We start from the raw sequence: 57,671 nt of genomic DNA, 5'->3' as shown, positions 1-57,671 counted from the left end.
GAGATGAATCACAGTCCGCGCTTCTGGCAGACCGTGGAATCGATTTTTCCGGAATTCCGCGAAGCGCGGCAGACGTTGAAGTCGCATCCGCCGGAATTGCTTCCGACGCTTTAAAGCGCTCAGGCCTTCTTCGGCCGTTCAAGACCTCGGCCTTCGGTCTTCGGCCTCTGGTCATGAAGCCTGGAAACCGGCGCCTCAACTCGAAGCGCCGGCCTTCTGAAACCCGCTACTCAATCCGTGCAGAAGGTTTCCTGCAGGTGACGCCACGTCACCTTGCCGTGCGCGTCCAGATCCATCACCGCTGTCGAACGCCTTACGTTCGCATTGCCCGCGCTATCGCGCTGATACTCACGATATTTCACCACCGCGCCCGACGGATACTCGGACACGATCTCCATATCGCGGATTTTGATCTGCGAGCCAGGACGCGCGCCGTTCAGCTTCGCGAAAATCTCGCGCAGACCGGCATGATCGAGTGCGAGACCGGACGGCATGACCAGCGTGAACTGCGGAGCGAAACGCGCCATGATGCGGTCCAGCGCGCCGTGATCCGCGGAGCCGTCGAACAACGCCTGGATTTCGACGTGGATATCGTCAAGTTCTTTGAAGTAGGGATTGCCGTTATTCATTGCGTGTCCTCGCCCCGCCGCTTACGTCACTTTTTCTTCTGAATAAACTCGATCTTGTAGCCGTCCGGATCCTCGACGAAGGCGATCACGGTGGTGCCGTGTTTCATCGGGCCGGCTTCGCGCACGACCTTGCCACCTTGTGCCTTGATCTTGTCGCACGCGGCATAGGCATCTTCAACTTCGACGGCGAGGTGCCCGAAGCCGTTGCCGAGGTCATACGACGGCGTGTCCCAGTTATGCGTGAGTTCGAGAACGGTGCCGTCACGTTCGTCTTCATAGCCGACGAAAGCGAGCGTGAACTTGCCGTCCGGATAGTCGTCGCGGCGCAGCAATTTCATACCGAGCAGCTCGGTGTAGAACGCGATCGAACGGTCCAGGTCGCCGACCCGGAGCATGGTGTGAAGCAGGCGCATCGTGTACTCCCTAGTGCGTGATGTCGAGAATGACAATGTACCCGGAATCACGCCGCGCTGCAGCGCGCCACACACGGCGACACGCGCGGCACGCCCGTTTTCAACTCGCGCTCTTCACCTCGTCGCGCAATGCGCGCCGCAAAATCTTGCCGACGTTGGTCTTCGGCAGTTCGCTGCGAAACTCGATGATCTTGGGCCGCTTGTAACCCGTCAGTTGCTCCTTGCAGAACGCAAGAATGTCCACATCGGTGAGCGCCGGGTCTTTCTTCACCACGTAAAGCTTCACCACCTCGCCCGACTCCCCGTCCGGCACGCCGACCGCCACCACTTCGAACACGCCCGGGTGCTTCGCCACGACGTCCTCGATTTCGTTCGGATAGACGTTGAAGCCCGACACCAGAATCATGTCTTTCTTGCGATCGACGATCTTCACGAAGCCCTCTTCCGTCATCACGCCGATGTCGCCGGATTTGAAGAAGCCGTCCGGCGTCATCACCTTCGCGGTTTCATCGGGACGGTTCCAGTAGCCGGCCATCACCTGCGGTCCGCGAATGCAGATTTCACCGCGCTCGCCGAGCGGCACTTCGTGGCCGGCGTCGTCGCGAATCGAGATATCCGTGGACGGCAACGGCAAGCCGACCGTCCCGGTGAACGCGGTGGACGTCGGCAGATTGGTGGTGGCGCACGGCGAGGTTTCCGAAAGCCCATAACCTTCGACGATCGGTACGCCGGTCAGCGCTTGCCAGCGTTGCGCGACGGCTTGCTGCACCGCCATGCCGCCGCCGTTCGATTGCACCAGCTTCGAGAAGTCCAAGGTTTCGAAGTCGGGTTCGTTCAGCAGCGCGTTGTACATCGTGTTCACGCCGGGGAACGAGTTGATCGCGTAGCCTTGCAAGGTTTTGATCAGCCCCGGCAGATCACGTGGATTCGGAATCAGGATGCCCAAGCCACCGCAACGCATCGTCAGCAAGCCGCAGACCGTCAGTCCAAAGATGTGATACAGCGGCAGCGCGACAACCGTGATGTACTGCTTGATGTCGGTGCGCCCTCGATAAACCGGTTCGCGCCACAATTCCGATTGCAGGATGTTGGCAATCAGATTGCCATGCAGCAAGGTAGCGCCCTTTGAGACGCCGGTGGTGCCACCCGTGTATTGCAGCACCGCGACATCGCTTTGCGTAAGCGTGACGGGCGTGAAGCCCGCGTCCGCGCCGCGCCTGATCGCGTCGTCAAGTGCAATGCATGACACCGAGTCGATCGCAACCTCAGGACTACCCGCGCCGAGCATCTCGCCGATCGAAGTCAGCACGACATGTTTAATCGCCGTATGCGCTTGCACAGCCTCGAGCGTCTTCGCGAACGTGTCGAGCAGCACGATCGCTTCCGCGCCGCTGTCGTTCAACTGATGCTCCAGTTCACGCGGCGTGTACAGCGGATTGACGTTCACCACCACGTAACCGGCGCGCAGGATGGCCGCCATGACCACCGGATACTGCAACACATTCGGCAGCATCACAGCGATGCGCGCGCCGCGCGCAAGACCTAGCCATTGAAACCACGCCGCAAGATGGCGCGACTTCACATCGAGTTCGCCGTAAGTCAACTCGCGGCCCATGCAGACGAATGCGCGCTCTGCCGCGTGCGTCTGAAAACTCTGCTCCAGCAAGTCGCCAACGGAGCTGAAGTGCGTAGTGTCGATCTCCGCCGGTACGCCCGGCGGATAGGACTTCAACCAGATTTTTTCCATGTCTCCTCCTTGGGTTTCGCATCGCGATGCGCCAATGCACGATGTGCCGCTGCCTCGAGGCGCCGATGCGAGCCGTGTTGCTTCTATCGCGTAGTCAGCGCGGGCATACGCCGCGCGGGCTGGTCGAAGCAATCGAAGAATCTGCGCAACTGCTCGGCCGTGCCGCGCTCCAGGATTACTGTGCCGCTCTCGAGGCCCTTCGGCAACTGCGTCGCCATGTCGCGCAGCATGCCGTATAAGGTGCTGGTTTCCAACGCGAGCTGAACGTCGATCGCCGAAGCTGTGCGCTCGTGAATCTGCAACACGCCACGCCGTAGTTCGAGCGCATACGTTTCATTGCGATCCATCACGCGGAATGCGAGCGTCATCTGCACGTCGGCGCAACGTTCCGGATCGACGTTCACGCTGAAGCGCTGGAACACATTGCGCAACGGCTGCGCGCGCAGCACGTCTGTCGAGGCGAGACTCGAACTGCCCGCAAACGGCAGTTCGTCGTAGGCATGTTCGAGTTCGCGCGCAGCGCTCAGATACCAATTGCGCCAGTTGGTGTTCACCGTGCGGTAGCCCAACTCGCGCAACGCGCTTGCCTTGATGCTGCGGGCGTCGGCGTCGGTTGTATCGAGGCGCACCAGCAGTGTGGCCAGTTCCACGGCCCAGCGCCAGTCGCCGTCACCCAAGGCGATACGCGCAGCGGCGCGCACGGGCTCGACGCCGCCCATCATCTTCACCATGCGCTGCGAACGTTCAGCGCGCGGCAGCGGATCGAGCGACGCCGGATCGCCGTCGAACCATCCCAGCTGGCCGCTATACACCTGCCGTACCGAATGCTTGACCGTGCCGTAGTACTCGCCGAGCCATGCGTGCTCCGCGAGATGCGGCGGCAGCGCGGGAATCGCTTCAGCGAGTTCGTCCGGGCTCAGGCCGAAGTTCATGTGGCGGATGGTCTGATCGTGGATGAACTGGATGGCGTCGCGATACACGCACAGCACCTCGGCGACATACTGCGCGCCCGATACCGGACGGCCATGCGCCGGCACCATATGCGCCGCGTTGAAGCCGCGCATCATGTCAATCGTCTGATACCAGCGCACCGGATCGCGGTAACGCGTGCCGCGCAACGTATGCACGTTCGCGAGACACTCGCCCTGGATCACTTCCGCCGACAGCAGCACGCCGAGCTCAGGCAGCCACATGACGATTTCGTCGTCGGCCTCCGAGGGCGCGTAGCGGAACTCGAAGCGCACGCCCGCCAGCACGATGTCGAGCTTGTCGTCGAACACGCGGGTCGGCGCGAAGAAGCTCGCCGGCTCGGCGATCAACACCGGTCCGATGCCCGCGTTGACCTTGCCGGTCGCGCCGGCCGGCAGCAGCGTGCCGAAGCTGTAGGCCGAACGCGTGGCGAGAATCGGCGCCACGAGGTTCGCGTTATTGATCACGGTGTCCATCAACGAGCGGTGCGCGATGATCTCGACGCTGCCCGCCTCGAGCGCGGCTTCGTTGACGAATGCGCGCACGCCGCCAGTGTGGTCCGTGTGGTTGTGCGTGTAGACCACGGCCTTGACCGGCAGCTCTACGTGCCGCGGATCGATCGCGCAGAAGTCCTCATAGATACGTTTCGCAGCGGACACCGCCTCAGTCGCGTCGATTACCACGATGCCGTCGTCGCCCACCACGAAGATGATGTTCGCGATCGCATAGCCGACCGCGCAATACACGCGTTCGGCGACGCGATAGATACGCTGCGCCATGCGCCGCGAGTGTTCGGTGAGGCGCGGCGGCACGGTCGGCGCGGCAATGGCGAAGGCGAGATTCACGCCGGCGTCGAACGCGACATCGAGCGGTTCGCCGATATGCGGCGCGTCGAAGGCAGGATTGCGGACCCGTTCGGGGCAACATGAGCTCATGCGGTGTCTCCTTGAACATTTGGATGCGCGTAACGGAATTCGCGCGGCATCTGGACGGGTTTTCTATTAACGGAACCGGAATTCTTATTCCGATTTTTAGGCAAAAAAAATCAGCTGTCCGCTAATCCGAGACAGCGCCGCAGCCGGATTTGCAGCCACGACCGCAGTTGCCGGCTGGAGAGCGACAAAGGGCCGGGGTCGTTCAGCACGCTATTGACCAGCATGCCGAGAATCATTTGCAAGCTGGCGCGTACTTCGAATTCGAGCGACTGGGTAGCGCTGGCATCGGCCTTAATGCCGCGCGACTGTGCCAACGCGCTGACGAGACGCGGGACGATCATGGCCAGAACCTCGTGATTGGTCGACTTCACGGCGTCCCAGCTGGCTTTGCGCTGCGAGGCCCGCAGCAACGACGCGTGGTACAGCCCGCGATTGCGCCGGAACGTCATGACGTAAAACGAAATGACCGCATCGGCAAGCATGCCCGCATCGTTCGAACGCCAGGCCGGGTCACGCTCGACGGTCCGGCGCACATGCTCGAGTCCCTCTTCCATCGCCGCGTCCTGGACGACCTCGAAGAAGCGGTCCTTGTTGTCGAAGCGCCGATAGAACGCGCCGATCGACGTACCCGCACGCTCGACGATGTCGTTGATCGACAGATCGTCGAGATTGCCGCTCGCTTCGATCAGCTCGCGCCCGGCTTGCAGCATGCGAACGAGCCCCTGCTGACTGCGCGTCTGACGCGGCGCCGCGATGGCGCTGGGCTGCGTTTCGCGGCCGCGTGGTGAAGTCGTCGTCATGCGCTGTTCTACCTCGGTTCGCCGCTTTGAAAAAAGAAGACTCACGGCAAACCGGAATCTGGATTCCGGATAGTCCGTGATCGGGATTGCCTTGTCAACCGCACTCAGGGTAATCACGGAGGCCGGTTGTGCGATCACCTGGTTGCCGTTCAGCGGCGCATTCATGTCGCGAGAGAGTCGGGGTGCAGCATGCCCTGCGCGGCTCGGTTGGCGTCCTCCATCACCTGTTCGGCGAGTCCCAACGCGGAATACGCAGCGGGCGACGGCGTGCGCTCGGCCAGATACACCAGCGCGAATTCCAGCGCGAGACGCGGCGGATTGACGAGCGGAATGCGCGCCAGCCGCCGCATCTCCAGATCGCGCCGCACTGCGGACGCCGTGGCAAATAGCACGGCATCGGTCTGCGCAACAACGTCCTTCAGTACTGCCACGTCGTTGCATTCGATCTGCAACGGTATCTGCTCGTGGGCACGGTACTTGAGCAGGCGATGCAGGGCGTCCTTCATGAACGCGGGCAAGGTCACCGAGACCAGCGGAAACTCGCGCAACGCCGCGAGCGGCACCGTGTCGCGCGCAAACAGGGGGTGGTCCGGCCGCGCGAACCAGCCGCCCTCGTGGCGCGGCAGGCGCTGCAAGGTGACATCGGGCGTCACGGGCGGCACACGGCGGTCGGTGACGAGAAAGTCGATCTGCTCGGCACGCAGTTTGGCGAGCAGCGCATCGCCTTCGCCGAGTTCGATCGACACCTTGATCTTCGGAAAGCGCCGCGCGAACTCCACCAGCAGGTCCGGCAACAGCACGACGGCCGCATAGGGCCCGAGGCCGATGCGTACCTCGCCGAGCTCGTGCGCCTTCAGCAGTTCGACGTCGCGGAACAGGCAGCGTGTTTCGAACAGCACGCGCCGGGCGCGCTCGACCAGCAGCCGCCCAGCCGCTGTCATCGCGACGCCGCGTGCGGCGCGGTCGAACAGCTTCATGCCGACTTCCTCTTCGAGCGCCTGAATGCTGCGGCTCAACGCCGGCTGGCTCAAATGAACCCGCTCCGCCGCGCGCGCAAAACTGCCTTCCTCGGCGAGCGCGATCAGATGGGTAAGGCGGCGGGAATTGACCTCATGCATAGTTTGCAAGCTCCCGATAACGAGAATGCACTTGAACAATTCAGTTATACCACCTCAAATGGGCGAAAACCCAGCGCCCCGCGCGAGAAATGGAGACATGCTTTGCCCACTTTCCTCAGCAGCACGAAGCGCTGCACGGCGCTTGCCGACATGGCGCCGGCTCATCCCACCCACGCACGCGAGACCGCGCAAGGCCGCCGTTGGGTGATCGTCGCCTCGCTATTCCTGTTCATGCTGATCAACTTCGCCGACAAGGCCGTGCTCGGTCTGGTCGCGATCCCGCTAATGCATGACATGCAGTTGACGCACGGTCAGTTCGGCCTCGTCGGCAGCGCGTTTTTTGTGTTGTTCTCGCTTTCGGGCATTGCCGTCGGACTGATCGCCGACCGCATCAATATGAAATGGCTGCTCGCCGCGCTCGCGCTGGTCTGGGCGGTAGCGCAGTTGCCGCTCGCATGGCCGACCAGCTTTGCCGTGTTGCTGCTGTGCCGTGTTCTGCTGGGGGCGGGGGAAGGGCCGGCCTCGCCGCTCGCGCTGCATGTGGTCTACACCTGGTTCGACGACCACGAGCGCAATCTCCCCACGGCCATCGTGCAACAAGGAGCGACTGCCGGCGTCATCATCGCCGGACCATTGCTCACCTATATCTCGCAGCGGTGGCACTGGCATGCGACGTTTCTCATGCTCGGCGCCGTCGGCATCGGCTGGACTGTCTTGTGGCTGTGCCTGGGCAAGACGGGCAATCGTCAGCACAACCCTTCACCCACGTTTGCCGTCGAGGCGGCAGGTCCTCGTGCGGTGTCGTTGCGCTTTCGGCGCATGTTGAGCGACCGCACCGTCATTGGAGTGATGCTGCAATGCTTTGTCGGCTATGCGGTGATCGCGATCGGCTTCACGTGGGTGCCCGCGTATTTCCGGCTCGGCCTCGGCTTTGCTGCGACCCAGGCCGGTTGGTTGTTCGCGCTGCAAGTCGCGGCGCAGATCCCGCTCGGCATCGCGCTCGCGATGACATCGCATCGAATGCTCAAGCGCGGCGTGCCGTCGAAGGTGGCGCGCGGCAAACTGATCAGCGCCGCATGCGTGGTGAGTGGTTTTGCGTACTGCTCACTATTGTTCGGCGCGCCGCCGTTCGTCAAGGTCGCCTTGATGGGGCTCGCCAGCGCGTTGGCGATCCAGACTTTCACCTTCGGTCCGATGCTGGTCGCCGAAGTCGCGCCAGCGGCGCGGCGCGGGGCCCTGCTCGCGATCACCAACTCGATCGTCACCACCGCCGGACTCATCGGACCCGTCGCGATGGGCAAGTTGCTCGGAGCGGCAGGCGACGCGCGCGGCTATGAGATCGGTTTCGCGGTAACCGGCACGTTGCTGCTGATCGTCGGCGCGGCGGGTTTCGCGTTGATCGATCCGCAACAGTCGAAGCGGCGCATGGAAGGCGCGGCTGGGTGAGATGCGAGGCCGCGCTTACGCATCGCTTATGCGCGCTGTATGTTTGGGTTTTTTGCGCGGCCGTTTGCGCGGCCTTTCGCATCGTTTTTGCATTGTCTCTCGCGTGGGCTTTCGCATCGTTTTTTCGAGGCGTCTCTGTGGCGTTGACTTGGCCTTTACGCCCCTCTAGAGCAGTTCCTTCATGGACGGTCATATCGCTTGCCGCTCCTGCCCCGTGTCATTCGAGCCGTTGACTAATTTCATCCGACGATACATTCTCTTGCACACCGTCCAGCAGCGGCATACAAAGAGGCGGCGCAGCGCACATAGCAAACCCAGCAGGAACTGACCAGACCTGTTCTACTAAAGGACCACCGTATGCGTCGTGCATGCTCGCGGCATGTGCCTGTTCGTTTGCGTCTGCTTGAAGCCCTTTTGTCCGCACTCGGAATAGCGGTTCTTCTGCCGTGCGAGCCTGCGTTCGCCGCCTGTGACAACACCGCGCCGGTCAGCGGTCAAACCGTCACCTGCAGCAGCAGTGCCCCCAATCCGTCCATCACGCCTGTGGCCGCAATTGCCGGCAGCACCAACGTCACGGTGAACGTGCAAGCGGGCGCCGAACTCGACGTCACCGGCAACAACGTCATCCTTGTGCGCGACGGCAGCACCGTCACCAACCTCGGCACCTTGCACGGCGCCGGCGACACCTTCGACGCCATCTCGGCACAGGGCACGAGCGGCGGTACGGGCCAGGATGTGTTGATCAACCGCGGCACGATCGTCACGAGCGGTGTCGAATCGGAAGGGATGTTCAACAGCGCCGCCGCAGTGACGATGCTCAACGACACCGCCGGCGTGATCCGCACCACGGGCAACGACTCAGTTGCGATGCACGACTTTGCGAGCCCCGGTGGCGGCACGCTGACCAACAACGGCACGCTCTCGACGAGCGGCGACGGTTCGCATGGCATGGCCGCGTTGACGAATAACGACACGCTCGTCAACAACGGCTCGATCACGACGACGGGCGCCGGTTCGTATGGGATGCTGGCCAACGGCAACGCCGTCGGCGGGACCGGCAATAACGTGCTGACGAATCACGGCACGATCGACGTCTCGGGTGCGAGTTCACACGGTCTTGTTTCACAGGACACAGCGCCTGGCGTCGTGACGAATACCGGCTCGGTGAACGCGCGTGGAGCCGGCGGCCTCGGCGCCATCTTTTCCGGCAACGTCACCCTGAACAATGCGGCGGGCGCGAGTATCGTCAGTCAACAGGCCAATGCCGTTGTCGCTAACGCCGGCGGCACGTTCAACAACGCCGGCACGATTGCAGGCGCAATCAACTCGATCGCTCTAACCGGCGGCGCCTCGACCATCACCAACAGCGGTTCGATCACCGCAGCCGGCAGCCAGGCGATCAGTGTGATCGGCACGTTCGATACCGTCATCAACAACACCGGCACCATCGCGGGCGGCAACGGCCGCGCGATCTGGACCGATAGCGGCAACGACACCTTCAACTGGAGCGGTGGCACCGTCACCGGCTTCGTGCGTCTCGATGCAGGCAACGACACCGCCAACCTCACCGGCCTCACCGATGCCAATCTCGCCGGCGTGCCGAGCTTCGACGGCGGCACCGGCAACGACGTGCTCAATTTCAACCGCACATCGGCGAGTGGTCTGGGCCGCTTCGTCAACTGGGAGACCGTTAACGTCACCAACGGCAGCCAGTTGACGCTCGACGCCAACGGCCTCGTGCTCGGCGACAGCGGCACGCTGACGGGCGCGCTGAACGTCGATTCGACCAGCACGGTATTTGCGGGCGGCTTCGGCGGCACGGCGACGATCGCGCCGGCGGTCGCGGGTCAGCTCGTGAACGTCAGCAATGCCGGCACAATCGATCTGACCAACGGCGCGACGGCTACGCGCAATATGCTGGTGATCAACGGCAACTACGCCGGGCTCAACGGTCGCCTGCTGCTACAAACGGTGCTGGGCGCGGACGGCTCGCCGAGCGACAAGCTGGTGATCGCGCAGGGTGTTGGCTCGGGCAATACTTCGCTCGGCGTCGCCAACGTCGGCGGCTCGGGCGGTGCCACGCTGACGGACGGCATTCTCGTGGTGCAGGCGACTAACGGCGCGACGACGACGGCGACCGCGTTCACGCTGCCGAAACCGCTGTCCGTGGGTGCCTACACGTACTACCTGTTCAAGGGTGGAGTGAGTGCAGGGACGGCAGACAACTGGTATTTGCGCTCGAGTGTGGCTGCGGCGCCAGCTCCGACGCCGACTCCAACTCCGACTCCGACTTCAACTCCGACGCCCACCCCGACGCCAAGCGCCGCAGCCGCACCGATCGCGGCGCCCGGCACGCCGCCGCTGCCGGCGCCGCCGCCCACCGGCACCGCCTCGACGCCGCTCTACCGGATGGAGGTGCCCGTCTATGCCGAAGTCCCAGTTCTCACACGCGAACTCGGTATCGCGCAGATCGGCACCTTTCATGACCGCCAGGGCGAGCAGGCGCTGCTGAACGAAAGCGGCCCGCTTGCCGCCGCATGGGCGCGTGTCTGGGGCGAGCACAGCTCGCAAAGCAACGGTGGCGCAGCCAACCCCGAATTCAGCGGCACGATGGCCGGCGTGCAAGTGGGTCACGATATCTATGCGGATCGCAGCGCAAGCGGCGATCGCAATCACTACGGCTTCTTCATCGGCTTTGCCCGCGCCCAAGGCGACGTGAACGGATTCGCGCTCGGCTTCCCCGATCTGTCGGCGGGGCAGCTGTCGATCAATGCATACAGCGCAGGCCTTTATTGGACGCACATCGGTCCGGGTGGCTGGTACACCGATGCGGTCGCGATGGGCAGCTCGCTCACGCTCGATCCATCGTCGAATCAGGGCATCGGCGCCAGCACGCATGGACATGCCGTGACGACCTCGCTGGAAGCCGGCCTGCCTATTCCACTACGCGCCAATCTCAGTCTTGAACCGCAAGCACAACTGATCTGGCAGCACGCATCGATCAACGATCTCAACGACGGCATTTCGAACGTATCGTTTCACGCGGCGAACGGCCTGGTGGGCCGGCTCGGCCTACGCCTGCAAGGCAGCTTCGAAGGCGCGGGCACGCAGTGGCAACCGTATCTGCGCGCGAATCTGTGGCGCTATTTCAATGGCACCGATAGCGCGACCTTCGCCGGCACGACCGTGATTCCCACCGATGTCGCCGCCACGGCCGCCCAGTTCGGCATCGGCATGGTTGCGCATTTGAGTGCTCGCGGCAGCGTGTTCGCCACCGCGAGTTACACCATGAACGTGAACGGCGAGCACCGCAGCACGGTGGAAGGCAATCTGGGCGCGCGCTGGAGTTGGTAAGGGCTCAGAACTGATGCCGTATACCGGCCATCAGGCCGATCTGACTACCCTTCTGCGCAAGCCCGACACCGTTGACACCTTGCAACTGTGCGCCGATCAGGTCGCCCCGGTATAGCGAGTAATCGCCTTCCAGATAGACATCGGTACGCAGGGACAGGTTGTAGTCGGCGACCAGTTGGTACTGCCATGCCGAACCGTCCTGCGCGGCGGTTTTGCCGTCCTGCAGCGTGCGCCAGACGTTCGCGGCGAAGTGCCACGCCCTGCCGACCTGCTGCGTGATGCCGCCCATGATCATGCGACGCCGCGAAAAGTCCGTGTACTTGAGCGCAGCCAACGCAGGCGCGGTGAACGGCCCGTTGGCGAAATTCGAAAAGCCGGCGTCATTCTGATCGACGATATAGCCGACGGAGAACCGGGTCATGTTCCACGTGTAGGACCCGCCGAAGGTCCACGCTTTCGCGGCTGCACCGTTGACCGAATCTTTCGACTCCTGATACGCGCCGCCAAAGGTGAACGGGCCACCCGGTGCATAAGCGGCCGCCACGCCAACCTGGCTGCCGTACGAATTGCCCGCGTTGCCGCCGAATGCGTAGCCGGCGGCAAGATGGAAACCGGCATATTTCGCCTGGTACTGCACCTGATTGCTGGTCCAGATACCGCCGGTCATCGTCACTTCCGGCTGAAAGCTGAAGTCGTACGGAATCCAGAGATTGCTGCCGTAGCCGCCGATGGTAATGCCCTCGATCATCACGTTGTACTGACGGCCAAAGATCACCTGACCATAGGAATCCGAGCGCACGCCCACTTGCGCTTCATTGAAGAACGGCAAGGTGGGATCGCTTTGGCCACCATTCATGTAGAAGCGGTTTTCGAGTTTGAAGAATGTAGACCAGCCCCCGCCGAGATCCTCGACGCCCCTTATGCCCCAGCGGCTCTCCGTCATGCCACCGTTGCCGAGCCCGACCGACGAATCGCCAGCGCTGTTTGCGTGAGTCAGATACCGCACACTTTCGTCGATGACGCCGTAGAGCGTCACGCTCGATTGAGCATGTGCCATTTGGCACGCCAACGCTGCGGGCACAACTGCCATCGCCCACCTGCTTACGCTCTTCATTTAGTCTCCTCGCCCAGATTCCCGCTTTTCACGGATATTTCGACACCGCCACGCCTGATGCAAAGTACCGGCACGCTTGTTCATTTGAGGCCGCGCAAATCGACAGGTGCGGTGCAGAGTCAGCATCGGAGCCTTGCACGACGGCCAATCCACGCTGTTTGAATAAGCTGACGAAATGCGCGTGGGTGAACCTTAGCGCGAAACAGGGGCTGTAAGAAAATAGACTGACGTAAGTGTTGTTATGTCATCGAAGTGCTTGCAGCTCGTAACAAGCACGCGTAGGCGGTCGGGTCATCGCATCGCGGGCCGGATGGTTTTGATATCGTATGACCTATAACCGCAGCGCTGGCGCTGACCGGCATTGCGCTGGTCAATGCGCCGGTGAAACGGGTTGCTGCTTAAGGAGTGGGGAGTTTCACGCGCGCTGCAGGACGCAGCGCGCTTCCTTCAAGACGCTGCAACGAACTCAGGCGTCGCCGGTCTCGGCGGCCGCGGCGCCGCGCGACGGCGAAGCCGCCACGATCTGCGCCACACGCACATATTCGGCCACCGGCACGTCTTCGGCGCGGCGTTGCAGATTGAAGCCCAAGGCCTCGAAATCCACCGAGTCACGAAACGCGGCCAACGTGTTGCGCAGCATCTTGCGCCGCTGCGAGAAGGCCGCCGTCACCACTTCGCCGAGCACGCGCTCGTCCACCGCTGGCAATTCATGCAGTTCGTAAGGAATCATCCGCACGATTGCCGAATCGACTTTCGGCGGCGGGTTGAATGCTTCGGGCGGCACATCGAGTTGCTTGTCGATCACGTAGCGGTATTGCAGCATGACCGACAGGCGGCTGAACGCCTTGGTGCCCGGTTCCGCCACCATGCGCTCGACGACTTCGTTCTGCAGCATGAAATGCTGATCGATCACGCGATGCGCGAACGCGGTCAGATGAAACAGCAACGGGCTCGAAATGTTGTACGGCAGATTGCCGACAATGCGCAGCGACGCCTTCTCACCCGGCGCCGCCAGCGAGCCGAAGTCGAACGCGAGCGCATCACCCGCATGCAGTTCGAGCAGGTCGCCAAATTTTGTCTTAAGACGGCCGATCAGATCGCGATCCAGTTCGACGGCATGCAACGGCGCTTCGGGCGTCGCCAGGCGCTCGATCAGCGGCTCGGTGAGCGCGCCGAGCCCCGGCCCGATCTCGACCATGCGCTCGCCGCGCTGCGGCCGGATCACGTCGACGATCGAATCGATCACGCCCATATCGACCAGAAAATTCTGGCCGAAACGCTTGCGCGCGATATGGCCTTGGTGCCGGCCCTGCTGCTGTCTGCTGGTGGACATCGAAGAAACGCTAAGAAAGAGAACTGCTTAAGAAATAGGAACAACCCGGGACAAACCAGGAACACGCGCAACGACCGCGAAAACGGCAAGCAGCGAAAAGCGCGTACGAAACCGCGCCGCGACTGATGGATCAGCCCGCGCGGCGGTGCTGCGCCATCGAAACCGCCGTATCGATCGCGGCGATCAGACTGCCCGCGTCGGCACGGCCGGTACCGGCCAGATCGAGCGCGGTGCCGTGATCAACCGAGGTGCGGATGATCGGCAAGCCGAGCGTGATATTGATGCCTTCGCCGAAGGTTGCGTACTTCAACACCGGCAGACCCTGGTCGTGGAACATCGCCAGCACGCAATCGGCCTGTTCCAGATACCGCGGCTGGAACAGTGTGTCCGCCGGATAGGGGCCGGGCGCGTCGATGCCTTGCTCGTTCGCGAGCTTCAGTGCCGGAGAAATTACCTCGATTTCCTCGCGGCCCAGATAGCCGTTTTCGCCCGCATGCGGGTTCAAACCCGTCACGAGGATGCGCGGCGCGGGCAAACCAAAGTGGTGGCGCAGATCGTGATCGATGATCCGCAACGTCTCGACGATCCCTTCGATCGTCAGCGCGGCGGAGACGTCTTTGAGCGGCAGATGCGTGGTAGCGAGCGCCACGCGCAACGGGCGCTTGCCGGTGCCAGCCAGCATCATCACTACACGCGGCGTGTGCGTGCGCTCGGCCAGATATTCCGTATGGCCGGTGAACGGCACACCGGCGTCGTTGATGGTGCTTTTTTGCAGCGGCGCGGTAACGATCGCGTCGAACGTGCCGGCCACGGCGCCATCGATCGCGCTGTCGAGCAGATCGAGCACGTAGCGGCCGTTGGCGGCGTTCAGCTTGCCTGCCAGCGAGGGTGCGCCGAGCGGCCGGTGCTGCACCCGCACGCGCTTGCCGTCAGCCACCAGCGCGACCCAGTCGACGCCTACCGCGCGCGCGCGGTCAGCCAGCAAATCCGCATCGCCCAGCACGGTGAACTGTGCGCCGGGCCAATGCGCCGCCGCGCCCGCCAGCGCCTGCGCGGTCAGCTCGGGGCCGACGCCGGCAGGCTCGCCGGTCGTGATCGCGATCTGCAACGGCAGGCTGGTGGACTGCGCGGCGGTTGTCATGATGTTTATTGCGCGCTCGCAATCGTGGGCTTCACTTCCACGTAGGCGGTGTCGCGCAATTCGCGCAGCCAGTCTGCGTAGGCCTGTTCCGCCTTGCGCTGACCGATCGCCTGACGCGCCAGATCCATCTGCTGCGAAACCGAGCCTTCCGATTCTCGGCGGCCCAGCACCTGAATCAGGTGATAGCCGTATTCGCTGCGCACCGGGTCGCTGATCTGACCGTCCTGCAGGCTGTTCATGGCGCGCTCGAATTCCGGCACCGTCTCGCCCGGGCTGATCCAGCCGAGGTCACCGCCTTGCGACGACGAACCGTCTTGCGAGTAGGTGTGAGCAAACTTCGCGAAGTCGCCGCCTGCTGCGATCTGATTCTTGATTTCGAGCAACTTCTGACGTGCTTGCGGCTCGGACATGCCGTCGCCGACGCGCAGCAGAATGTGGCGAACGTGTGTCTGCACGAGCTTCGGTGCATCGGAGCTGGTGCCCTGGCCGGCGCGACGATCGACGAGGCGCACGATTTCGAAGCCGTCGTTGGTGCGGATCAGATCCGGATTGACCTCGCCCGGGCGCAGCGCCGAGGCGGCCTTGACGAACTCAGGCGGCAGCTTGGACGGCGGCAGGAAACCCGTATCGCCGCCTTTCGACGCATCCGGTGCTTGCGAATTCGACTTCGCCAGCTTTTCGAAGTTGGCGCCGCCCTTAGCTTCAGTTAGCAGGGCCTGAGCCTTTTGCTGCGCGGCTTCGATGTCGGTTTCCGAGGCGTTCATCGGTGCCTTCACGAAGATGTGCTGAAGCTGCAGATCGCTCGTCAAGCCGGAATTCGGGCCGCGCTGGCTGGCGATGTAGTTCGCGACCTCGGCGTCCGACACCGTGACCTTGCTGTCCACTTCCTTCTCACGCAGACGCGAGAGCGTGAGCTCCGTGCGCGCGTCACTCGTGAAGGTGGTCCAGGGCACGCCTTGCGCCTCGATACGCGAGCGATACACGTCGAGCGTCATGTTGTTCGCCTGCGCGAGCCGCTCGAGCGTTTTCTGCACGGTGGCGTCGTCGATATTGATGCCGTCTTCTTTCGCCTTCTGCAACTGGATGCGTTCCAGCACCATCTGGTTGAGCACCTGCTGGCGCAACTGATCCATCGGCGGGACCGGCGCGTTCTGCTGGTTCAGCCGGCGGGTGATCAGGCCGATACGCTCGTCGAGCTCGCGCCGCGTGATGACACCGTTGTTGACCACTGCGGCGATGGTGTCGACCGTCTGGCCGCCATTGCCGGACGACAGCGCCTGCGCCTGTACCGGCGCGACCGACAGGAAAGACGCTGCGGCGGCAAGACCGGCCGCAAGCGTTGCCAAGCGAAGCTTTTTCATGATTGCCACAGATACTCCAATGATGTCGGGCGCGCCTGGCCCGTCTTTTCGCATTCTATAAATGATCGGGCGAGCGTCATTCGTAATTGGTGAAACGCGCTTCCGGCGGCGGCGGCGGCGGCAACGGCGTATAGCCCGCCACGCTGGCGCGGAACGCGGAAATCAGCCCGTTGTCAACGCTCGACAAGCCCTTGAACGTCAACTGAGCAAGAAACCGCGTGCCCGTCTGCTGCTGGGACGAAGTGTTCACCCCGTTCGCATAGCGCTGAATCCCGGCGCCGAGCGTCCAGCAGTCGGCGTCGTATTGCAGACCGACCAGACCGTCGACGATCCGATGGCCGCCCAGGTCGTAATTGAAACGGCCGACCCCGTACACACGGTGCGTCAACGGCCACTGCCCCGAAATCAGCACCTGGTTGATCGGCTGGTTGTCCAGCGTGGTGTTCGCGCGCGTGTAGCGATATGCGACGTTGATCACCTTGCCGCTGGCCGGACTGAACCCGAAGCCGACGCTCGTCTTGGTCAACTGGTCGTTGTCGGCATTATATTGGAACGCCGTTTCCGAAGCGAAACCGGCGCCGAGCTTGAGGGATGCACCCAGAATCAGGTCCGAATGCGTTGCCTGCGTGCTGGTCTCGCCCGGCTGCAGCGTGACGCGCTGATCCTGGAAGTAGTACTGCTGCGCAATCACGAAACGCGCGCGTTCGTCGCCCGTGGCCGGGTTGATGAAGCGCGTGGTGATAGCCGCGGTCAGACGGTTCGCGTCGGCGATCCGGTCGTTGCCGACGAAGGTGTTCGGCGTAAAGATTTCCGCCAGCCCGAAGTCGGAGTCGGCCGTATCGAACAGCGGCGCCTGCGATTGATTGCGGTACGGCGTGTAGACGTAGTAAAGCCGCGGCTCCAGCGTCTGGATGTAATCCTGACCGAAAAGCCGCACCGACCGATCGAACACCAGGCCGGTATCGAAGCTCAGCGTCGGGATCGATTCAGTGAAATTCTTCGGCGAGCCGGCCGGCAGGTCGCTGCCGATATTGCTCAGGTTGTACGACGCAAAGTGCCACTGCACCTTCGGCGTCACGAAGTAACCGGGCCCGACCACCGAATACGACAGGTACGGGTTGAACATCACCCGCTGACCCTGCGTGGTGTCTGCGGTAGTGATGCGGAAATTCGAGTAGTCGGCTTCCGCGCCGTAATCGAAGCCGCCGACGTTGTACTTCGCGTACTTCACGTTCAACTGCGGCTCGCGGCCGTACGGCGCCACTGACGGTGTCAGCGTCTGCCAGTGCTGTTCGCGGGCGAGCACCGACCACGGGCCGTTGTTATAGGTCAACCCGGCTTCCTGTTGATACAGGAGCTGGGTGCCGTTCATGAACTGACTGACCGACGACGACAGGTCTTCCGGATACGTGTTGTCCGAGACCTTGTTGTAGTAGATGTAACCGCCGAACCCGTCGCCGAAATTCTGGTTGTGCTGGATGTACAGCGCGTAGCGATTCGTATGGGTCAGGTGGTCATCCGGCAGGAATTCACCGGTGATCGAGCCCGAATACGTGGGCGACAGATAATGGAAGGTCGACTGCAACTGCACACCGCGCTTCGAGATCAGACGCGGTGTGACCGTCAGATCTCGATTCGGCGCGATGTTGAAGTAATACGGTACCGACAGTTCGAAGCCGTTCGACGAACTCAGCGAGAACGTGGGCGGCAGGACGCCGCTGCGCCGGTCGCCCGACAGCGGGAACGACAGCCACGGCGAAGCGAATACCGGCACACCCTGGAAGAACAGCACGCTGTTGTAGGCGACGCCTTCGTCCGCACCGGTATCGAAATCGAACTCACTGCCCTTGATGTACCAGGCCGGATTGTCCGTGCACGAGCAAGCCGTGTACGTGCCCTTCGTGAACACCGAGCGCTCGTTGTCGAGCAGGTCGACGCGCTCCGCGCTGCCCGAGCCACCCGTCACGTTGAAGTGGTACTTCGGCGCGGACATGAAGCCTTCGCTCGAGTCCACCCGCATATGCGCTTCCGGGCCGGCGAACGTGGCGCCGTTGTTGTTCAGGTGAACCTGGCCATATGCGTCGGCCATGTCCGTGTCCTGATCGTAGTGCAGCGCGTCGGCCTTGATCACGAAGGTGTTACGCCGCACCTCGGCCGAGCCTTTCGCGGCCATGTCCTGGTCGGTGGTGCCGCTGGTCGTATCGCCAAGTACGAAGGTGGCCGGCTTCTGGCCTGCCTGCAACGGATGTTCTTCGAGCTGCGGGGCGAGCTGCATGCCCCAGGGCGCGTCGATAGGCTGCGGCTGCGCGGCTTCCCCCACCAGCTGGGCGTGCGCAAGCGCGGGCATCAGGCCCGGAACGGCGATCAACGCCGCTACGAGCCGCCTTTTGCGCGGCACTGCGGCACAAGAGGGAGTCGTTTGGGAAAGCTGTCTAGGCGGCATGTATCGTTTGGCGAATCGGCCCGTCCGTCAGCTTTTGCAGTCACGATCCACCGCCTGCACACCCCGACCGTGACAGTCGGCTGCACATCAATATTTACAATCTGTCGAACGATGAGGCGGGCGGTAAAGCGGAACACGCGAAAGCTGGCGTGAGTCGCGTCAAAAAAGTCGTGGGGTATTATATGGCAAGACGTTGCCCCTCTGAATTTGCCGCCGGTTTTCATGACGCTGCCCCTTTCCAAAGACTCCACAGATACCCGCCTCGAATTACTCAAGGCCTGGCTGAACGCCCACGCAGCGCGCTATGCGCTCGAGCTCGACACGCTTGCCCCGGCTTCGTCCGACGCCAGTTTTCGTCGCTATTTCCGGCTCGCCGGTAAGGCGGCGGAAGGCGAAAGCGCCGGCACCCTGATCGCCGTCGATGCCCCGCCGCCCGAAAAGTGCCGCGAATTTGTGCAAATCGCGCAATTGCTCGAGGCCGCCAACGTGCATGTGCCACGCGTGCTGGAGGTCGATTTCGACGCCGGGTTCATGCTCGTCACCGATTTAGGCACCGATTCGTACCTCGGCGCGCTGACTGAGGCGCAAAGCGGCGACGACCCGCGCCGCGCCCGCTCGTTGATGCGCGACGCGCTCGATGCGCTGATCCGTTGGCAGCTCACGTCCCGCGAAGGGGTGCTGCCGCCGTTCGACGAAGCCTTCCTGCGCCGCGAGATGGAGTTGATGCCGGAGTGGTTCATCGGCCGCCATCTGGGCCGCGAGGTCGACGAAAAGACCCGCGGACTGCTCGATCGCACCTTCGCGCTGCTGATCGCGAGCGCCCGGGCGCAACCGCAGGTGTTCATGCTGCGCGATTTCATGCCACGCAATCTGATGATCGCGGCCGCCCCCCCCGTGAATCCCGGCGTGCTGGACTTCCAGGACGCGGTGTATGGCCCGATCACGTACGACGTCGCCTCGTTGCTGCGCGACGCCTTCCTCGGCTGGGACGAAGAGTTCGAGCTGGATTGCTTCGTGTACTACTGGGAGCGCGCGAAAAAAGCGGGCCTGCCGGTCGATCCGGACTTCGGCGAGTTCTACCGCCAGCTGGAATGGATGGGGCTGCAACGACACATTAAAGTGCTGGGGCTGTTCTGCCGGATCAACTACCGCGACAGCAAACCGCACTACATGAAGGATCTGCCGCGTTTCATCGGTTATGCCCGCAAGGTCGCTGAACGCTATGCGCCGCTGCGTCCGTTCGCGAAGCTGCTCGACGAGCTCGAAGGCCGCGCGAATGAAGTCGGCTACACGTTCTGACCGATGACGATGTCTCTGAAGAAAGCGATGATTTTCGCCGCCGGGCGCGGCGAGCGCATGCGTCCGTTGACCGACACGTGCCCGAAGCCTTTGCTGCCGGTTGGCGGTAAACCGTTGATCGTGTGGCAGATCGAACGCCTTGCGCACGCCGGCTTTCAAACCATTGTGATCAACCATGCGTGGCTCGGCGAGCGGATCGAAGCCGCGCTCGGCGACGGTTCGCACTGGGGCGTGCAACTGCGCTACTCGGCCGAGCATGAAGCGCTGGAGACGGCGGGCGGAATCGTGCAGGCGCTGCCGTTGCTCGAAGACGAGGGCAAGAGTGAAGTATTCGTCGCAGTCAGTGGCGACGTCTACGCGGATTTCGATTACGCGACGCTGAATACGCGCACCGAAGCGCTGAAGGCGCTAACCGGGCCGGGCATGCATCTGGTGATGGTGCCGAACCCGGCGTTTCATCCGAACGGCGACTTCGGGTTGGTCGACGGAACACTCTCGCTCGATGCGCGACCGCGCTTTACGTTCGGCAACATCGGTCTCTACGACACGCGCATGTTTCGCGATCTGCCGCGCGGCACGCGGCGCGCGCTCACGCCTTACTATCGCGAGACGATTGCAGGCGGTCTCGCGACCGGTGAGTTGTATGAGGGTTTGTGGGAGAACGTCGGTACGCCGGCGCAACTGCAGGTTTTGGATCAGCGCTTGAGTGCACGCTGAGTACAGCAAGGCTTGTTGAGCGGCACGTTGCGATAACGCGCCGCTCAACGTGCAACGAGCAAGGCGACGGCCAGGGCCAGGTTACTGAGCCGCCGCCGCTTGCTTAACGCCCGCCATCCCCCGCCCCTACCGTTTCCGCCGACTCCGACGCCTCTGCGGCACGTTGCTGCTGCAACGCCCACATCTGTGCGAACAACCCGTTCGCACGCAACAATTCGGCATGCGTCCCGCGCTCGACGATGCGCCCCTTGTCCATCACGATGATCTGCTGTGCGTGCACCACCGTCGAGAGCCGGTGCGCGATGATCAGCGTCGTACGCTCGCGGGCGATCTGATCGAGCTCATGCTGGATCGCGCGCTCCGAGCGCGAATCAAGTGCCGAAGTCGCTTCATCGAACAGCAGGATCGGCGGGTTTTTGAGGATGGTTCGCGCAATCGCGACGCGCTGCTTTTCACCGCCGGACAACTTCAGGCCACGCTCGCCGACCGGTGTCTCATACCCCTTCGGCAGCCCTTCGATGAACTCGTGAATATGCGCCGCACGCGCCGCCGCGATCACTTCCTCGCGCGCGGCCGACGGACGTCCATAAGCAATGTTGTAGTAGATCGAATCGTTGAACAGCACCGTATCCTGCGGCACGATACCAATCGAAGCACGCAACGAATCCTGGGTGACGTCGCGAATATCCTGACCGTCGATGGTGATCGCACCGCCCGTTGCCCGATCCAGATCATAGAAGCGGAACATCAGCCGCGCGAGCGTCGATTTGCCCGAGCCACTATGGCCGACCACCGCCGTGGTGCTGCCCGCCGGAATCGTGAAGCTCACGTCGTGCAGAATCTGCCGCGCCGGCTCATACGAGAAGTTCACATGCTCGAAGCGCACCTGTGCACCGCTCACCCGCAACTCGGGCGCGTCCGGCACATCGGGCACTTCCTGAGCCGCGCCAAGCAGCGTGAACATGCGGTCCATATCGGTGAGGCTTTGCTTCAGTTCCCGGTACACGACGCCGAGAAAATTCAGCGGAATATAGAGCTGCAACATGAAGGTGTTGATCAGCACCAGATCGCCGAGCGTGAGGCGCCCGGCCATCACGCCTTCGGTCGCGCGCCACAGAATGAATACGAGCCCCGTGCCGATGATCGCCTGCTGCCCGAAGTTCAGCGCCGACAGCGAACGCTGCGATTTGATCGCGGCCGTGCGATAGCGCTTGAGATTTTCGTCGTAACGGTGCGCTTCCCACTCTTCATTGCCGAAGTACTTCACTGTCTCGTAGTTGAGCAGCGAATCGATCGCGCGCGAATTCGCCTTCGAATCGAGATCGTTCATCGTGCGGCGAAAATGCGTGCGCCACTCGGTGACTTTCACGGTGAACGTGATGTACGCGGCGAGCGCAATGAACGTGACGATTGCGTAATACGCCTCGTATTTGACGACAAAAAAGCCGAGCACGAGACCGACTTCCACGAGTGTCGGCAGGATGCTGTACAGCGAATACGAAATCAGTTGCGTGATGCCGCGTGTGCCGCGCTCGATATCGCGCGACATGCCGCCCGTCTGCCGATCGAGATGAAACCGCAACGACAGCGCATGCAAATGGCGGAACACTTTCAGCGCGAGCTGCCGCACCGCGCTTTCGGTCACCTTCGAAAACAGAATTTCGCGCAGCTCGGTGAAAAGCGAGGTGGACAACCGCACCACCGCGTAGGCGACCACCATCAAACCGACGCCGCCGAGCAGCACCATGCCAGGCGAATCGTGCGCACGGCCGAGCGCGGTGAGATGCTTCACCGACGAGAGGCCGTCGATGATCCGCTTCATCACGATCGGCACGCCAAGATTGGCGACCTTCGCGCCAATCAGGCAACTTAGCGCGAAGCCGACGCGCCATTTGTAGGTGGCAAGGTAGGGCAGCAGCGACAGGATCGTTTGCCAGTCGTTGCGCGGCTGGGTCGAGATCGGTGAAGGTTCGGACGAGGGCGTACGGCGCATGGGATTGGCTGGGGAGAGTGTGGAAGCGACGGAGTTCGCAGCGGCGCACCGACTGGCAGCGTGCAAACCCGGCACCCTGCTTCATGTCGCGCGACCCGGCTGGGCGCTTTCCCGTACAATTCCTGATCTTTCTATTGTCGCAGAAGCTGGCTGGCGCCGCTTTTCATGGGCTGTCCGGCCACCGGTTGCACGTGGGCCGTGCGGCTGGCCGTACCGCTTGGGCCGTACCGCGGTGTGGTGCCGCTGTGTCGTGCAGTTGTCGTGAAATCCCCCGCCTGCCTGTCGAGCCGACGAAGCCATTACGAATTTCAAGGGTGCCCCGATGACCGATATTCTTCAACTCCCGCAAAAGCCTTGCGCGCTGCGCGTCGTGCCGCAGCCATCGGACGCGAATGTCCACGGCGACGTATTCGGCGGCTGGATCATGGCGCAAGTGGATATCGCCGGTTCGATTCCGGCAAGCCGCCGTGCCAACGGGCGGGTGGCGACCATCGCGGTCAATTCGTTCGTCTTCAAGCAGCCAGTGTTCGTCGGCGATCTGCTGAGCTTTTACGCGGATATCGTCAAGACGGGCAATACGTCGGTGACGGTGGCGGTCGAGGTCTACGCGCAGCGCATGAGCCTGACCGAAGACCTCGTGAAGGTCACCGAAGCGACCCTGACCTATGTCGCGACCGATAGCGACCGGCGCCCGCGCGCGCTGCCGGCGCTGGATTGAACGGCGGACATTGAACGAAAACGAGGCGCCTGAGCGCCTCGTTTAGTTTCACACGTTGTGTTTGCCAGGTTGCGTTTGCCGGGTTGCGTTTGCCGGGTTGCGTTTGCCAGGATCACCCAGCGCAAGCGCAGCGGAGCCGGCAACAGCTATCCGGCCCGCAACCGCTGTCCGGCTCGCAGCCACTTACTGACTCGCAGCCGCGCCCGCCGCCGCTTTCTTCTGCGCGTTCTGGAGATCCGTCGGATAGTTCGGATCGTTGCGCGACGGGTTATACCCGTTGCTCTCCAATTGCTTCAACTCGGCGTTCTTCTTCGCGCGCGCCTGCTTGCGGGCAGCTTTGCGTTCGGCCTTCGTGGTAGCCGCAGGTTTCGATGCGGCCGTCGGCTTCGATACATCCGAATCGTCGCCTGCCGGTCCACCACCACCGCCGCCGCTTTGCGCGAACGCCGGTGCAACAGAAGCCACGCTCAGTACAACCGATGCCAGCAGCACAGCCCATTTCTTTGCAGGTGAAGACGTCATTTTTCTCTCCAGTCGGATTGGCAGATATTCGACGGCGAAACGCCCATGACAGAGTGCGAGCAGCGAAAGGCGGGCGCAACGCCACGTGAATCGATGCTTCGTGGTTCCCGGTGAAGTCTGAGATGGGAAACTTGAATATATACGACTGTCACTCGCCCGGAAACCGGTAATCCCCCGCGAGCGGCGGCCTGCACGCGCCAATCGGCACAGAATCTCACGAGCCGCTACGCAAATAGGCGTCGACCTGCGCGTCGATCCACTGGGCGAAATGCGCCTGTTTCGCGTTCAGGATCTCGCGTTGCTGCCACACGAGCCAGTACGGATAGCGATACGGCACACGGATGTCCGTGATCTGCAGCAGTTCGCCCCGCGCCAGCGCATGGGCGACGAGGCTGCGCCGCTCGAGCGCGACGCCCTGCCCGAGCAGCACGGCGCCGATCACGATGTTCGAATCGTTCGCCGACAACACCAGCGCTTCAGCAGCCGGCTCGGCCACCTGCGCCGCCTGGCACCAGTCGCTCCAGGGCGCGTCGGGGCTCGAGATCAGCGGACACGCGAGCACGTCCTCGGCCGTGCGCGGAAACCGGCCGTGCGGCCCGAGCGCGAAATGCGGCGCCGCGACCACGAGCATGTCGTCGTCGAATAGTTTCTGTTGCGCAACGTCGGGCCAATGTCCCTGCCCCATGCGAATGCCGATGTCGCTCGTGCCCTGCCGAAAATCCTCGATCTGCAGATTCGTCAGAAGGCGCACGCGATAGTACGGATGCGCCTCGCGGAAGCCCGCGAGGCGCGGCACGAGCCAATGCTGCGCGAACGACGGCACGGTCGCGATCACCAGCTCGCTTTCGTGCGGACGCGCCTGCGCGCGGCGAGTCGCCTGCGTGATGTCGCGCAGCGCCGAGCGTATTTCGAGCGCGTAGAGCCGGCCTTCGTCGGTGAGCCGCAGGCCACGCGCTTCGCGCACGAACAGCGCGACGCCCATCGACTCTTCCAGCACTTTGATCTGCTGACTGACCGCCGAATGCGTGACATGCAATTCCCGCGCGGCCGGCGTGACACCGCCGAGCCGGGCGACGGCTTCGAAACAGCGCAGAGCGGTAAGCGGTGGAATGGGCTTCATGTAAGAAATTCTGACGTAAATCGTCGATTAATGTCGCTTTTTTTGCGGCGGCAAGACGATTAGTCTATGGTTTTAATACTCTGCAAGCTCGGCCTGGCAAGCGAATAACCGCACACTCGCCCGTCCGGGCTAGCCATATAGATCTTCTAACGGGAATGAGATGAAACTGATTGGAATGCTGGATTCGCCCTACGTGCGTCGCGTCGCTATCTGCCTGAAGTTGCTGAAGCTCGACTTCGAGCACCAGTCGATTTCCGTGTTCAGCACGTATGAGGCTTTCGCGAAGATCAACCCGGTCGTGAAAGCGCCAACCCTGATCCTCGACAACGGCCAGAGGGTGATGGACTCGACAGTGATCCTGCAGTACGTCGCCACGCTCGCCGCGCCGGATCAACGGATCTTTCCGTCACAACCGGAGCACTGCCTGCGCGCGGCACGCCTCACGGGCCTCGCGCTGGCCGCTTGTGAAAAGAGCGTGCAGATCGTCTATGAACGCAATCTGCGTCCGGCGGACAAACAGCATGAGCCGTGGGTCGATCGCGTGACCGCGCAATTGCACGCCGCTTACCGCGAACTCGAAGAGGACCTCGCGTCGGCGGCACTGCCGGTGGAACCGAACCATTTCGGCGCGGTGGACGTGACAGTGGCCGTCGCGTGGAATTTCACGCAGATGTTCTTGCCGGAGATCGTCTCCAAGGCGGCGCATCCACGCTTGCAAGCGTTTTCCGAGGTGGCCGAACAACTACCGGTGTTCCTCGACACGCCTGCTGTCTGAGACGCCCGCCGCGGGGAGCAAGGAGCCGAACTACACCGCCTCCGCTTCCCGCCCCACTCCCCCCTGAAACAACGCAGAAATTGCCTCGATCGACAACGGCTTCGCGAAGTAGAAGCCCTGCATCTCGTCGCACGCGCGCTCTTTAAGGAAGTCGAGTTGCGCCGACGTCTCCACGCCTTCAGCAATCACCTGCAACTTCAGCGAATGCGCGAGCGCGATGATCGCCGAGGTGATCGTTTCATCGTCGCCCGACACACCGATATCCGACACGAACGAACGGTCGATCTTCAAACGGTCCACCGGGAAGCGCTTCAGATAGCTGAGACTCGAATAGCCGGTGCCGAAGTCGTCGATGGCAAGGCCGATGCCGAGTGCGTGCAGCTCGTTGAGCATCGACACCGCCTCCTCGGCATTGCGCATGATGGTGCTTTCGGTGAGCTCGAGTTCGAGATACTGCGGCTCGAGCCCCGTCTCGGCGAGCACCTGCATGACGAGCTTCGCGATATCGCGCTGTTGAAAAACGCGCGCCGACAGATTCACCGATACCCGCGCCGGCGGCAAACCTTCGTCCTGCCACGCCTTGTTTTGGCGGCACGCCTCGCGCAACACCCATTCCGATAGCGGCCCGATCAAGCCGCTCTCCTCAGCGACCGGAATGAACGACGACGGCAGCACCAATCCGACTTCCGGATCGCGCCAGCGCACCAGCGCCTCGGTGCCGACGATCTGCCCGCTCACGATATCCACCTGCGGCTGGTAGTGCAGCAGGAATTCGTTGTCGCGCAAGGCGCGGCGCAAACGCCGTTCGAGATTCAGCCGCGCGCCCGCGCTCGCGTTCATCTCCGGCTGGTAGAACTGGAACGTATTGCGGCCCATGTCCTTCGCGCGATACATCGCGAGGTCGGCCTTTTTCATCAGCGTTTCCGCGTCTTCGCCGTCCTGCGGGAAAAGGCTCGCGCCCATGCTGCAGCCGACATACAGCTCAGTGCCGTCGAGCCACACCGGCTCGGAAATCGACGCGCGCACACGCTCCATCCACGCGATCAGCGACTGCTCGTCGACGGTATCGGTCAGCACGATCACGAACTCGTCGCCGCCGTGCCGCGCGACCGTGTCGCTGGTTCGCGTGCAGCGCGCGAGCCGCTCGGCCACCACGCTCAGCAGGCGGTCGCCGACGCTATGGCCGAGGCTGTCGTTGACGTTCTTGAAACCGTCCAGATCGATGAACACGACCGCGACGCCCTTGTGATGCCGCTGCGCAACAATCAACGCATGCTGCAGGCGATCGCGCAGGAGGTTGCGATTTGGCAGCCGTGTGAGACTGTCATAGTTGGCCTGGTATTCGAGCTGTTCCTGATAGCGGATCAGATCCGTCACATCGTTGATCACGCCGATGTGATGCGTGATCACGCCCTCCGCGTTCGGCACCGGTGCGATGAACAGCTGATTCCAGAACAGCGCGCCATCCTTGCGGTAGTTGCGCATCACCGCGCTCACCTCGCGGTTCGCGGCAAGCGCCTGACGAATCAACGCGACGCCTTCCTGTTCACGGTCGTCGCGCTGCAGGACACGGCAGTCGTGACCGATCACTTCGGCGGGATCGTAACCAGTGATACGCATGAAGGCGGGGTTCACGTACTCAATCAGATTGCCCGCCGGCGACGGCGCAGTAATCAGAATCGCGTTGACGCTGGCATCGAGCGCGCGGCTTTGCAGACGCAAAGCCAGATCGGCGCGCTTGCGCTCGGTGATGTCCGTGTAGGAACCGAGCACGCCGATCACGCGGCCGTCGCTGTCGGTGAACGGCAGCTTGCTCGTGACCGTGGTGCGATGCACGCCGTCGATCACCAGGTCGACCTCGAAATTCATTTTCGGCACGCCGGTGGTTACCACCTCGTTATCGTGCTCGTTCAACAAGCGGGCGAAGGCGCGCCACGGCATATCGCTGTCGCTCTTGCCCACTACCTGCTCAGGGTAAGAGAGCCCCGCATCGCGCGCGAATGCCATGTTGCAGCCGAGATAGCGGGACTCTTGATCCTTCCAGAAAATCCGCTGCGGAATATTGTCGATCACCGTCTCGAGCATCTGGTTCGAGCGCTGCGCTTCGGCTTCGGCGTTGATCTGTTCGGTGACGTCGTCGGCCAGCACGAAGAAGGCGGCGCGGCCCATGAAATTGAGCGCGTGATACGAAATGTCGGCACTGATCATCGAACCGTCTTTGCGCCGGTGGTGCCAGATACCCGCCATCGTGCGGCCGTGTTGCAGGACGTCGCTGCGCTGCAGGTGCGATTCGAGGCGCGAGATTTCGGAATTCGGCCGGATCGCGCGAATCGTCATGCCGAGAAATTCGCTTTCCGAGTAGCCGTATTGCTGGATCGCGGCCGCGTTGACAGCGAGAAAGCGCAGCGTCTCGCGATCGAAAATGTACATCGGCACGGGATGCTCGTCGAACAGGCCGCGAAAACGCTCGTCGTTGCGGCCAAGCGCGCGCACGGTGCGCAGTTTCTCGCGCGCGCGGCTTTCGCGGGCGCCGAACGTGAAGATCAGAAGCGCGCTGCCGGCCAGCATCGTCACGATCAGCAGAAACATGGCACGCTGGGTTTCATTCGCGGAAGCGGCGAGCGACGTCTGCAACGCCTCGTTCTCCTGCTTGCGCAACGCCGCCAGAGCGGCTTCCACGCGGCCGAGACCCAGTCCGAGATGCGTATAGGTCGACGCCGCCCACGCGCGCGGCTCGTTCGGCGTGGCGCTGGCACTCTTCAACAGCGCATCGTCGATATCGTGTTGCAGCGCGTGACTGTCCGCACTCAGTCTGGCGAGCGTCTCGAGCGTGGCCGGTTCGCCCGCGAGTTCTTTGCGCAACTCGCGCTCCAGGCCGGCCAGCGAGGTCGCCATCGCGGCGGCCTCGTTGACAGGCGCAGTCTCACCCGAGGCTTCGAAACGGCCGAGCGCGGCCAGCCCGCCGTCGAGCGCCGTATGGTAGGCGTCGAGATTCTGACGCACGCTCGTCGAACGCAGCATGCGCGCGTCGGCGTCGCGCTGACCGCAAATCTGCGTATAGGCGACGAACGCGTTCGCGCCGATCGCCACGGCGACGACCGCCAGATTGATCAGCAGCCGCTTCGATAAAAAAGGAGTCATGGGTTCCGAACGTCAATCGTTCTGAGGGCGGGAGCACGGGGTCGCTTTCGGTGCGTCGGGTCGCATCGAGTCGAGTCTTTTTACGCGCCAACCCATGGATAACGGCAGGGTTCGGAATAGATTGAGGGTGCTGGGTGAAATAATTCGCGGGGCGGCCCTCTGCGCGCCGGAAGGTCTCTTGGCCCGCTTGGAGACTGAAACGCGGCCGGAGGGTGAATTGAACCGGCCAGACTTAGCTGACCGAACCTAGCCAGCCCGCGCCTAGCCGGCCGCACCTAGCCGGTCGCACTTAGCCGGTCGCACCTAGCCGGCCGCACCGAATTCCCTCATCGCGGGAACGAAGTCGTGGTTGCCTTCCGGCTTGCGCGACAATTTGGCGAGCACGTAGCGCTTGAACGGGTCGAGTTCGGCCCACTGGGCGACGCCCGGCGACGGCAGGCCGGCGAGCCCCGCCTGGTGCGCGACGCCGTCCGGCACGCTATCCGTGCGGCGCCAGGCGGGCGCTTCCTCGGGCGTGAACCACTCCGGCTCGACATTCGCGTGCGTGCGCAGCATCTCGAACAGCGCGTGGTCGAAATTCGGCTCGATTTCCGCGTCGTCCTCGACCGGAAACCGCGCCAGCAGCTTGCGGTCTTCGAGCGGCAGCAACTGCCACTGGGCGAGCGTGATGCGCAGCCCGAAGCGATCGAGATTGAAGCGCACCGACATCGGGATGTAGGTGAAATTCTCCGAAGACGCGACTTCGAAGTTGAACAGAAGCGGTGCTTCGTTGAGTCCCATGACAGTATTCCTCTTTGGTGACGGGCAACGCGCAAGCCCAGCTTGAGGTATTTTAGAACCTTATTCGCGCGATAGCGGCGTGGTCTGGCACTGCTTCGCGCCGGCAGGCAAGGCTGCAAGCCGAAGAAAGGCGCGCAGCATGAAAGGAGTGAAGTAGCTTGAACGAACTGGAAACAGCAGGGCAGCCGGGCGCGGTGGAACGCCAGGTGCACCGGCATCGCGGCGCAGCGGTCGAAACCGTCACTGATCACGTCGGTCAGGAGTGGCCGGTGGCGCTCGTCTTCAACGGCATCTCGCACGCGGTGATGATGTGTACGCCGCGCGATCTGGAAGCGTTTGCAGTCGGTTTTGCGATTTCGGAAGGGATCGTGGAACGCGGCAGCGACATCCAGGACATCGAGGTCGAGCTGCACGACGATGACGAATTGCCGCATGCCCAAGTGCAATTGAAGGTGGTGCAGCAGGCTTTCGTCGCGCTGAAGGAAAAGCGTCGGGCGCTCGCCGGGCGTACCGGCTGCGGTGTATGCGGGATTGAAAGCATCGATCTGCTGGATCTGAAACCGGAGCGAGTGCCCGACACCGGCTTTCTGCAACGGCTCGCGCCAGATGCGATTGCTCGCGCCGCGCGTGAGTTGCCGGAACACCAGGCGCTGACGCGTCTGACCGGCGGCCTGCACGCCGCCGCATGGTGCGATGCGGCAGGCGCGATTCGCTACGCGTTCGAAGACGTCGGCCGTCACAACGCGCTCGACAAGTTGATCGGCCAGCTGGTGCTCGATCGCGCGGATACCCGAGAAGGTTTTGTGTTTCTGTCGAGCCGCGCCAGCTACGAGCTGGTGCGCAAAGCGGCGCGTGTCGACGTGCCGATGGTCGCGACGATTTCGGCGCCGTCGTCGCTGGCGATTGCGATTGCCCGCAAAGCGGGCGTACGGCTTGTCAGCTTCTGCCGGGAAACCAGCTATGTCGACTACGACACCTTGCAGCCGACGCAACCTTGAGCGTTCCAGGCGCCTGCGGTATTTTCAGGCGCCTGAACGCAGCCGACTCAGTCGAACTGGCGGAAGTCCGGCTTGCGCTTCTCGAAGAACGCCTTGAACGCCTCGCGTGCTTCCGGCGCGAGCAGCATCTTGCCGAAGTGCACCGCTTCCTCCGTTATCTGCGTTTGCAGTTCCTGCTGGCTCGCACGCTTCATCAGACTCTTCGTCACCCGCAGCGACGACGCCGGCAGCGCTGCCAGCTTCGCTGCTTGCGCGGCCGCGAATGCTTCGACTTCAGCCGCGGGCAACACGCGATTCACAAAGCCCATGCGTTGCGCTTCGGTGGCGTCGAATGCTTCGCCGAGCAGCAGCTTTTCCGCCGCCGCCTGATAACCGGCCACGCGCTGCAACAGCAAACTCGAGGCCGCTTCCGGACACAGCCCAAGCTGCGTGAACGGCAGCGAAAAGCTCGCCGTATTCGCGGCATAGACCAGATCGCAGTGCAGCAGGAGCGTCGTACCGATGCCGACTGCCGGCCCCGCCACCGACGCCACCACCGGCTTTTCCGCCGAACTGATGGCTCGCAGGAACTGGAATACCGGCGAGTTTTCGCCGCCTGGCGGCGTCTTCATGAAGTCTTCGAGATCGTTGCCGGCGCTGAAGATACCGGCACTGCCGCGAATCAGAATCGCCCGAATCGATGTATCGCCGTGCGCTTCGACCAGTGCATCGGCCATCGTCTGGTACATCGCGGCCGTGATCGCGTTTTTCTTGTCGGGCCGGTTGAAGGCAATCGTCAGCACGCCGTCGGCGCGCTCGACCAGAATATCCATCGTCATCTCCTCGTACTCCTGGTTGCTGCTGAATGGAAAAAACGGTTCGCAAGCCAGGCGGCCTGCGAACCGTTTCCGCGGTCCCTAGGGGATCGCTGCAGGGATCGCTCCGGCGACCGCCGCGGGGACCATGGCAAACACGATTACAGACGTTCGATGATGCCCGCCGCACCCATGCCGGTGCCGACGCACATCGTCACCATGCCGTACTTGAAGTTGCGGCGGCGCAGGCCGTGCACAACCGTCGATGCACGAATCGCGCCCGTCGCACCCAGCGGGTGGCCGAGTGCGATCGCGCCGCCGAGCGGGTTGATCTTCGACGGATCGAGACCGAGGTCCTGAATCACCGCCAGCGATTGCGCGGCGAACGCTTCGTTCAGTTCGATCCAGTCCATGTCCTCGATCTTCAGGCCGGCGGCCTTCAACGCGGCCGGAATCGCTTCCTTCGGACCGATACCCATGATTTCCGGCGGCACGCCGCGCACGGCGAAGCTGACGAAACGGGCGAGCGGCGTCAGGTTGAATTCCTTCAGCATCTTTTCCGACACGACGATCAACGCGCCCGCGCCGTCCGACGTCTGCGAGCTGTTACCCGCCGTCACCGAACCCTTGTTCGCGAACACCGCGCGCAGTTTCGCCAGACCTTCCAACGAAGTTTCCGCACGCGGGCCCTCGTCCAGCGCGACTTCACGCGTCTTGATCCGTACTTCGCCAGTGGCGAGATCCGGGAAACGCTCGGTGATCGTGTACGCGGCGATTTCGTCGTTGAACTCACCGGCTTGCTGCGCGGCGATGGCACGGCGGTGTGATTCGACCGAGAACGCGTCCTGTGCTTCGCGGCTGATCTTCCAGCGTTCCGCGACCTTCTCTGCCGTCAGGCCCATGCCGTAGGCGATGCCGATGTCTTCGTTGCGATCGAAGATATGCGGCGACATCGACGGCTTGTTGCCCATCATCGGCACCATGCTCATCGATTCACAACCGCCCGCGATCATCGCGTCCGATTCGCCGACGCGAATGCGGTCAGCCGCCATGGCCAGTGCGGTCAGGCCCGAAGCGCAGAAGCGGTTCACCGTGACGCCGCCCACCGTGTTCGGCAGGCCAGCCAACAGCGCGCCCATCCGCGCAACATTCAGGCCTTGTTCGGCTTCCGGAATCGCACAGCCGATGATGGCGTCTTCGATCACTTTCGTATCGAGGCCGGGCACTTGCGCCACGGCCGACTTGATCGCGTGCACCAGCAGTTCGTCCGGGCGCGTGTTCTTGAACATCCCGCGCGGCGCCTTGCCGATCGGCGTGCGGCTCGCGGCGACGATGTATGCGTCTTGCAATTGCTTTGTCATTTAAAGCTCCTATGTCGACGGGAGTTAGCGCTTTAGCGTCTACTCCCGTCCCATGCAGTCTCGTTGCGGTCGGCCAGAGTTGGCGCTTCAGCACTTACTCTGGCCCCATGCAATTTATTGCGGTCGCTCGCTGCGTTAGTTGCGTACCGGCTTGCCGGTCTGCAGCATGCCCATGATCCGTTCCTGCGTCTTTTGCGTGCCGAGCAGATCGACGAACGCCTGACGCTCAAGTTTGAGCAGCCATTCTTCGTCGACGAGGCTGCCCGCTTCCACGTCACCGCCGCACACCGCTTCCGCGATGCGGCTGGCGATCAGGAAATCGTGCTCGCTGATGAAACGGCCGTCGCGCATGTTGACGAGCGATGCCTTGATGGTCGCAATCGCCGAGCGGCCCGCCACCGGCACTTGCGTGACCCGCAGCGGCGGACGGTAACCCGCGGCGGACAGCGCGCGCGCTTCCTTCTTCGCGATGTCGAGCAGTTCGAACACGTTGAAGACGATCGTGTCGGACGGCTTCAGATAGCCCATCGCGCGGGCGTCGAGTGCCGAGGCCGAGACCTTCGCCATCGCCGCGTTTTCGAACGACTTCTGCACAAACTTCAGCAGGTCGTTGGTCGCGCCGGCCGCGGTTGCGGCTTCCGCTGCGCGCAGTGCCGCTTCCTTCAGACCGCCGCCCGCCGGCACGAGGCCCACGCCGACTTCCACCAGACCGATGTAGCTTTCGATGTGCGCGACACGCTTCGCGCTATGCAGCGCCAGCTCGCAGCCGCCGCCGAGCGCGATGCCCGACACAGCCGAGATGACCGGCACGCTCGCGTACTTCACGCGCAGCATCCCTTGCTGGAATTTCTTCACGAACGGCTCGATGCCCTTCGCGCCGCCCATCATGAACGCGGGCATGGCTTCTTCGAGATTGGCACCTGCGGAGAACGGGCCGCCCGGCGTGCCGAGTTTCAGCGACGTCGGCTGCCACACGACCAGACCCTTGTAGTCCTTCTCGGCCAGTTCGATGGCTTGCGTCAGACCGTCGATCACCGACGGTCCGATCGTGTTCATCTTGCTCTTGAACGATACGATCAGGACGTCGTTCTCGCCTGCACGGTCGTCGACCCACGCGCGCACGGCGTCGGTTTCGAACAGCGTCTTGCCGTAGGTCTTCGGATCAGCCGAGGTTTCGCCGACCAGCGGTGCGCGGAACACCTGCTTGTCGTAGACCGACAGCGACGAGCGCGGCACAAAAGTCTTCGAAGCCGGCGACCACGAACCTTCGTTCGTATGCACGCCACCCTTTTCAGCCACCGGACCTTCCAGCACCCACGACGGCAGCGGCACGTTCGACAGCGCCTTGCCTGCCGCGATGTCTTCCTGCACCCATTCGGCGACCTGCTTCCAGCCGGCCGTCTGCCAGCCTTCGAACGGGCCTTCGTTCCAGCCGAAGCCCCAGCGGATTGCCAGATCGACGTCGCGCGCGTTGTCAGCGATCGATTCCAGATGCACGCCGATGTAGTGATACACGTCGCGGAAAATCGACCACAGGAATTGCGCTTGCGGATGCTCCGATTCGCGCAGCAGCTTCAGACGTTCTGCCGGCGGGCGCTTCAGAATGCGGCCGACCAGTTCGTCCGCTTTCGCGCCGCCGTCAACGTACCCGCCCGTCTTCGGGTCGAGCACCTTGATCGCCTTGCCTTCCTTCTTGTAGAAGCCGCCGCCGGTCTTCTGACCTAGTGCGCCCTTCTTCACGAGTTCAGCCAGCACAGCCGGCGTTTCGTAGACCGGGAAGAACGGGTCGTCCTTCAAAGTGTCCTGCATCGTCTTGATGACATGCGCCATTGTGTCGAGACCGACCACATCAGCCGTACGGAACGTTGCGGACTTCGCGCGACCCAGACGGGAGCCCGTCAGGTCATCCACTTCGTCGAAACGCAGGCCGAACTTCGCGGCTTCGGTGATGACGGCGAGGATCGAGAAAATACCGACGCGGTTGGCGATGAAGTTCGGCGTGTCTTTCGCCCGCACAACCCCCTTGCCGACCACACTCGTCAGGAACGATTCGAGTTGATCGAGGATTTCCGGTCGCGTCGTCGCGGTCGGGATCAGTTCGACCAGATGCATGTAGCGCGGCGGATTGAAGAAGTGCACGCCGCAAAAGCGCGCCTTCAGTTCATCCGAGAAACCGTTCGACAGTTCGGTGATCGACAGACCCGACGTGTTGGTCGCGAAGATCGCATTCGGCGCGATGTGCGGCGATACCTTCTTGTACAGGTCGTGCTTCCAGTCCATGCGTTCGGCGATCGCTTCGATCACGAGGTCGCACTCGGCGAGCTTCTCGATGTCGTCGTCGTAGTTCGCGGGCTGGATGTATTGCGCGTCGTCCTTCACGCCGAACGGCGCGGGCGACAGCTTCTTCAGATTCTCGATCGCCTTCAGCGCGATCGCGTTTTTCGGGCCTTCCTTTGCGGGAAGATCGAACAGCAGCACGGGCACCTTGGCGTTGATCAGGTGCGCTGCGATCTGCGCGCCCATCACGCCGGCGCCGAGCACGGCTACCTTGCGAATGATCAGATTGCTCACGTCGTTCCTCCGGGGAGTTATGCGATGTCGCGTATTTTTCGCGATGTGTGGCTGGCGGCAGCGCCACGCGTTTTAAAGCGCGTGGCGCTTGCCGTGATGTGGCTTTAGAACAGGGACTCTTCGACGTCCATCATCGACTTCGAACCGGCGCGCGCCTGACGGATCGTCATGGCCGTTTCCGGCAGCAGTTTCGCGAAGTAGAAGCGTGCGGTAGCGAGCTTCGCCTTGTAGAACGGGTCGCCCGATGCTTCATTGTCCAGCGCGATACGTGCCATGCGCGCCCAGAAGTACGAGAACACCAGATGGCCGACGGTGCGCAGATACGGCACGGCGGCGGCGCCGACTTCGTCCGGGTTCTGCATGGCCTTCATGCCGATTTCCATCGTCAGCTTCTGCACCTTTTCGCCGATGTCGGCGAGCGGGTTGATGAACTCCTGCATTTCCGGCTTCACGCCTTCGGCTTCGACGAACTCCGACACGAGCTTGCCGAATTTCTTCATCTTCGCGCCCATGTCGCCGAGAATCTTGCGGCCGAGCAGGTCGAGCGCCTGAATCGCGTTGGTGCCTTCGTAGATCATGTTGATACGCGCGTCGCGCACGTATTGCTCCATGCCCCACTCGGCGATGAAGCCGTGGCCGCCATAAATTTGCATGGCATGGTTGGTACTCTCGAACGCGTTGTCCGAGAGGAATGCCTTCAGGATCGGCGTGAGCAGCGCGACGAGGTCAGCAGCTTCTTTACGCACCGATTCGTCGGCGTGCGACAGTTCCTTGTCGATGTGCAGCGCGGACCAGTACGAGAACGCGCGCGCGCCTTCGGCGTAGGCCTTCTGCGTGAGCAGCATGCGGCGCACGTCCGGGTGGACGATGATCGGATCAGCGGCTTTTTCCGGCGCCTTCGGGCCCGTCAGCGAACGCATTTGCAGACGCTCTTTCGCGTACACCAGCGAGTTCTGGTAACCGACTTCGGTCAGACCCAGGCTCTGCATGCCGACACCCAGACGCGCGGCGTTCATCATCACGAACATCGCGTTCAAGCCCTTGTTCGGCTCACCGACCAGCCAGCCCTTCGCGTTGTCGAGATTGATCACGCAGGTTGCGTTGCCGTGAATGCCCATCTTGTGTTCGATGGAGCCGCACTTCACGCCGTTGCGCTCGCCCGGTTCGCCCGCTTCGTTCGGGATGAACTTCGGCACGATGAAAAGCGAAATGCCCTTGGTGCCATTCGGTGCGCCCGGCAGACGCGCGAGCACCAGGTGAACGATGTTCTCTGCGAGATCGTGTTCGCCGCTGGAGATGAAAATCTTCGTGCCGCTGATCGCGTACGAGCCGTCGCTATTCGGTTCGGCCTTGGTGCGCAGGATGCCGAGGTCGGTGCCGCAATGCGGCTCGGTCAGACACATCGTGCCGGTCCAGACGCCCGCGACCAGCTTCGGCAGGTAACGCTGCTGCAGTTCCGGCGTGCCATGCGCGTGCAGACATTCGTACGCGCCATGCGACAGGCCCGGGTACATCGTCCACGCCTGGTTCGCCGAGTTCAGCATTTCATACAGCGCGTTGTTGACGAACGCGGGCAGGCCCTGGCCACCGTATTCCGGATCGCAGCCGAGTGCCGGCCAACCGGCTTCCACATATTGCTTATAGGCTTCCTTGAATCCCTTCGGCGTGGTCACGACGCCGTCGCCGGCGTACGTGCAGCCTTCCTGGTCGCCGCTGTGATTGAGCGGGAACAGCACTTCAGAGCAGAACTTGCCGGCCTCTTCGAGCACGGCGTTGATCGTGTCCGCATCGAGATCCGCGTGCTTCGGCATCTGCTTGATCTCGGCTTCGACGTTAAGCAGCTCGTGCAAAACGAATTGCATGTCGCGCAGCGGCGCGGCGTACTGTCCCATGACTCTCTCTCCCAAGTTTGACAAGGAGCCAGGCTGTTAGCTGAGTCCGTGGATCGGATCTTTCAGCGCCGCTGAATCTGTATAAGTTCGACGGCGTTGCTAACGGCTTTCGCTCTGATACGAAACAATCAATTTTTCCAGCGCGGCCCACGTAAGACGCACTGCATCCGGCAAGTGCAGAAAGCGCGCGTCGTGATGCAGGCCGAGCGTGACGCTGTACAGTTCGAACAGCATCAGCTGCGGATCGGTATCGGCGCGCAGATGCCCTTCTTCCATCGCCTGCGAAATGGCACGAGTGAGCGCGGCACGCCAGATCGTCACGCTCGACACCAGTTGCTCGCGCACCGGGTTGTCTCCGCGGTCGTCATACTCGACCGCGCCGCTGATGTAGATGCACCCAGTAGTGACTTCCTGAATGCGTTTCTCAATCCAGCGGGAGATCATCGCGCGCAAGCGCGGCAATCCACGAGGCTCACGCAAACTCGGGAAAAACACCTCGTCTTCGAAACGACGGTGATATTCGCGCACGACTTCGACCTGCAAATCTTCGCGCGACCCGAAATGCGCGAACACACCGCTTTTGCTCATCTGCATGCGCTCGGCCAGCAACCCAATCGTCAGACCTTCCAGTCCGTCGCGGCTTGCCAGATCAAGTGCTGCTTCGAGAATCGCGACTCGTGTTTGTTCGCCTTTTCGCATAGCTTTTTACCGTTCTAATGTGACCGAAATAAAATCGAACGGCCGTACTATTATTGTGTGCGACCGTCCGCGAAACAAGGACTTTATTAGAAACCGGTTTCTAACCTGGTTTCAATTCTGCGGCATCCGTCAATCAGAGGAAGGAGATTTTTTAGAGGCGTTTGCCTTCTTTTGTTTCCGTTCATTGACACCGCGTCCTTGCGCTTATGTGAGAGAGGAGGAAGGGCTAGTCATAGCCACCCACCGTCAACAGCTTCATCACGGCCCGGTAGGTCGTGTAGGCGAGCCAGTTGAGGGCGCGCTCGCCCGCGGGGCGGGCCTCGTAGCGCGCCTCGTCGATCCGGCGCGAATCCTTGAACGCGGCGAGGATCGCGTCCCGCAGCGCGTCAATCGACGGGTCGTTCACCAGCACCACGTTGGCTTCGTTGTTGAGCATCAGGCTCAACGCGTCGAGGTTCGACGAGCCGACTGTCCCCCAATTCGAATCCACCACCGCGACCTTGCCGTGCAGCAGGGTTTTCTCGTACTCGGCGATCTGCACGCCGGCTTTGAGCAGCGCACGATACAGGAACGGCACGGCGTAATCGAGCGCCCTGAACTCCTTGCGCCCGACGATGAGCTTCACGTCGACGCCGCGCCGCGCCGCGAACACCAGCGCGCGCCGCAGCTTGCGGCCCGGCATGAAGTACGGATTAGCCAGCAGCACTTCGCTGCGCGCCTGGCCGATCGCGGTCAGATACGCTTTTTCGATAGCGCGACGGTTGATCAGGTTGTCACGTGCGACGAAGGCCACGCACGGCTGCCCGCCGGCCCACAGCGTCTCGTTGCGGTTGCGGCGCCGGCGACGCAGGGTGCCGAGCGACGCCATGGCCTTCGGCCCAAGATCGGGCTGAAGCGATTCCAGAGGCCGATGCCCGAGACGGATCCGCTGCCATTGCACCTCGAACGCCTGGCGGATATCGGCTACCACCGGCCCGTGCAGCTCCACTGCGAAATCCCAGCGCCGGTAAAGCAGCTTCTCGCCGTTGTTCTCGTAATCGTCGACGATATTGATGCCACCGCAGTAGCCGAACTGATCGTCCACCACCGCGATCTTGCGGTGCGTACGCGAGAAGCCGAAACGGCCGAACAGATGCGGGTTGTAGATGCGGTGGTCGATGCCGGCGAGCGGCCATTCGTTGAACATCTCAAGGCGCGCGGTGCCGATGCCGTCGGTAATCGCGCGCACCTTCACGCCGCGCGAGGCTGCGCGCAGCAAGGCCGCGCTGACGGCCTGCCCGGCGCTGTCGTTACAGAAGATATAGGTTTCGAGAACCACGTCGCTCTGCGACGCGTCGATGCGTTCGATCAGCGCGGCGAAGAACTCGTCGCCGGAACGCAGCAGCTTGACGTCGTTGCCGCTGGTGAAGCGGTAGCGCTGCCAATAACGGCGGCCGAGCAGCGATTGCCGGAGTCGCGCGAAACGGCGCGCGCCGCCGACGCTCACTGGGCACGCTCCTCGGGCTGGCCATTCAGGCGCCCAGCGAGCCGTTTCGGCAATTGCAGGATCGCGTCGGCATTCGACGACGAAAAGCAGCGCGAGGCCGCCTCTTCATAGGGCAGCCACAGAAACGCGGTGTGCTCGCGCGGCGCGAGCGTTACCTCGAGTTGTTCGGGCACTTCCAGGCTGAACCAATGCTCGGTGTTGTGGACCACGCCTTCGGCATAGCGATGCCGGAACTGGGGGTAGATCTCATATTCGATCGAGTACCGCCAATCGAACAGCGCGCTGTGCGGCACGAGCGTACTGCCGATTACGATGCCGGTTTCCTCGGCCACTTCGCGCGCCGCCGTCTCAATGAAGGGTTCGTCGAGCTGGTCTTTCGAACCGGTCACCGATTGCCAGAAATCCGCGTGATCGGCACGCCGGATCAACAGCACATCGAGCGCGGGCGTATGGATGACGACGAGTACGGATTGCGGGATCTTCGGCGGTTTCAGCATGGCGTAAAAACTGGGCGCAACGCTTGCGCGGTACATGTCGGCGAGTGGTCCGATGAGCGGTCGAGACCGGTTGCTGCGACTGTAACGCAAAAAACGAAAAAGGCGCATCACGCGCCTTTTTCGTTTGCTTCTTCAATCGCTTCTTCGTCCCACTTGGGCTGCCGGTCTTCAGACAGCCCGCGTTCGGCTCAGCTTAGACCTTCGGTTCCGGCTGACGCAGACGGATGTGCAACTCGCGCAGCTGGCGCTCGTCCACTTCGCTCGGCGCCTGCGTGAGCAGACACTGCGCGCGTTGCGTCTTCGGGAACGCGATCACGTCGCGAATCGAATCGGCGCCGGCCATCATCGTGATGATGCGGTCCAGACCGAATGCGATACCGCCGTGCGGCGGCGCGCCATATTGCAGCGCGTCGAGCAGGAAGCCGAACTTGGCTTGCGCTTCTTCCGCGTTGATCTTCAGCGCGCGGAACACCTTGCTCTGCACTTCTTCACGGTGGATACGCACCGAACCGCCGCCGATTTCCCAGCCGTTCAGCACCATGTCGTAGGCCTTTGCCAAGCAACGTGCCGGATCCGTTTCCAGATACTCGAGGTGCTCGTCCTTCGGGCTCGTGAACGGGTGATGCGCGGCGACGTAGCGGTTGTCTTCCTCGTCGTACTCGAACATCGGGAAGTCGACCACCCACAGAGGCTTCCAGCCGGATTCGACCAGACCGTTGGCCTTGCCGAATTCCGAATGACCGATCTTCAGACGCAGCGCGCCCAGGCTGTCGTTCACCACCTTCGCGCGATCCGCCGCAAAGAAGATGATGTCGCCGTCTTGCGCGCCGGTGCGCTCGATGATCGCCTTGACCGCTTCGTCGTGCAGGTTCTTGACGATCGGGCTTTGCAGACCGTCACGCCCCTTCGCCACTTCGTTGACCTTGATCCACGCCAGGCCCTTCGCGCCGTAGATGCGCACGAATTCCGTATAGCTGTCGATGTCGCCACGCGAGAGCTCGCCGCCCTTCGGCACGCGGATCGCCGCGACGCGGCCATCTTTCGTGTTGGCCGGCGTGCTGAACACCTTGAAGTCGACGTCCTTGACGGCGTCGGTCAGGTCGGTGAATTCGAGCTTGACGCGCAGGTCCGGCTTGTCCGAACCGAAGCGGCGCATCGCTTCCGAGTACTCCATGACCGGGAATTTCTCGGCCAGTTCGACGCCGATCGTTTCCTTGAACACGTGACGGATCATCGCTTCGAACAGATCGCGGATTTCCTGTTCCGACAGGAACGAGGTTTCGCAGTCGATCTGCGTGAATTCCGGCTGACGGTCAGCGCGCAGGTCCTCGTCGCGGAAGCACTTGACGATCTGGTAGTAGCGATCGAAGTTAGCGACCATCAGCAACTGCTTGAACAGCTGCGGCGATTGCGGCAGCGCGAAGAACTGACCCGGGTTGGTACGCGACGGCACGAGGTAATCGCGCGCGCCTTCCGGCGTGCTCTTGGTGAGCATCGGCGTTTCGATGTCGATGAAGCCCAGCGAGTCCAGATACTTGCGCACTTCGATCGCGACGCGGTAACGCAGACGCAGGTTGTGCTGCATCTGCGGACGGCGCAGGTCGAGCACACGGTGCGTGAGGCGCGTGGTTTCCGACAGGTTGTCGTCGTCGAGCTGGAACGGCGGCGTGATCGATGGGTTCAGCACGATCAGTTCATGGCACAGCACTTCGATCTTGCCGCTCTTGAGCGAGGCGTTCGTCGTGCCTTCCGGACGGGCGCGAACCACGCCCTTGATCTGCAGGCAGAACTCGTTGCGGACGCCTTCGGCCGTCTTGAACATCTCCGCGCGATCCGGATCGCAGACGACCTGAACGAGGCCTTCGCGGTCGCGCAGGTCGATGAAGATGACGCCGCCATGGTCGCGGCGGCGGCTTACCCAGCCACACAGCGAGACGGATTGGCCCAGCAGTTCTTCGGTCACCAGACCGCAGTATTCAGATCTCATCGACATGATGTTTGTCTTTCGTTTTGCATTAGTTGAACGGCGCGCAGCAATCAAACACGGCGTGAAACGCTGCGCACCGGCATTACAGCGGAGGCTCGACTGTCGTGCGGCGCACCGGCGCGGGCGGCGACGGCACGGACGGCGCCACGACGCCCATCGAGACGATGTACTTGAGCGCAGCGTCGACCGTCATGTCGAGCTCGATCACTTCGCTCCTCGGCACCATCAGGAAGAAGCCGGACGTTGGGTTCGGCGTAGTCGGCACATACACGCTGACGTGATCTTCTTTCAAGTGGTTGACCACGTCGCCGCCCGGAATGCCGGTCAGAAACGCAATCGTATAGGAACCGCGGCGCGGGTACTCGATCAGGAGCGCCTTGCGAAACGCATTGCCGCTGCTCGACAACAAGGTGTCCGACACCTGCTTCACGCTGGTGTAGATCGGGCCGACCACCGGAATGTGAGCGACCACGACTTCCCACCACTTCACGAGCTTCTGGCCGATGAAGTTTTGCGTCAACAGCCCGACGACAAAGATGAACGCCAGCGTCAGCACCGCGCCGAGGCCCGGCAAACGGAAGCCGAGCGCACGCTCCGGCTGCCATGAGGTCGGCAGCAGCAACAGCGTCTGGTCCATCGTGCCGATGATCAGGCCGAGCACCCACAGTGTGATAGCCAGAGGCACCAGCACCAGCAGGCCAGTCAGGAACACCGATTTGAGCGTCGTTTTTTTCGTCGTCATGTGTACCGCCAGAAAGCCGCGCGAGCCGATACCCGACGCGCGGCGTGTGCGCCGCCCCTGAGGGCGGCAGTCCCACTAGGCGCTGCCGGAACCGCTCGAACTCGCCGATGCGGCGGGTGCGGCAGCAGGCGCGGCAGGCGTTGCGGCTGCGCCCGATGAAGCGGCGGCCGCCGTGCCATTGGCCGGAGCCGTGTCGGATTTCGCTGCGCCGTTATTCCCGGCTGCGGCGTTCTCGCCCGAATTCGCATTCGAGCCGCCATCCGCGTCGGGCTTGGCCGGCGCGCTCGCGCCGCCGTTACCGCCGCGGAAATCGGTTACATACCAGCCGGAGCCCTTCAACTGGAAACCGGCAGCAGTCACCTGCTTGCGAAATGTGTCTTTCCCGCACTCGGGACACTGCGTCAACTGGGGGTCGCTCATCTTCTGAAGCACGTCCTTCCCGAAGCCGCATGACTCGCAACGATAAGCGTAGATCGGCATGAACTTTTCCCTACTGAAATCTTGTAAACGCTTGCAAAGCCTTGAATTATAGCCGCATATGGCTAGTCACCCGCGAATTTCGGGGACGAGCGCCAGACGCAGCCGCCGTTCACCTAAATGGGGGCGGCCGCTATCGAATCAAGTGCGGCCTGAACCACCGTCAAACGCGGCGGCGGCGTGCTCAACCACGACGGCGCCAGGTCATCCAGCGCTCGCGGCCGGCAAAGACGGCAATCGAGTCGTTCACGGCTTCATCTTCGATCAGATCGAAGTGCGGCATGAGCAACGCGTCGAGTTCAGCGCGCTCGATGCCGAACGGCGGCCCTTTCTGCGTCGCGCCGATGAAATAGAAACCCGCCAGCAACGCGCCAGCTGGCAACAACTCGGCCATCCGTTGCGCGTAGTCTGCACGGCGTGCCAACGGCAGCGCGCACAGGAACGCGCGCTCGTAGATCCATGCCGGCGTGAACGGCGGCTCATAAGCGAAGAAGTCAGCCTGCTCGACCAGTTGCGCATGCTGCGCGCCCAATTGCTCGCGCGCGGCCGCTACGGCGGCCGGCGAGAAATCGATCGCCCGAACTGGATTACCTTGCTGCGCTAGCCATAGCGCTTCGTAGGCACTGCCGCAACCCGGAATCAGTACCGCGGCGTCGCGATGCCGCTCGGCGAACGCCTGAAACGCCGCCGGCACGCCAGCCTGATCCCACGGCGTGAATTGGCGCTCGAAGCGTTCGTCCCAGAACTCAGGCGAGTTGGGGTCGCGGGTCGCGAAGTCGGGCGCGGGAGGCTGGGTCGGGTCGCTCATCAGATGCCTCGTATGGATCAGGATCGGGATCACCCGCCGTAGGCGAACGCCAGAAACGCTCGCGCCAGCACCGCGCCGACGCCCACCGCCACGCCGAACAGCAGCAGCCCTTGCAGCAACCGGTTGGTGCGCTTTTGCTCAAGCAGAATCTGGCGAATCATGTCGTCGTTCGCGCCGCGAGTGTTGTCATGACGGGCAGCCAGCACGTGATGGATCAGGCGCGGCAACTGCGGCAGCGTCTTGCTCCACTGCGGCGCCTCGATCTTCAGCCGCTCGTACCAGCCGCGCAGACCGATCTGCTCGTTCATCCAGCGCTCGAGATAGGGCTTGGCCGTCTTCCACAAGTCCAGTTCAGGATCGAGCGAGCGGCCGAGCCCTTCCACGTTCAGCATGGTTTTTTGCAGCAGCACCAGTTGCGGCTGGATTTCCACATTGAAGCGGCGCGAGGTCGAGAACAGGCGCATCAGCACCTGGCCGAGCGAAATATCCTTCAACGCGCGGTCGAAATAGGGCTCGCAAACCGCGCGGATCGCGCTTTCCAGTTCTTCGACACGCGTAGTAGGCGGCACCCAGCCGGACTCCAGATGCAGCGTGGCGACGCGGTGGTAATCACGTTTGAAGAAAGCGAGAAAGTTCTGTGCGAGGTAGTTCTTATCGAAGTCCGACAGCGCGCCGATGATGCCGAAGTCGAGCGCGATATAGCGGCCGAAGTGTGCCGGATCGAGGCTCACCTGAATGTTGCCCGGGTGCATGTCGGCGTGAAAAAAACCGTCGCGGAATACCTGGGTGAAGAAAATCTCGACGCCTTCGCGCGCCAGCTTCGGAATATCGACGCCGGCCGCACGCAACGTCTCCACCTGGCTGATCGGCACCCCGACCATGCGCTCCATCACCAGTACCGTGGGCGTGCAGAACTCCCAATACATCTCCGGCACCAGCAGCAGATCGAGCCCGGCGAAGTTGCGGCGCAACTGGCTGCCGTTAGCCGCTTCGCGCATCAGATCGAGTTCGTCGTGCAAGTACTTGTCGAATTCGGCGACCACCTCGCGCGGCTTGAGGCGCTTGCCGTCTGCCCATAGGCGCTCGGCCCAGACGGCGATGTCGCGCAGCAAGGCCAGGTCGGAGTCGATCACCGGCAGCATGTTCGGGCGGAGCACCTTCACGGCGACCGCCTTGCCCGCGTGCTGCCCTGCTTTCACCTTCGCAAAGTGAACCTGCGCGATCGATGCACTCGCCACCGGCACTCGCTCGAAATCGTCGAACAGCACGTCGACCGGCGCCCCGAGCGACTTCTCGACCAGCCCGATCGCCACCGCCGAATCGAACGGCGGCACCTGATCCTGCAGCTTGGCCAGTTCATTGGCGATATCGACCGGCAGCAGATCGCGCCGCGTGGACAGCACCTGGCCGAACTTGACGAAGATCGGCCCGAGGCTTTCGAGCGCGAGCCGCAAGCGCACGCCCGGCGGCGCGTCGAACTTGCGACCGATGGTGGTGATTCGCAGCAGCAGACGCACACGCCGGTCGTTGACGCGGCTGAGCATCATCTCATCGAGACCGAATCGAATGACCGTGAAGAAAATCTTGAGGAAACGCAGAAAACGCATAGTTGTGCCCAGTGACTAGCGCGTGCCGCGCGACGTGGCGGCGCCGCCCGGCGCATTGGCGCCGTGGGCTTCGACCTTCTGTTCAAGACGCTCGATGCGCTTTTCCACGCGCGCCAAAGCATCGCGGGCGCGGGCCAGTTCGACGTTGAAGTCTTCAAGCGCTGCGCGGCGCACCAGTTGTGGATTTTCGTCGAGAAGATATTCGGCGGCTGTGTCGAGCAGATTGCGCCCGGTACGCCGTGCGTGTTCGCCGACCGTACGCACGACCGACGCGACCCGCCACGCCGGACCGTCGCCGATCAGCTTCGCCAGATCTTCTTCCGGCTCCCAGCGCAGATGCTCGGCGAGCTTGGCGATCACCGTCGCAAACTCGGCGTCGCCTTCGATCTTCACGTGCTTCATCACGGCGGCCTGGCCGCCTTGCACGAAGGCCGGCAACGCATCGGACGGCACCGAGATGATCACATCGAACTGTTGCGCCTCGGTTTCGTCGACCGCGCCCAGGTAGCCGTCCGGTTGCACCAGCAGCATCAGCACGACCGGCGGACAGGACAGTCTCGCGGTCTTGCCCGCGTACGGGGCGAGGCGCTCACGAGCCCACGATTCGCGGGCGAGCAGGTGATTGACGGCAGCAGCGAAGGGCTTGGCGGCGAGGGTCATTGAAAGTGGCAAGAAAAAACCCGCGCAGGCAAGGTGCCCGCGCGGGTTCCTATTGTAACGTCCGTTCGCTTCGCGGCTTGCTATGCCGAACGGCCAATGCTTTGTGCGAAGTCAGGGCAAGCAGTGCTGCCTCGGCTCCGTCTCGCTGCTGCCTTAGTGCTGTGCCACCTGCTGAATGCCGGCCAGCAGCCAGCCTTCGCCAGGCCGGTTCGACTTTGTCAGGTTCCAGACCTCGACGAACGGCTCAGCCGCTGCACCGGCCGTTTCGCGGATCAAGCCAGAGAAGCGCACGCTGGCGAAGTATTCGGTCGCGCGTTCTTCAACGCCCAGCAACTCCGCGTTCAGCTGCACCACGTCCGTCTGATTGGACTCGGCACCGCGCGAGTTCAGATCGACCTTCACTTCGGCGAACATTTCCGGCGTGGTGAATTCGCGGATGTCTTCCGAGTTGCCGACGTCCCACGCAGCTTGCAGGCGCACGAAGTAGACCTTGGCGTTACGCAGGAACGCTTCCGAATCGAAGCCCGCCGGTACGGCCGGGGCCGTGTTGATGGACGGCGTGCTCAGCGGGTTGCCTTGCGGCTCGAGGTACGAGCCCGTGGGCGGAGCGGTGTAGCTCGGTTCCTGCGCGTAGCCGGTGCCGCCCGAATTCAACGACGGCGAGCCGCCCGCATACGCCGGTTGCGCCGCATCGCGCTTGCGGCCCATGAAGCGGCGGACCAGCCAGATGCCGATCATCGCAATGACCGCGATCACGATGATGTTGGCCATGGCGCCAGCGAACGCGCCGCCCAGACCGAAATGCGACAACAGCGCCGCGATACCGAGGCCGGCCGCGAGACCGGCAATCGGGCCAAGCCAGCGCGAGCGGTTAGGCGCCGCGGCCGGCGTCGGCGCGGGCGCCGGTGCCGGCTGCGCGCGCTGCTGCATGGCCTGATTGCTTTGGGAAGGTTGCGACGGGGTCGACTGTTGCTGAACCGTGTTCGACTGACGGCCGAGACTACGGCCACCGCCCATGCGGCGGGCTTCCGCATCGAGCGAGGCGAGAGAGCCGGCCATGATCAGACCGACCATCGCGATCAGTCCGATTCTTCTCACCAACGACCGCCCAACCTTACGGGGAGATAACACACCTGAATCGGACATTTTCGTACTTTCCTTTAAAAATCGATGGGTTAGGAACCCTAGTATTTGGTCCCCACATGTAAAGCTACCACGCCAGCTGACAAATTGTAATATTTGACGCCGTCCAGGCCCGCTTGTTCCATCATTGTTTTTAAAGTTTCCTGGTCCGGATGCATCCGGATCGATTCCGCCAGGTAACGGTAGCTCTCAGCGTCCTTCGCAAAACGGTCGCCGAGCCACGGCAGCACCTTGAACGAATAGACGTCGTAGACCTTTTTAAGCGGATCCCACACCTTCGAGAACTCCAGCACCAGCAGACGGCCTGCCGGTTTCAACACGCGCCGCATCTCGGCCAGCGCCACATCCTTGTGCGTCATGTTGCGCAAGCCGAAGGCCACGGTCACTACGTCGAAGTAATTGTCCGGAAAGGGGATCTTTTCAGCATCGCAGAGCAGCGCCGGCGTGATCACGCCCTTGTCCAGCAGGCGGTCGCGGCCCACGCGCAGCATCGATTCATTGATGTCGGTGTGCCAGACTTCCCCGGTCTCGCCCGCCTGTTTGGCGAACGCCTTCGACAGATCGCCCGTGCCCCCCGCAATATCGAGCACCTTGAAGCCCGGCCGGACGTTGGCCTGGGCGATCGTGAACATCTTCCACGCCCGGTGCAACCCGCCCGACATCAGGTCATTCATCAAGTCGTAGTTGGAGGCGACCGAGTGGAACACGCCCGCCACCTTCTGCGCTTTTTCCTGTTCGTCGACCGATTGAAAGCCGAAGTGGGTTTTGCTCATCGCGCTCGTCCTTTCGCGTATTCTGAAATGTTGCGCCGCATCAGTGCGGCGATCAGGGCGAATCGTATCAGTGACAGTGCCCGTGCGCAGCACCAGCTGCCGCCATCGGCGCATCGCGGTCGACGCCGGCCGCTGCCAGTTTGGCGAGATAGTTGCGCCAGAGTTCATCCTGACGGACGGCCATGTCGTGCAGCAGGTCCCAGGAATAGATACCGGTGGCGTGCCCGTCGGAGAAAGTCGGCTGTACCGCATAATTGCCGACGCCTTCGATCATCGTGATCGTGACGTCACGCTTGCCGGTTTGCAGCGTCTCCTGGCCGGGCCCGTGGCCCATCACTTCGGCTGACGGCGAATACACCCGCAGCAGTTCGAACGGCAGGCGATACGTTTCGCCGTTTGCGTATTGCAATTCGAGTACGCGCGATTTGGAATGCACGACCACGCCGGTCGGCACGGGGGTATCGGGAGTCAGTCCACTCATGTTGACCTCATAAAGAAAACGCCCGGCCGCCCCAAGTTTTCCGCCCCGCAGGAAGTCCCCCCGGGGATTGCCCCCTCGGGGACTTGGTGCGAAGCGACAGGTTTGGGGGTGCTCAGCCAAGCGCCTGTTCGATTTCCTGTCGGACCGCTTCGCGCAGCAGGGTAGCTTGCGCGCGGCGCGACGACAGCATGGCCTCGGACACCGTGCGTTGGCGCGGCGCCCAGATCGGCAGCGGGAAGTGAGCGTCGTTCGAAAAACGCGGAATCACATGCCAATGCACGTGCGGGACCTGGTTGCCGAGGCTCGCCAGGTTGACCTTCACCGGCTGAAGAATGCGTCGGATCGCACGCTCGACCGCGTACACGGCCCGCATCACGCGATCGCGGTCGGTTCCGGCGAGATCGGAAAACTCGGCGACATGCTTGTTCCAGATCACCCGACAAAAGCCCGGGTAATCGTGTTCGTCGGCGAGGACGACACGCAAGGTGTCGTCCTGCCACAGCACATCGCCGCCATCTTCACGGCAAAAAACGCAGTCCATCGTCGTCCTCAGGCAAAAATCGTCAGTCGTGCCATTAAACCAGCACGCGCTCGATTCCGCCATTGTTCGCCCGCTGGACGTAATCCGCCATCCAGTCTTCGCCCAGCACGTGACGTGCCATCTCGACGACGATGTAGTCCGCCTCGGTGCCCGCGTCGTCGTTATAGCGCGACAGCCCTTGCAGGCAGGATGGGCAGCTCGTCAGGATCTTCACGTCGGTGGCGCCATTTGGCTGCGGGCCGTCGCCCGCCTTGAGCACGGAGCCGTTCGGCGCGCCCGCCGCGCCGGCCGACGCGTTAGCCGTATTGATCGCGTTCGCGCCCGCTTCGCCCACCAACGGAATGCCGCGCAACTTGGCCGCACCCTTGCGCATTTCCTCCTCCTTGCGGAAGCGAACTTGCGTCGAAATATCCGGGCGCGTCACCGCGAGTGTGCCGGATTCGCCACAGCAGCGATCGTTCTTCTCGATCTTGTAGCCGTCCTTCTCCGACCCCATCAGTTCATTGACGAGCTTGACCGGGTCCATCGTCTTGATCGGCGAGTGACACGGGTCGTGATACATGTAGCGCACGCCGTTGACGCCTTCGAGCTTGATGCCCTTCTCGAGCAGAAACTCGTGAATGTCGATGATCCGGCAGCCCGGGAAGATCTTTTCGAATTCGTACCCGGCGAGCTGGTCGTAACACGTACCGCACGACACCACCACCGTCTTGATGTCGAGATAGTTCAGCGTATTCGCGACGCGGTGGAACAGCACGCGGTTATCCGTGACGATCTGCTCAGCCTTGTCGAACTGGCCCGAGCCGCGCTGCGGGTAACCGCAACACAGGTAGCCCGGCGGCAGCACGGTTTGTACGCCCGCTTCCCACAGCATGGCTTGCGTCGCCAGACCCACTTGCGAGAACAGCCGCTCGGAGCCGCAGCCCGGGAAGTAGAACACGGCCTCCGTATCGGCGTTGGTCGTCTTCGGATTGCGGATGATCGGGACGATCTTGTTGTCTTCGATATCGAGCAACGCGCGCGCGGTTTTCTTCGGCAGATTGCCCGGCATCTTCTTGTTCATGAAGTGGATCACCTGCTGCGTGACCGGCGGCTTGCCGACCGTAGCCGGCGGGTGCGCCGTCTGCTTCTTCGCGAACTTCTTCAGCACGTCGTTGCCGAGGCGCTGCGCCTTGTAGCCGATGCCCATCATCGCCGTGCGCGCGAGGTTGATGGTCTGCGGGTTGGTAGCGTTGAGGAAGAACATGCCGGCCGCGTTGCCCGGATTGAACTTCTTCTTGCCCATCTTGCGCAGCAGGTTGCGCATGTTCATCGTCACGTCGCCGAAGTCGATCTTCACCGGGCACGGCGTCACGCATTTGTGACAGACGGTGCAGTGATCGGCCACATCGTTGAACTCATCCCAATGCTTGATCGACACGCCGCGGCGGGTCTGCTCTTCGTACAGGAACGCCTCGACCAGCAAGGAAGTGGCGAGAATCTTGTTGCGCGGGCTGTACAGCAGGTTCGCGCGCGGCACGTGAGTCGCGCACACCGGCTTGCACTTACCACAACGCAAACAGTCCTTGATCGACTCGGAAATCGCGCCGATGTCGGACTGCTGCATGATCAGCGATTCGTAGCCCATCAGGCCGAAGCTCGGCGTGTAGGCGTTGCGCAGATCAGCGCCTTCGAGCAGCTTGCCCGCATTGAAGCGGCCATGCGGATCGACGCGCTGCTTGTAGGCGCGGAATTCGCCGATTTCCTCGTCGGTCAGGAACTCGAGCTTGGTAATACCGATGCCGTGCTCGCCGGAGATCACGCCGTCGAGCGAACGCGCCAGCTTCATGATGCGCGCGACCGCCGTGTGGGCGTCCTGCAGCATCTCGTAGTTGTCAGAGTTGACCGGCAGGTTCGTGTGGACGTTGCCGTCGCCCGCGTGCATGTGCAGCGCGACGAACACGCGGCCACGCAGTACCTTCTTGTGGATCGCCTGGGCTTCTTCAAGGATCGGCTTGAATTCGCCGCCGTTGAAGATCTGACGCAATTCAGCCCGGATCTCCGCCTTCCACGACACGCGCACCGTGCGGTCTTGCGTGATATGGAACACGGTCGCATCCGGCTGCGCGTCCGCGCGATCGGCGAACTTCTCCGCCAGCCCTTCGTAACCGAGGCCGACCAGATAGTGCTGCGCTTCACGCAAGGACAGATCGAGCTTGTCGCGCAGGAATTCCCAGCGCGTGCGCACTTTCGTCAGCAGATCGAGCGCCTGTTGCACGCGATCTTCGAGCAACTCTGCGCTCGGGATTTCGTTGGCGTCGTCGCTCTTGCCGAGCGGCAGCTTGCCGCCCTTGAAGAACGCTTCGAGCGCGTCGACCAACTGCAGCTTGTTCTTGATCGACAACTCGATATTGATGCGCTCGATGCCGTCGGTGTACTCACCCATCCGGTCGAGCGGAATCACCACGTCTTCGTTGATCTTGAACGCGTTGGTGTGCTTGGCGATCGCGGCGGTGCGGCTGCGGTCGAGCCAGAAACGCTTGCGCGCCTCGGCGTTGACCGCGACGAAACCTTCGCCGCTCTTGCCGTTGGCCATGCGCACGACTTCCGAGGTGGCGTGCGCGACCGCGTCCGCGTCGTTGCCGACGATGTCGCCGATCAGCACCATCTTCGGAAACGCGTTGCGCTTGCTCTTGGTCGCATAGCCGACCGCGCGCAGATAACGTTCGTCCAGATGCTCGAGGCCGGCGAGAATTGCGCCGCCCTGCTTCGACGTTTCGAACAGATAGTCTTTGATCTCGACGATGCTCGGAATCGCTTCACGGGCTTGACCGAAGAATTCGAGGCAGACCGTGCGCGTATGCGCCGGCATCTTGTGCAGCACCCAGCGCGCCGACGTGATCAGCCCGTCGCAGCCTTCTTTCTGCACGCCCGGCAGACCGGCCAGGAATTTGTCGGTCACGTCCTTGCCAAGACCTTCCTTACGGAACACGCGGCCCTTGATGTTGAGCGCTTCCGTGCGCAGCAGCTTTTCGCCCGGCGCGTGGCTGCCGTCGAACCACTTCAGCTCGAAACGCGCGACTTCGATGTCGTGGATCTTGCCCATGTTGTGGTCGAGGCGTGTGACTTCGAGCCAGTTCCCTTCCGGGTCGACCATGCGCCACCAGGCGAGGTTGTCGAGCGCCGTGCCCCACAACACCGCTTTCTTTCCGCCCGCGTTCATCGCGACGTTGCCACCGACGCAGGATGCATCCAAAGAAGTCGGATCGACGGCGAACACGAAGCCGGCCTGCTCGGCCGCTTCGGTCACGCGGCGCGTGACCACGCCTGCACCGGAGAAAATCGTCGCCACCTTGCGATCGACGCCCGGCAGTTCGGTCATTTCGACCGCGCCCAGTTGTTCGAGCTTCTCAGTGTTGATGACGGCCGAGAACGGCGTAAGCGGCACCGCGCCGCCTGTGTAGCCCGTGCCGCCTCCGCGCGGAATCACGGTCAGACCGAGCTCGAAACACGCCTTGATCATGCCGGCGATCTCGGCCTCGGTATCCGGCGTCAGCACGACAAACGGATACTCGACACGCCAGTCGGTCGCGTCGGTCACGTGCGAGACGCGGGACAGGCCGTCGAACTTGATGTTGTCTTTTTCGGTGACCTTGCCCAGTACCTTGTTCGCGCGACGGCGCAGATCGAAGGTCTTCTGGAATTCGCTCTCGAAATCGTCGACGGCGCGGCGTGCAGCCGCAACCAGCGTTTCAACGCGAGCGGCCCGATCGATGCCCGCTTCATCGCCGTGCTCGACCAGATCGGCGCGACGGCGCTTTTCGATCTCGGTCAGCCGATGGTGCAGCGCCTCGATCAGCAGCGCGCGGCGTTTCGGATTGTCGAGCAGGTCGTCTTGCAGGTAAGGATTGCGGCGCACGACCCAGATGTCGCCGAGCACTTCATACAGCATCCGCGCCGAGCGGCCGGTGCGGCGTTCCGCGCGCAGTTCGGCCAAAGCCGCCCAGGCTTCGTCGCCGAGCAGACGGATGACGATTTCGCGGTCGGAAAACGACGTGTAGTTATAGGGAATTTCGCGCAAACGCGCTTCGGGATCGGCGGCCACCGCAATGGCGGCCCCGTGCGGATCGAAAACTTGAGGTGCGTTCATGTTCGGACGACTCGGTGGGTCAACCGGGCGCGCTCATCTCTGTGAGGCGCCGGCGGACGATGCGCGTGGAGCGCAATGCTGGAAATCTTCTTGGGGAGCGAAGCGCAACCGACGGCCTACCCACATCGGTCGCTTCACGGCGCTCAGAGACAGCTACACGATCGTGCTTGGCGGACGTGACGCTCCGCCGCGGGGCAAGACTCACGCGGGACGGGCATCAAATGGGCGATCCGAGGCTGCCAGTGCATCTTCCGATCCTTATTCCAAAATGGAATTCTACCCCATGATCCAGCCGCGCGTTGACGCCTGAAATGGGAGTTGTGGCGGGACTTCGGGCGTTTTTGGGTTGAACAGCGCCCACCAGCGCATACGAATAATTCTTCGACCGAACGGTCGGGCGGTCCTTTTCCGACATCCCTCGGGCGTACGCCGAGGGTTCGCTGAAGGCCAGAGCGCACACCGTTGGCGCTATCATTGACCCTTTCCCGTCTCACAAAGCGCTCCGCGCCACCCGCATGGCTTCCCACGACTACCTGAAGAAAACCCTGACCGCGCGCGTCTACGACGTGGCCCGCGAGACCGAACTCGAACGCGCGCCGAATCTGTCGGCACGGCTCTCCAATCCGGTCTATCTGAAGCGCGAGGACAACCAGCCGGTGTTCTCGTTCAAGGTGCGCGGCGCGTACAACAAGATGGCGCACATTCCGGCGGACGCGCTGGAGCGGGGCGTGATTACCGCGTCGGCGGGCAATCATGCGCAGGGCGTGGCGCTGTCGGCGGCCCGCATGGGCGTGAAGGCGATCATCGTTGTGCCGGTGACAACGCCGCAGGTGAAGGTCGATGCGGTGCGCGCGCATGGCGGGGCGACGGTCGAAGTCGTACAGTTCGGCGAGTCCTATAGCGATGCGTACGGACATGCAGTGAAACTGCAGGAAGAGCGCGGCCTGACTTTCGTCCATCCGTTCGACGATCCGTACGTGATCGCCGGCCAGGGCACGGTCGCGATGGAGATTCTCAGCCAGCATCAAGGCCCGATTCACGCGATCTTCGTGCCGATCGGCGGCGGGGGCCTGGCGGCAGGCGTGGCTGCGTACGTGAAATCGGTGCGTCCGGAAATCAAGGTGATCGGCGTACAGACCGATGACTCGTGCGCGATGGCCGCGTCGCTGAAAGCAGGTGAACGCGTCACGCTGAACGAAGTCGGGCTGTTCTCGGACGGCACCGCGGTAAAGCTGGTGGGCGAGGAAACCTTCCGCCTGTGCAGCGAATATCTCGACGACGTGCTGCTCGTGAACACCGACGCGCTGTGCGCGGCGATCAAGGACGTGTTCCAGGACACCCGCAGCGTTCTTGAACCAGCTGGCGCGCTGGCCGTGGCTGGGGCCAAGCAATATGCCGAGCGCGAAGGTCTCGAGAACCAGACGCTGATTGCGATCACGTCCGGCGCGAACATGAATTTCGACCGCATGCGTTTCGTGGCCGAGCGTGCTGAAGTCGGTGAAGCGCGCGAAGCCGTGTTCGCCGTGACGATCCCTGAAGAGCGCGGCAGTTTCCGCCGTTTCTGCGAACTGGTGGGCACGCGCAGCGTCACCGAGTTCAACTACCGAATTGCGGACGCGAATTCAGCCCATATCTTTGTCGGCGTGCAGATCCGCAATCGCAGCGAATCGGCGCAGATCGCCGGTGCATTTGAAGCACACGGCTTTGCCACCGTCGATCTGACCTTCGATGAACTGTCGAAGCAGCACATCCGCTACATGGTCGGCGGCCGTTCGCCTTTGGCGCATGACGAACGCCTGTTCCGCTTCGAGTTTCCCGAGCGGCCGGGCGCGTTGATGAAGTTCCTGTCGTCGATGGCGCCGAACTGGAATATCAGCCTGTTCCACTACCGCAACCAGGGCGCGGACTACAGTTCGATCCTGGTCGGCATCCAGGTGCCGGAGAGCGAGAACAGCGAGTTCGAACGCTTTCTGACGACGCTCGGCTATCCGTACTGGGAAGAGACGAAAAACCCCGTGTACCGCTTGTTCCTCGCTTGATTTTTTTGGACTGAAACGCGCAGATGGCTCTTTCGCTCGTCGACAAACTGGTGGTGGCAATCTCGTCGCGCGCGCTGTTCGACTTCGAGGAAGAGAACTGCGTGTACGAGAAAGGCAACCTGCGGGCGTATGAAGCGTTGCAGCGCGAGCGGCTGGCGGTGCCCGCCAAACCGGGCGTGGCGTTTCCGCTGATCCGCAAGCTGCTGGCGTTGAATGCAGGCGGCCATCGCGTCGAAGTGGTGATCCTGTCGCGCAGCGATCCGATCAGCGGACTGCGCGCATTTCATTCGTGCAGGGAGTATGGGCTGGCGATCGAGCGTGGTGTGTTCACGCGTGGACGCGCGCCATTCGGTTATCTGAAGCCGTTGAACGCCTCGCTGTTTTTGTCCGCGAACCAGGACGATGTGCGCGACGCATTGGCCGCCGGATTTCCGGCCGCGCGCGTCTTGCCAGAATCGGCGAAAATGGCGAGTACGTATCCGGACGAGATCCGGATTGCCTTCGACGGCGACGCTGTGCTGTTTTCCGACGAAGCCGAGCGGGTGTTTCAGAAAGATGGCCTGCGAGCGTTCGTCGGCCATGAGATTCACAACAAGGATTTGCCGCTCGCGGATGGGCCTTTGAAGCCGTTGCTCGAAGCGCTGCACCGGCTGCAGAAACTCGCGGATGAAGCCGCGCCGATGCATATTCGTACGGCATTGGTGACAGCGCGCTCAGCTCCGGCGCATGAGCGCGCGATCCGCACATTGATGGCGTGGAACATCGAAATCGACGAAGCGATGTTCCTCGGCGGCCTCGACAAGAGCGCGTTTTTGCGCGAGTTCGAGCCGGACTTTTTCTTCGACGACCAAATTGGCCATTGCGAATCGGCCCGCGTCGTGACGGCGACGGGGCACGTGCTGAGTGGCATCGTGAACGCATCATGACACCCGAACAATCACCGCTGGGTAAGGCTTCCACTTACACCGAACAATATGACGCTTCCCTGCTCTTTCCGATTGCCCGGAAGAATGCGCGCGAGGCGATTGGGATTGGCGCGCAGTTGCCGTTTTTCGGCACGGACATCTGGAATGCTTACGAGCTTTCCTGGCTGAATGCGCGCGGCAAGCCGCAGATCGCAGTGGCGACTTTCTTTGTGCCGGCTGATTCGCCGAATATTGTCGAGTCGAAGTCGTTCAAGCTCTATCTTGGGTCTTTTGCGCAGACGGCTTTTGAGTCAATGGAGGTTGTGCGCGACACGATCAAGCGCGATGTTTCCGCTTCTTGTGGCGCGACGGTTTCTGTTCATCTGACGGCGCCGTACGAGTTCGGCAAGCTGCAGATGGAAGAATTTGAAGGCTTGTCGCTGGATCGGCTCGATCTGGATACTGATGTTTATCAGCCGGATGCCTCATTGCTGAAGGCCGCGCTTGACGAGGCCCCGGTTGAAGAGACTTTGTTCTCTAACTTGCTGAAGTCGAATTGTCCGGTGACCGGGCAGCCTGACTGGGGCACCGTGCAGATTCATTACGTCGGGCCGCAGATCGATCATGCGGGTCTGCTGAGGTACATCATTTCTTATCGGAATCACACCGGGTTTCATGAGCAGTGTGTCGAGAAGATTTTTATCGATGTGATGAAGGCTTGTAAGCCGGTTAAGCTTGCCGTCTATGCGCGCTATACGCGCCGCGGGGGGCTGGATATTAATCCGTTCCGCACCAACTACAACCTGCCCATGCCGGACAATATGCGGCTGGCTCGGCAATAGGGATGGGTGGTTTGCCTGTGCGGCGCTTTGTTTGTCTGTAGGTCTGGGTTTGGTGCCTTTTCTTGATTTGTTAGTGGTCTATTAGCGTTCGCCCCTGTGCGGGGCAGGCACTTACTTTCTTTGCCGCCGCGTAACTATTCAGCAGCCGGAAGCGGCGAAACGACGAATCCGGCGAAGCCCAAAGCCAGCGCATCGATCAGCGAACGGTTCTGTTTGCGCAGACTGGCAAGGTAGGAGCGGATCGTGCAGAACGCTTCCATGCCTGATACCGCACGGAAACACCCTGAGATTTTCTGTTTGAGCTTGGGCATGCGGATATCGCGTTCGGCCTGGTTGTTGTCGAACGGTACCCGGTGATCGGCAATGAAGCG

Annotated in this window: 46 protein-coding genes (1 of these 46 running past the window's edge); 11 read left to right on the top strand and 35 right to left on the bottom strand. The window is 62.5% G+C overall.

Annotated features, from left to right (window positions below; translation table 11 throughout):
* Positions 1 to 114: the end of a M48 family metallopeptidase gene (locus HHL24_RS37205; protein WP_169490297.1), read on the top strand. Its footprint begins 789 nt before the window's first position; only the last 114 of its 903 coding nucleotides appear in the window; its start codon lies beyond the left edge, outside the window; its stop codon occupies positions 112 to 114.
* Between the two features lie 116 nt (positions 115 to 230).
* Here the strand turns inward: HHL24_RS37205 and HHL24_RS37200 are convergent, their stop codons facing one another.
* From HHL24_RS37200 to HHL24_RS37175, 6 genes are all read right to left on the bottom strand, one after another.
* Positions 231 to 629, bottom strand: a complete 399-nt coding sequence (locus HHL24_RS37200) for a hypothetical protein (RefSeq protein WP_169490295.1) — start codon at positions 627 to 629, stop codon at positions 231 to 233.
* A 26-nt stretch (positions 630 to 655) separates the two neighbouring features.
* On the bottom strand, positions 656 to 1,042 hold the full coding sequence (gloA, locus tag HHL24_RS37195; protein ID WP_115781858.1) for a lactoylglutathione lyase: 387 nt from the start codon (positions 1,040 to 1,042) through the stop codon (positions 656 to 658).
* A 100-nt stretch (positions 1,043 to 1,142) separates the two neighbouring features.
* Positions 1,143 to 2,789: a long-chain-fatty-acid--CoA ligase gene (locus HHL24_RS37190; RefSeq protein ID WP_169490293.1), complete on the bottom strand. Its 1,647-nt coding sequence runs from the start codon at positions 2,787 to 2,789 to the stop codon at positions 1,143 to 1,145.
* Between the two features lie 83 nt (positions 2,790 to 2,872).
* Positions 2,873 to 4,693 (bottom strand): alkyl sulfatase dimerization domain-containing protein, encoded by a 1,821-nt coding sequence (locus HHL24_RS37185; protein WP_169490291.1) that lies wholly within the window; start codon positions 4,691 to 4,693, stop codon positions 2,873 to 2,875.
* A gap of 110 nt (positions 4,694 to 4,803) precedes the next feature.
* On the bottom strand, positions 4,804 to 5,493 hold the full coding sequence (locus HHL24_RS37180; protein ID WP_169490289.1) for a TetR/AcrR family transcriptional regulator: 690 nt from the start codon (positions 5,491 to 5,493) through the stop codon (positions 4,804 to 4,806).
* A 161-nt stretch (positions 5,494 to 5,654) separates the two neighbouring features.
* On the bottom strand, positions 5,655 to 6,611 hold the full coding sequence (locus tag HHL24_RS37175; RefSeq protein WP_169490287.1) for a LysR family transcriptional regulator: 957 nt from the start codon (positions 6,609 to 6,611) through the stop codon (positions 5,655 to 5,657).
* A gap of 102 nt (positions 6,612 to 6,713) precedes the next feature.
* Between HHL24_RS37175 and HHL24_RS37170 the strand changes: the two genes are divergently transcribed.
* Positions 6,714 to 8,057 (top strand): MFS transporter, encoded by a 1,344-nt coding sequence (locus tag HHL24_RS37170; protein ID WP_169490285.1) that lies wholly within the window; start codon positions 6,714 to 6,716, stop codon positions 8,055 to 8,057.
* Between the two features lie 357 nt (positions 8,058 to 8,414).
* The gene (locus HHL24_RS37165) at positions 8,415 to 11,411 is read left to right on the top strand and encodes an autotransporter family protein (protein ID WP_169490283.1); all 2,997 of its coding nucleotides are present in this window, start codon (positions 8,415 to 8,417) and stop codon (positions 11,409 to 11,411) included.
* Between the two features lie 4 nt (positions 11,412 to 11,415).
* Here the strand turns inward: HHL24_RS37165 and HHL24_RS37160 are convergent, their stop codons facing one another.
* The 5 genes from HHL24_RS37160 to HHL24_RS37140 form a co-directional block, all read right to left on the bottom strand.
* Positions 11,416 to 12,525 carry a porin gene (locus HHL24_RS37160; protein ID WP_169490281.1) on the bottom strand — a complete coding sequence of 370 codons (1,110 nt, stop codon included), beginning with the start codon at positions 12,523 to 12,525 and terminating at the stop codon, positions 11,416 to 11,418.
* Positions 12,526 to 12,991: 466 nt separating this feature from the next.
* Positions 12,992 to 13,858, bottom strand: coding sequence for a 16S rRNA (adenine(1518)-N(6)/adenine(1519)-N(6))-dimethyltransferase RsmA (gene rsmA, locus HHL24_RS37155; protein WP_169490279.1), 867 nt, complete (start codon positions 13,856 to 13,858; stop codon positions 12,992 to 12,994).
* A 130-nt stretch (positions 13,859 to 13,988) separates the two neighbouring features.
* Positions 13,989 to 14,999 carry a 4-hydroxythreonine-4-phosphate dehydrogenase PdxA gene (gene pdxA, locus HHL24_RS37150; RefSeq protein ID WP_169490277.1) on the bottom strand — a complete coding sequence of 337 codons (1,011 nt, stop codon included), beginning with the start codon at positions 14,997 to 14,999 and terminating at the stop codon, positions 13,989 to 13,991.
* Between the two features lie 5 nt (positions 15,000 to 15,004).
* Positions 15,005 to 16,369: a peptidylprolyl isomerase gene (locus tag HHL24_RS37145; RefSeq protein ID WP_169490275.1), complete on the bottom strand. Its 1,365-nt coding sequence runs from the start codon at positions 16,367 to 16,369 to the stop codon at positions 15,005 to 15,007.
* 67 nt (positions 16,370 to 16,436) lie between these two features.
* Complete coding sequence (locus HHL24_RS37140; RefSeq protein ID WP_169490273.1) at positions 16,437 to 18,803, bottom strand: LPS-assembly protein LptD; 2,367 nt, start codon at positions 18,801 to 18,803, stop codon at positions 16,437 to 16,439.
* A 222-nt stretch (positions 18,804 to 19,025) separates the two neighbouring features.
* On the opposite strand from HHL24_RS37140, the gene HHL24_RS37135 reads away from it, so the two are divergent.
* The gene (locus HHL24_RS37135) at positions 19,026 to 20,102 is read left to right on the top strand and encodes an aminoglycoside phosphotransferase family protein (protein WP_169490271.1); all 1,077 of its coding nucleotides are present in this window, start codon (positions 19,026 to 19,028) and stop codon (positions 20,100 to 20,102) included.
* 3 nt (positions 20,103 to 20,105) lie between these two features.
* Positions 20,106 to 20,819, top strand: coding sequence for an N-acetylmuramate alpha-1-phosphate uridylyltransferase MurU (gene murU, locus HHL24_RS37130; RefSeq protein ID WP_169490269.1), 714 nt, complete (start codon positions 20,106 to 20,108; stop codon positions 20,817 to 20,819).
* Positions 20,820 to 20,922: 103 nt separating this feature from the next.
* Here murU and HHL24_RS37125 read toward each other — a convergent pair whose 3' ends face one another.
* Positions 20,923 to 22,812 carry an ABCB family ABC transporter ATP-binding protein/permease gene (locus HHL24_RS37125; protein ID WP_169490268.1) on the bottom strand — a complete coding sequence of 630 codons (1,890 nt, stop codon included), beginning with the start codon at positions 22,810 to 22,812 and terminating at the stop codon, positions 20,923 to 20,925.
* A 322-nt stretch (positions 22,813 to 23,134) separates the two neighbouring features.
* On the opposite strand from HHL24_RS37125, the gene HHL24_RS37120 reads away from it, so the two are divergent.
* A complete protein-coding gene (locus HHL24_RS37120) occupies positions 23,135 to 23,530 on the top strand; it encodes an acyl-CoA thioesterase (protein ID WP_169490267.1) in 396 nt (131 codons plus the stop codon).
* A 183-nt stretch (positions 23,531 to 23,713) separates the two neighbouring features.
* Here the strand turns inward: HHL24_RS37120 and HHL24_RS37115 are convergent, their stop codons facing one another.
* Positions 23,714 to 24,052 carry a DUF4148 domain-containing protein gene (locus HHL24_RS37115; protein WP_169490266.1) on the bottom strand — a complete coding sequence of 113 codons (339 nt, stop codon included), beginning with the start codon at positions 24,050 to 24,052 and terminating at the stop codon, positions 23,714 to 23,716.
* 214 nt (positions 24,053 to 24,266) lie between these two features.
* Entirely contained in the window at positions 24,267 to 25,172 is a 906-nt protein-coding gene (locus tag HHL24_RS37110; RefSeq protein ID WP_169490264.1) for a LysR substrate-binding domain-containing protein, read from the bottom strand.
* A gap of 160 nt (positions 25,173 to 25,332) precedes the next feature.
* Between HHL24_RS37110 and HHL24_RS37105 the strand changes: the two genes are divergently transcribed.
* Entirely contained in the window at positions 25,333 to 25,947 is a 615-nt protein-coding gene (locus HHL24_RS37105; protein ID WP_169490263.1) for a glutathione S-transferase, read from the top strand.
* Between the two features lie 30 nt (positions 25,948 to 25,977).
* On the opposite strand, the gene HHL24_RS37100 is transcribed toward HHL24_RS37105, so the two are convergent.
* Positions 25,978 to 29,088 (bottom strand): sensor domain-containing protein, encoded by a 3,111-nt coding sequence (locus HHL24_RS37100; protein WP_169490261.1) that lies wholly within the window; start codon positions 29,086 to 29,088, stop codon positions 25,978 to 25,980.
* Between the two features lie 303 nt (positions 29,089 to 29,391).
* Positions 29,392 to 29,868: a nitrate reductase associated protein gene (locus tag HHL24_RS37095; RefSeq protein WP_169490260.1), complete on the bottom strand. Its 477-nt coding sequence runs from the start codon at positions 29,866 to 29,868 to the stop codon at positions 29,392 to 29,394.
* Positions 29,869 to 30,026: 158 nt separating this feature from the next.
* On the opposite strand from HHL24_RS37095, the gene fdhD reads away from it, so the two are divergent.
* Positions 30,027 to 30,866, top strand: a complete 840-nt coding sequence (fdhD, locus tag HHL24_RS37090; protein WP_169490258.1) for a formate dehydrogenase accessory sulfurtransferase FdhD — start codon at positions 30,027 to 30,029, stop codon at positions 30,864 to 30,866.
* Between the two features lie 47 nt (positions 30,867 to 30,913).
* Here the strand turns inward: fdhD and HHL24_RS37085 are convergent, their stop codons facing one another.
* The 18 genes from HHL24_RS37085 to HHL24_RS37000 form a co-directional block, all read right to left on the bottom strand.
* On the bottom strand, positions 30,914 to 31,684 hold the full coding sequence (locus tag HHL24_RS37085; RefSeq protein ID WP_169490256.1) for an enoyl-CoA hydratase: 771 nt from the start codon (positions 31,682 to 31,684) through the stop codon (positions 30,914 to 30,916).
* Between the two features lie 137 nt (positions 31,685 to 31,821).
* Complete coding sequence (locus HHL24_RS37080) at positions 31,822 to 33,021, bottom strand: acetyl-CoA C-acyltransferase (RefSeq protein ID WP_120347548.1); 1,200 nt, start codon at positions 33,019 to 33,021, stop codon at positions 31,822 to 31,824.
* A 135-nt stretch (positions 33,022 to 33,156) separates the two neighbouring features.
* Positions 33,157 to 35,592, bottom strand: a complete 2,436-nt coding sequence (locus HHL24_RS37075) for a 3-hydroxyacyl-CoA dehydrogenase/enoyl-CoA hydratase family protein (protein ID WP_169490255.1) — start codon at positions 35,590 to 35,592, stop codon at positions 33,157 to 33,159.
* 104 nt (positions 35,593 to 35,696) lie between these two features.
* Positions 35,697 to 37,484, bottom strand: a complete 1,788-nt coding sequence (locus HHL24_RS37070) for an acyl-CoA dehydrogenase C-terminal domain-containing protein (protein WP_169490253.1) — start codon at positions 37,482 to 37,484, stop codon at positions 35,697 to 35,699.
* A 99-nt stretch (positions 37,485 to 37,583) separates the two neighbouring features.
* Entirely contained in the window at positions 37,584 to 38,183 is a 600-nt protein-coding gene (locus HHL24_RS37065; RefSeq protein WP_169490252.1) for a TetR/AcrR family transcriptional regulator, read from the bottom strand.
* Positions 38,184 to 38,409: 226 nt separating this feature from the next.
* Positions 38,410 to 39,669, bottom strand: a complete 1,260-nt coding sequence (gene clsB / locus HHL24_RS37060; protein WP_169490250.1) for a cardiolipin synthase ClsB — start codon at positions 39,667 to 39,669, stop codon at positions 38,410 to 38,412.
* Positions 39,666 to 40,166, bottom strand: coding sequence for a dihydroneopterin triphosphate diphosphatase (nudB, locus tag HHL24_RS37055; protein WP_169490313.1), 501 nt, complete (start codon positions 40,164 to 40,166; stop codon positions 39,666 to 39,668). Before nudB ends, clsB begins: the two co-directional genes overlap by 4 nt.
* Positions 40,167 to 40,359: 193 nt before the next feature.
* On the bottom strand, positions 40,360 to 42,159 hold the full coding sequence (aspS, locus tag HHL24_RS37050; RefSeq protein ID WP_169490248.1) for an aspartate--tRNA ligase: 1,800 nt from the start codon (positions 42,157 to 42,159) through the stop codon (positions 40,360 to 40,362).
* 76 nt (positions 42,160 to 42,235) lie between these two features.
* Entirely contained in the window at positions 42,236 to 42,895 is a 660-nt protein-coding gene (locus tag HHL24_RS37045; RefSeq protein WP_169490246.1) for a DUF502 domain-containing protein, read from the bottom strand.
* A gap of 75 nt (positions 42,896 to 42,970) precedes the next feature.
* Complete coding sequence (locus HHL24_RS37040; RefSeq protein ID WP_169490244.1) at positions 42,971 to 43,375, bottom strand: FmdB family zinc ribbon protein; 405 nt, start codon at positions 43,373 to 43,375, stop codon at positions 42,971 to 42,973.
* A 181-nt stretch (positions 43,376 to 43,556) separates the two neighbouring features.
* Positions 43,557 to 44,180, bottom strand: a complete 624-nt coding sequence (locus HHL24_RS37035; protein WP_169490242.1) for a methyltransferase domain-containing protein — start codon at positions 44,178 to 44,180, stop codon at positions 43,557 to 43,559.
* A 29-nt stretch (positions 44,181 to 44,209) separates the two neighbouring features.
* Positions 44,210 to 45,787: a ubiquinone biosynthesis regulatory protein kinase UbiB gene (gene ubiB, locus HHL24_RS37030; protein WP_169490240.1), complete on the bottom strand. Its 1,578-nt coding sequence runs from the start codon at positions 45,785 to 45,787 to the stop codon at positions 44,210 to 44,212.
* A 15-nt stretch (positions 45,788 to 45,802) separates the two neighbouring features.
* The gene (locus HHL24_RS37025; protein WP_169490238.1) at positions 45,803 to 46,447 is read right to left on the bottom strand and encodes a ubiquinone biosynthesis accessory factor UbiJ; all 645 of its coding nucleotides are present in this window, start codon (positions 46,445 to 46,447) and stop codon (positions 45,803 to 45,805) included.
* A 153-nt stretch (positions 46,448 to 46,600) separates the two neighbouring features.
* Positions 46,601 to 47,593, bottom strand: a complete 993-nt coding sequence (locus HHL24_RS37020) for a Tim44 domain-containing protein (RefSeq protein WP_169490236.1) — start codon at positions 47,591 to 47,593, stop codon at positions 46,601 to 46,603.
* A 38-nt stretch (positions 47,594 to 47,631) separates the two neighbouring features.
* Positions 47,632 to 48,363 (bottom strand): bifunctional demethylmenaquinone methyltransferase/2-methoxy-6-polyprenyl-1,4-benzoquinol methylase UbiE, encoded by a 732-nt coding sequence (gene ubiE, locus HHL24_RS37015; RefSeq protein WP_153137354.1) that lies wholly within the window; start codon positions 48,361 to 48,363, stop codon positions 47,632 to 47,634.
* Positions 48,364 to 48,430: 67 nt separating this feature from the next.
* On the bottom strand, positions 48,431 to 48,844 hold the full coding sequence (locus HHL24_RS37010) for a gamma-butyrobetaine hydroxylase-like domain-containing protein (RefSeq protein ID WP_169490234.1): 414 nt from the start codon (positions 48,842 to 48,844) through the stop codon (positions 48,431 to 48,433).
* 112 nt (positions 48,845 to 48,956) lie between these two features.
* Positions 48,957 to 49,385, bottom strand: coding sequence for an HIT family protein (locus HHL24_RS37005; RefSeq protein ID WP_169490232.1), 429 nt, complete (start codon positions 49,383 to 49,385; stop codon positions 48,957 to 48,959).
* A gap of 34 nt (positions 49,386 to 49,419) precedes the next feature.
* On the bottom strand, positions 49,420 to 53,514 hold the full coding sequence (locus HHL24_RS37000) for a DUF3683 domain-containing protein (protein WP_169490229.1): 4,095 nt from the start codon (positions 53,512 to 53,514) through the stop codon (positions 49,420 to 49,422).
* 515 nt (positions 53,515 to 54,029) lie between these two features.
* Between HHL24_RS37000 and ilvA the strand changes: the two genes are divergently transcribed.
* Genes ilvA through queF form a run of 3 tightly spaced genes read left to right on the top strand, consistent with a single transcriptional unit; the run spans position 54,030 to position 57,300 of the window.
* Positions 54,030 to 55,553, top strand: coding sequence for a threonine ammonia-lyase, biosynthetic (gene ilvA / locus HHL24_RS36995; RefSeq protein WP_230417730.1), 1,524 nt, complete (start codon positions 54,030 to 54,032; stop codon positions 55,551 to 55,553).
* Between the two features lie 23 nt (positions 55,554 to 55,576).
* Positions 55,577 to 56,479, top strand: a complete 903-nt coding sequence (locus tag HHL24_RS36990) for a 5'-nucleotidase (RefSeq protein ID WP_169490227.1) — start codon at positions 55,577 to 55,579, stop codon at positions 56,477 to 56,479.
* Entirely contained in the window at positions 56,476 to 57,300 is an 825-nt protein-coding gene (queF, locus tag HHL24_RS36985) for an NADPH-dependent 7-cyano-7-deazaguanine reductase QueF (RefSeq protein ID WP_169490225.1), read from the top strand. The genes HHL24_RS36990 and queF overlap by 4 nt, the downstream gene beginning before the upstream one ends.
* A 134-nt stretch (positions 57,301 to 57,434) precedes the next feature.
* On the opposite strand, the gene HHL24_RS36980 is transcribed toward queF, so the two are convergent.
* A partial coding sequence (locus tag HHL24_RS36980; protein ID WP_169490223.1) for an IS66 family transposase occupies positions 57,435 to 57,671 on the bottom strand: 237 nt, incomplete at its 5' end.

It is taken from the genome of Paraburkholderia polaris (genome assembly GCF_012927345.1).
Lineage (GTDB): Bacteria > Pseudomonadota > Gammaproteobacteria > Burkholderiales > Burkholderiaceae > Paraburkholderia > Paraburkholderia polaris.
Note: the sequence above shows the minus strand (reverse complement) of the source record. Positions and strands in the feature narration are given on the sequence as shown.

Excerpts from the sequence above, each read along its gene's own strand:
- HHL24_RS37005 (WP_169490232.1), bottom strand. The coding sequence starts at position 49,385 with ATGGACTGCGTTTTTTGCCGTGAAGATGGCGGCGATGTGCTGTGGCAG.
- pdxA (WP_169490277.1), bottom strand. The coding sequence starts at position 14,999 with ATGACAACCGCCGCGCAGTCCACCAGCCTGCCGTTGCAGATCGCGATC.
- HHL24_RS37100 (WP_169490261.1), bottom strand. The coding sequence starts at position 29,088 with ATGACTCCTTTTTTATCGAAGCGGCTGCTGATCAATCTGGCGGTCGTC.
- HHL24_RS37105 (WP_169490263.1), top strand. The coding sequence starts at position 25,333 with ATGAAACTGATTGGAATGCTGGATTCGCCCTACGTGCGTCGCGTCGCT.
- rsmA (WP_169490279.1), bottom strand. The coding sequence starts at position 13,858 with ATGTCCACCAGCAGACAGCAGCAGGGCCGGCACCAAGGCCATATCGCG.
- HHL24_RS37040 (WP_169490244.1), bottom strand. The coding sequence starts at position 43,375 with ATGCCGATCTACGCTTATCGTTGCGAGTCATGCGGCTTCGGGAAGGAC.
- HHL24_RS37010 (WP_169490234.1), bottom strand. The coding sequence starts at position 48,844 with ATGAGTGGACTGACTCCCGATACCCCCGTGCCGACCGGCGTGGTCGTG.
- HHL24_RS37065 (WP_169490252.1), bottom strand. The coding sequence starts at position 38,183 with ATGCGAAAAGGCGAACAAACACGAGTCGCGATTCTCGAAGCAGCACTT.
- HHL24_RS36990 (WP_169490227.1), top strand. The coding sequence starts at position 55,577 with ATGGCTCTTTCGCTCGTCGACAAACTGGTGGTGGCAATCTCGTCGCGC.
- murU (WP_169490269.1), top strand. The coding sequence starts at position 20,106 with ATGACGATGTCTCTGAAGAAAGCGATGATTTTCGCCGCCGGGCGCGGC.
- ilvA (WP_230417730.1), top strand. The coding sequence starts at position 54,030 with ATGGCTTCCCACGACTACCTGAAGAAAACCCTGACCGCGCGCGTCTAC.
- HHL24_RS37135 (WP_169490271.1), top strand. The coding sequence starts at position 19,026 with ATGACGCTGCCCCTTTCCAAAGACTCCACAGATACCCGCCTCGAATTA.
- HHL24_RS37125 (WP_169490268.1), bottom strand. The coding sequence starts at position 22,812 with ATGCGCCGTACGCCCTCGTCCGAACCTTCACCGATCTCGACCCAGCCG.
- HHL24_RS37000 (WP_169490229.1), bottom strand. The coding sequence starts at position 53,514 with ATGAACGCACCTCAAGTTTTCGATCCGCACGGGGCCGCCATTGCGGTG.
- HHL24_RS37045 (WP_169490246.1), bottom strand. The coding sequence starts at position 42,895 with ATGACGACGAAAAAAACGACGCTCAAATCGGTGTTCCTGACTGGCCTG.
- HHL24_RS37095 (WP_169490260.1), bottom strand. The coding sequence starts at position 29,868 with ATGGGACTCAACGAAGCACCGCTTCTGTTCAACTTCGAAGTCGCGTCT.
- ubiE (WP_153137354.1), bottom strand. The coding sequence starts at position 48,363 with ATGAGCAAAACCCACTTCGGCTTTCAATCGGTCGACGAACAGGAAAAA.
- HHL24_RS37200 (WP_169490295.1), bottom strand. The coding sequence starts at position 629 with ATGAATAACGGCAATCCCTACTTCAAAGAACTTGACGATATCCACGTC.
- HHL24_RS37165 (WP_169490283.1), top strand. The coding sequence starts at position 8,415 with ATGCGTCGTGCATGCTCGCGGCATGTGCCTGTTCGTTTGCGTCTGCTT.
- aspS (WP_169490248.1), bottom strand. The coding sequence starts at position 42,159 with ATGTCGATGAGATCTGAATACTGCGGTCTGGTGACCGAAGAACTGCTG.
- HHL24_RS37185 (WP_169490291.1), bottom strand. The coding sequence starts at position 4,693 with ATGAGCTCATGTTGCCCCGAACGGGTCCGCAATCCTGCCTTCGACGCG.
- HHL24_RS37070 (WP_169490253.1), bottom strand. The coding sequence starts at position 37,484 with ATGGGACAGTACGCCGCGCCGCTGCGCGACATGCAATTCGTTTTGCAC.
- queF (WP_169490225.1), top strand. The coding sequence starts at position 56,476 with ATGACACCCGAACAATCACCGCTGGGTAAGGCTTCCACTTACACCGAA.
- HHL24_RS37035 (WP_169490242.1), bottom strand. The coding sequence starts at position 44,180 with ATGAGCGACCCGACCCAGCCTCCCGCGCCCGACTTCGCGACCCGCGAC.
- HHL24_RS37140 (WP_169490273.1), bottom strand. The coding sequence starts at position 18,803 with ATGCCGCCTAGACAGCTTTCCCAAACGACTCCCTCTTGTGCCGCAGTG.
- ubiB (WP_169490240.1), bottom strand. The coding sequence starts at position 45,787 with ATGCGTTTTCTGCGTTTCCTCAAGATTTTCTTCACGGTCATTCGATTC.
- HHL24_RS37020 (WP_169490236.1), bottom strand. The coding sequence starts at position 47,593 with ATGTCCGATTCAGGTGTGTTATCTCCCCGTAAGGTTGGGCGGTCGTTG.
- HHL24_RS37120 (WP_169490267.1), top strand. The coding sequence starts at position 23,135 with ATGACCGATATTCTTCAACTCCCGCAAAAGCCTTGCGCGCTGCGCGTC.
- HHL24_RS37180 (WP_169490289.1), bottom strand. The coding sequence starts at position 5,493 with ATGACGACGACTTCACCACGCGGCCGCGAAACGCAGCCCAGCGCCATC.
- HHL24_RS37175 (WP_169490287.1), bottom strand. The coding sequence starts at position 6,611 with ATGCATGAGGTCAATTCCCGCCGCCTTACCCATCTGATCGCGCTCGCC.
- HHL24_RS37085 (WP_169490256.1), bottom strand. The coding sequence starts at position 31,684 with ATGACGATGGATATTCTGGTCGAGCGCGCCGACGGCGTGCTGACGATT.
- HHL24_RS37025 (WP_169490238.1), bottom strand. The coding sequence starts at position 46,447 with ATGACCCTCGCCGCCAAGCCCTTCGCTGCTGCCGTCAATCACCTGCTC.
- HHL24_RS37190 (WP_169490293.1), bottom strand. The coding sequence starts at position 2,789 with ATGGAAAAAATCTGGTTGAAGTCCTATCCGCCGGGCGTACCGGCGGAG.
- gloA (WP_115781858.1), bottom strand. The coding sequence starts at position 1,042 with ATGCGCCTGCTTCACACCATGCTCCGGGTCGGCGACCTGGACCGTTCG.
- HHL24_RS37080 (WP_120347548.1), bottom strand. The coding sequence starts at position 33,021 with ATGACAAAGCAATTGCAAGACGCATACATCGTCGCCGCGAGCCGCACG.
- HHL24_RS37160 (WP_169490281.1), bottom strand. The coding sequence starts at position 12,525 with ATGAAGAGCGTAAGCAGGTGGGCGATGGCAGTTGTGCCCGCAGCGTTG.
- HHL24_RS37115 (WP_169490266.1), bottom strand. The coding sequence starts at position 24,052 with ATGACGTCTTCACCTGCAAAGAAATGGGCTGTGCTGCTGGCATCGGTT.
- HHL24_RS37110 (WP_169490264.1), bottom strand. The coding sequence starts at position 25,172 with ATGAAGCCCATTCCACCGCTTACCGCTCTGCGCTGTTTCGAAGCCGTC.
- nudB (WP_169490313.1), bottom strand. The coding sequence starts at position 40,166 with ATGCTGAAACCGCCGAAGATCCCGCAATCCGTACTCGTCGTCATCCAT.